The organism is Caballeronia catudaia (assembly GCF_001544755.2).
GTDB lineage: Bacteria > Pseudomonadota > Gammaproteobacteria > Burkholderiales > Burkholderiaceae > Caballeronia > Caballeronia catudaia.
In genome coordinates this window covers 1-40,642 of the sequence record NZ_FCOF02000052.1, presented here as the reverse complement: position 1 = coordinate 40,642, position 40,642 = coordinate 1, and the positions used below count along the sequence as shown (strand labels likewise).

The 40,642-nt window shown below is 60.0% G+C and carries 38 protein-coding genes; 13 read left to right on the top strand and 25 right to left on the bottom strand.

Annotated features, from left to right (window positions below; translation table 11 throughout):
- Positions 1-110 precede the first annotated feature (110 nt).
- From AWB75_RS31680 to AWB75_RS31655, 6 genes are all read right to left on the bottom strand, one after another.
- Complete coding sequence (locus AWB75_RS31680) at positions 111-335, bottom strand: hypothetical protein (protein WP_061127953.1); 225 nt, start codon at positions 333-335, stop codon at positions 111-113.
- 103 nt (positions 336-438) lie between these two features.
- Positions 439-1,524, bottom strand: coding sequence for a DUF7146 domain-containing protein (locus tag AWB75_RS31675; RefSeq protein ID WP_061127952.1), 1,086 nt, complete (start codon positions 1,522-1,524; stop codon positions 439-441).
- A gap of 290 nt (positions 1,525-1,814) precedes the next feature.
- Positions 1,815-2,345, bottom strand: a complete 531-nt coding sequence (locus tag AWB75_RS31670; protein ID WP_061127951.1) for a single-stranded DNA-binding protein — start codon at positions 2,343-2,345, stop codon at positions 1,815-1,817.
- Positions 2,346-2,355: 10 nt separating this feature from the next.
- A complete protein-coding gene (locus AWB75_RS31665) occupies positions 2,356-3,162 on the bottom strand; it encodes a hypothetical protein (RefSeq protein WP_061127950.1) in 807 nt (268 codons plus the stop codon).
- Positions 3,163-3,171: 9 nt separating this feature from the next.
- Positions 3,172-3,606 (bottom strand): hypothetical protein, encoded by a 435-nt coding sequence (locus tag AWB75_RS31660; protein WP_061127949.1) that lies wholly within the window; start codon positions 3,604-3,606, stop codon positions 3,172-3,174.
- 110 nt (positions 3,607-3,716) lie between these two features.
- Positions 3,717-4,016, bottom strand: a complete 300-nt coding sequence (locus AWB75_RS31655; protein WP_061127948.1) for a hypothetical protein — start codon at positions 4,014-4,016, stop codon at positions 3,717-3,719.
- Positions 4,017-4,396: 380 nt separating this feature from the next.
- On the opposite strand from AWB75_RS31655, the gene AWB75_RS31650 reads away from it, so the two are divergent.
- The 7 genes from AWB75_RS31650 (at position 4,397) to AWB75_RS31625 (ending at position 10,215) form a co-directional block, all read left to right on the top strand.
- Complete coding sequence (locus AWB75_RS31650) at positions 4,397-5,104, top strand: nuclease-related domain-containing protein (RefSeq protein WP_061127955.1); 708 nt, start codon at positions 4,397-4,399, stop codon at positions 5,102-5,104.
- Between the two features lie 214 nt (positions 5,105-5,318).
- The gene (locus AWB75_RS31645; protein ID WP_143746574.1) at positions 5,319-5,687 is read left to right on the top strand and encodes a hypothetical protein; all 369 of its coding nucleotides are present in this window, start codon (positions 5,319-5,321) and stop codon (positions 5,685-5,687) included.
- Positions 5,688-5,797: 110 nt separating this feature from the next.
- Positions 5,798-7,057 (top strand): coiled-coil domain-containing protein, encoded by a 1,260-nt coding sequence (locus tag AWB75_RS31640; protein WP_061127946.1) that lies wholly within the window; start codon positions 5,798-5,800, stop codon positions 7,055-7,057.
- Positions 7,058-7,139: 82 nt separating this feature from the next.
- On the top strand, positions 7,140-8,327 hold the full coding sequence (locus AWB75_RS31635) for a FlhC family transcriptional regulator (RefSeq protein ID WP_061127945.1): 1,188 nt from the start codon (positions 7,140-7,142) through the stop codon (positions 8,325-8,327).
- Between the two features lie 25 nt (positions 8,328-8,352).
- Positions 8,353-8,523, top strand: coding sequence for a hypothetical protein (locus AWB75_RS38265; RefSeq protein ID WP_167357749.1), 171 nt, complete (start codon positions 8,353-8,355; stop codon positions 8,521-8,523).
- Between the two features lie 3 nt (positions 8,524-8,526).
- Positions 8,527-8,898, top strand: coding sequence for a hypothetical protein (locus tag AWB75_RS31630; RefSeq protein ID WP_061127944.1), 372 nt, complete (start codon positions 8,527-8,529; stop codon positions 8,896-8,898).
- A gap of 210 nt (positions 8,899-9,108) precedes the next feature.
- The gene (locus AWB75_RS31625) at positions 9,109-10,215 is read left to right on the top strand and encodes a CAP domain-containing protein (protein WP_061127943.1); all 1,107 of its coding nucleotides are present in this window, start codon (positions 9,109-9,111) and stop codon (positions 10,213-10,215) included.
- 690 nt (positions 10,216-10,905) lie between these two features.
- On the opposite strand, the gene AWB75_RS31620 is transcribed toward AWB75_RS31625, so the two are convergent.
- The 15 genes from AWB75_RS31620 to AWB75_RS37420 all read right to left on the bottom strand — a co-directional run bounded on the left by AWB75_RS31620 (position 10,906) and on the right by AWB75_RS37420 (position 27,519).
- Positions 10,906-12,216 (bottom strand): hypothetical protein, encoded by a 1,311-nt coding sequence (locus AWB75_RS31620; RefSeq protein WP_159462826.1) that lies wholly within the window; start codon positions 12,214-12,216, stop codon positions 10,906-10,908.
- 15 nt (positions 12,217-12,231) lie between these two features.
- Positions 12,232-12,846, bottom strand: a complete 615-nt coding sequence (locus AWB75_RS31615) for a hypothetical protein (protein ID WP_061127941.1) — start codon at positions 12,844-12,846, stop codon at positions 12,232-12,234.
- 11 nt (positions 12,847-12,857) lie between these two features.
- Positions 12,858-13,976, bottom strand: a complete 1,119-nt coding sequence (locus AWB75_RS31610; protein WP_061127940.1) for a type II secretion system F family protein — start codon at positions 13,974-13,976, stop codon at positions 12,858-12,860.
- Positions 13,977-13,988: 12 nt separating this feature from the next.
- Positions 13,989-16,391, bottom strand: coding sequence for an ATPase, T2SS/T4P/T4SS family (locus tag AWB75_RS31605; RefSeq protein ID WP_061127939.1), 2,403 nt, complete (start codon positions 16,389-16,391; stop codon positions 13,989-13,991).
- Positions 16,392-16,393: 2 nt separating this feature from the next.
- Positions 16,394-16,954: a hypothetical protein gene (locus AWB75_RS31600; RefSeq protein WP_143746572.1), complete on the bottom strand. Its 561-nt coding sequence runs from the start codon at positions 16,952-16,954 to the stop codon at positions 16,394-16,396.
- 46 nt (positions 16,955-17,000) lie between these two features.
- Positions 17,001-18,281: a type 4b pilus protein PilO2 gene (locus AWB75_RS31595; protein WP_061127937.1), complete on the bottom strand. Its 1,281-nt coding sequence runs from the start codon at positions 18,279-18,281 to the stop codon at positions 17,001-17,003.
- A gap of 19 nt (positions 18,282-18,300) precedes the next feature.
- Entirely contained in the window at positions 18,301-19,926 is a 1,626-nt protein-coding gene (locus AWB75_RS31590) for a hypothetical protein (RefSeq protein WP_061127936.1), read from the bottom strand.
- 5 nt (positions 19,927-19,931) lie between these two features.
- The gene (locus tag AWB75_RS31585) at positions 19,932-20,588 is read right to left on the bottom strand and encodes a toxin co-regulated pilus biosynthesis Q family protein (protein WP_061127935.1); all 657 of its coding nucleotides are present in this window, start codon (positions 20,586-20,588) and stop codon (positions 19,932-19,934) included.
- Positions 20,589-20,593: 5 nt separating this feature from the next.
- Entirely contained in the window at positions 20,594-21,016 is a 423-nt protein-coding gene (locus AWB75_RS31580; protein ID WP_061127934.1) for a lytic transglycosylase domain-containing protein, read from the bottom strand.
- Positions 21,013-22,263 (bottom strand): hypothetical protein, encoded by a 1,251-nt coding sequence (locus AWB75_RS31575; protein ID WP_061127933.1) that lies wholly within the window; start codon positions 22,261-22,263, stop codon positions 21,013-21,015. The genes AWB75_RS31580 and AWB75_RS31575 overlap by 4 nt, the downstream gene beginning before the upstream one ends.
- Positions 22,260-23,063, bottom strand: coding sequence for a transglycosylase SLT domain-containing protein (locus tag AWB75_RS31570; protein ID WP_061127932.1), 804 nt, complete (start codon positions 23,061-23,063; stop codon positions 22,260-22,262). Before AWB75_RS31570 ends, AWB75_RS31575 begins: the two co-directional genes overlap by 4 nt.
- A complete protein-coding gene (locus AWB75_RS31565; RefSeq protein WP_061127931.1) occupies positions 23,056-24,303 on the bottom strand; it encodes a TrbI/VirB10 family protein in 1,248 nt (415 codons plus the stop codon). Before AWB75_RS31565 ends, AWB75_RS31570 begins: the two co-directional genes overlap by 8 nt.
- A gap of 2 nt (positions 24,304-24,305) precedes the next feature.
- Positions 24,306-25,190, bottom strand: a complete 885-nt coding sequence (locus AWB75_RS31560) for a TrbG/VirB9 family P-type conjugative transfer protein (protein ID WP_061127930.1) — start codon at positions 25,188-25,190, stop codon at positions 24,306-24,308.
- A gap of 2 nt (positions 25,191-25,192) precedes the next feature.
- A complete protein-coding gene (locus AWB75_RS31555) occupies positions 25,193-25,897 on the bottom strand; it encodes a type IV secretion system protein (protein ID WP_061127929.1) in 705 nt (234 codons plus the stop codon).
- 1,298 nt (positions 25,898-27,195) lie between these two features.
- Positions 27,196-27,519 carry a hypothetical protein gene (locus tag AWB75_RS37420; protein ID WP_143746570.1) on the bottom strand — a complete coding sequence of 108 codons (324 nt, stop codon included), beginning with the start codon at positions 27,517-27,519 and terminating at the stop codon, positions 27,196-27,198.
- 12 nt (positions 27,520-27,531) lie between these two features.
- Between AWB75_RS37420 and AWB75_RS31545 the strand changes: the two genes are divergently transcribed.
- From AWB75_RS31545 to AWB75_RS31525, 5 genes are all read left to right on the top strand, one after another.
- Positions 27,532-28,416 (top strand): hypothetical protein, encoded by an 885-nt coding sequence (locus AWB75_RS31545; RefSeq protein ID WP_143746568.1) that lies wholly within the window; start codon positions 27,532-27,534, stop codon positions 28,414-28,416.
- A 444-nt stretch (positions 28,417-28,860) separates the two neighbouring features.
- Positions 28,861-30,057 carry a ParA family protein gene (locus AWB75_RS31540; RefSeq protein ID WP_061127926.1) on the top strand — a complete coding sequence of 399 codons (1,197 nt, stop codon included), beginning with the start codon at positions 28,861-28,863 and terminating at the stop codon, positions 30,055-30,057.
- Entirely contained in the window at positions 30,054-31,040 is a 987-nt protein-coding gene (locus tag AWB75_RS31535; RefSeq protein WP_061127925.1) for a ParB/RepB/Spo0J family partition protein, read from the top strand. Before AWB75_RS31540 ends, AWB75_RS31535 begins: the two co-directional genes overlap by 4 nt.
- Before the next feature lie 251 nt (positions 31,041-31,291).
- A complete protein-coding gene (locus AWB75_RS31530; RefSeq protein WP_061127924.1) occupies positions 31,292-32,476 on the top strand; it encodes a hypothetical protein in 1,185 nt (394 codons plus the stop codon).
- Between the two features lie 1,520 nt (positions 32,477-33,996).
- Positions 33,997-34,200: a cold-shock protein gene (locus AWB75_RS31525; protein WP_061127923.1), complete on the top strand. Its 204-nt coding sequence runs from the start codon at positions 33,997-33,999 to the stop codon at positions 34,198-34,200.
- 522 nt (positions 34,201-34,722) lie between these two features.
- Here AWB75_RS31525 and AWB75_RS31520 read toward each other — a convergent pair.
- Both AWB75_RS31520 and AWB75_RS39220 read right to left on the bottom strand, forming a co-directional pair.
- The gene (locus AWB75_RS31520; protein WP_061127922.1) at positions 34,723-35,142 is read right to left on the bottom strand and encodes a hypothetical protein; all 420 of its coding nucleotides are present in this window, start codon (positions 35,140-35,142) and stop codon (positions 34,723-34,725) included.
- A gap of 961 nt (positions 35,143-36,103) precedes the next feature.
- A complete protein-coding gene (locus AWB75_RS39220) occupies positions 36,104-36,232 on the bottom strand; it encodes a hypothetical protein (RefSeq protein WP_268807888.1) in 129 nt (42 codons plus the stop codon).
- Positions 36,233-36,552: 320 nt separating this feature from the next.
- On the opposite strand from AWB75_RS39220, the gene rpoD reads away from it, so the two are divergent.
- Positions 36,553-38,610: an RNA polymerase sigma factor RpoD gene (gene rpoD, locus AWB75_RS31510; protein ID WP_061127954.1), complete on the top strand. Its 2,058-nt coding sequence runs from the start codon at positions 36,553-36,555 to the stop codon at positions 38,608-38,610.
- A gap of 220 nt (positions 38,611-38,830) precedes the next feature.
- Here the strand turns inward: rpoD and AWB75_RS31505 are convergent, their stop codons facing one another.
- Positions 38,831-40,213: a hypothetical protein gene (locus AWB75_RS31505; protein ID WP_061127920.1), complete on the bottom strand. Its 1,383-nt coding sequence runs from the start codon at positions 40,211-40,213 to the stop codon at positions 38,831-38,833.
- A 219-nt stretch (positions 40,214-40,432) separates the two neighbouring features.
- The coding region (locus tag AWB75_RS38920; protein WP_143746562.1) for a hypothetical protein at positions 40,433-40,642 on the bottom strand (210 nt) is incomplete at its 5' end.

Below are 40,642 nucleotides of genomic sequence, written 5' to 3'. Positions count from 1 at the left end.
CGACCGAGTCGTCAAATCCCGCCCCTCACGTTACTCCGTCCGGTACCTTAGAAAGGACCTTAACTGAACGGCATTAAGCCAATCGGCTGGGTTTTGTCTTAATGGTGTGCTCAGTGCAGCAACGACACCCCTTGTGCGCTCGCCTGTCGGCGAATGCAATAGAACCATGCGGTGTCGAGTGTGACACCCTGCTTCTCGATTCGAGCGTTACCGCGCTGCCCGCGATCGATAACGTCGTACGCCTCGGCTTCGGACTTGCCGACTCTCACGGAACCATTCTCCACGCCGGAGGTTGCGACAATCTTGTAGCGGCCGACAATCATGCTGAAGCTCATTTCCGTTTCTCCATTGGAATGGCTCGGACGGATTGCGGCCCCGGGTGGGGACGAATCCCCACCGGGCGAAAGTTACAGTTAGCGGCGCAAGCGCCGCGAACAATCAAACGTGAGCGGCTTCCCGCTGCAAATTTCGAACAGGCAACTTCGATGCGGCACGCTTCATACCGCGGCAAACCAACCACTCATCCGCGAAGTCGGTTTCCCGCTTCTTCGGACGATGAATCACAGCCGTGTACCCTTCGGCACGCAGCCGCTTAGCAAGCTTCAACGCGGCATCGACCCCAGGCGACTTGCCTGTACGAGGATCGATAGCGTCGAAGTCTGCAAAGATGTGAACCACGCGGATGCCGAGCCCGTCCGGCACCACAAAATCCGCAAGCAGGATGCGATTCAGGCAGTACCACGTCGGCACGCCGAATTGCATGTGAGCGGCATACGCTGTTTCGAGACCTTCAGCTACCCCGATCTCGCCATCGACCGGATCCATCAGCCGGACTGCGCCGCCGTTGAGCTTGTGAAGCGTCACGTCGTTCAATTTGGCCGGTAGGATCTCGCCATCGTTAGTGACGATCGTCGCCTTCGCCACCGTCGAGCGTTCGAGGAACGTCCGGTGCAGTGTGCCAAGGCGGCCGTCCGGCAGCGTAAAGCGAGCGATGATGCCCGGCCACTGGCCGATCACCTTCTTCTCGTGCCGATAGTCGAGCATCGCTTGGCGCAGAGCCTGCGACGGCGGCGCCGTCAGACCCGGAACCCGCGCGCGCAAATAGCGCGGCACCAATCCATCGGATCCGATGAGCGTCGCGCGATCCCACATTGACTCGAGCCGCTTGCGCGCCCATTCGGGATCGACTTTTCGGCCGGGAGCCGGGGCCGCCGCCTGCTGCGCTCGACACTGTCGAGCCTCAGCAAGCGATCCACCTTCGAGCTCGAGCATCAATTCACGGAAGCTCATGCCCGCTACCTTGCAGATGAGCTCAAACCCGTCGCCGGCTTTGGGGTCACCGTTGTTGCATTTGCGGCATACCCAATCGCCACGGCCGCGTTTGTTGTCGTAAGTGAAGCGGTCGTTACCGCCGCAGATGGGACACGATCCGCTCTTCCCGGTCAGTGAGCTTTCCGGCACTCCATACTTGTGGAGCAACGTAACCCACTGTTCCGGGGACAGCTTGAGTCTCTTTGCATTCATTTGTCACTCCGTAGTGGTGCGGTTGAGGTCGATGCCTGAACAGGCGGTGAAACCGTGCTCAAAAAAACCGTCCGTGCACGCGCAACGATCGCGGCTAACGGCTTTTTTCAGCAGAGGTGGTGCGCAAAAAAGATTGATACGCGGACCGCGCGAGGAGAAACGGACGCTTCGCGGTTCCGCCGGCCCAAGGGGGCCGGAGAGAACGACGAAGGTGAGGTGAGGTGTTACGGGAAAGAAGGTGAGAGGCTACGGGATTAGATCGCAGCCCATTCACGACCCATTAAATATGGTCAGAACGGAATATCGTCGTCCATATCTGCGAATCCACCGCCGCCGCCGAAAGAGCCGGACGATTGCGGCGCACGCGCCGTCGAAGCGGCCGGAGCCGAACCACCGGAAGCCGGTCGACCATTCTCCTGGCGACCCTGACGCTGCGATCGCGGCGACTCGAAGTCGTCTGCGCTCGATGCGCCTCGCTCGCCAGCTGCTCGACCACCGAGCATCTGCATCTGGTCCGCGACGATCTCGGTCGAATACCGCTCCTGTCCAGCTTGATCCGTCCACTTGCGTGTGCGGATTCTGCCTTCGACGTACACCGATGAGCCTTTCTTCAGATACTCGTTGACGATCTCGGCCAGCCGGCCGAAGAACGACACGCGATGCCACTCGGTCAACTCCTTCATCTCGCCGGAGGACTTGTCCTTGTAACGGTCGGTCGTTGCCAGTCGGATATTGGCCACCGCGTCGCCGCTCGGCAGGTAGCGCGTTTCGGGATCAGCCCCGAGGTTGCCCACGAGAATGACCTTGTTTACTGATGCCATGAGAGGCTCCTTAAGATTTTTTGATGGACCACAGCCACTTGTCCCACAGCACTTGCGCGCCGCTGGAATCGAGCTTCGGTCTTCCACGTTTATCAACAGCGGGCACCTTGGTTTTGCCAACGCGCCTGACTTCTACACGATCACCGACTCTGCAATTCGCTTCCGCGATCGCGTCGCGAAGGCCCTCGCCTTGCACGACATCAGTTCCGCCGCGGTGCTGAAGCGTGATGCAGAAGGACTCGTAGGTTTTCCCGGGGCGGTTGCCATCGGGAAACTCCTTTTCGCCCCACTCTTTCAACACGCCGTATCGGGGGCGCTCGGTCCGTTTAGGTGCTCCGCTGTGTGCTTCGCTTGCCTGGGCGGCTGGAGCCGATACGACAGCGTCCACGATCGCATCGTCGCGCTGGCGTAATTGTTGGGACGCCGGCTCGGACCGCTTGCGCGCAGACAAGGCTGCCCCCGCTTCAAACTCAGTTGGCTGAGCTTCCCTGATCGCTGTGGCGATCGCATCCGTCAGCGTGCCGGTGTGCTCACGCAGTACTTCCCAGTGCGGCGCGAGTGATGGCATCAACTTCATGCCGACGGCGGTTTGCTTGAGTTCGAAGTCGAATGCCGGGAGGAACTGGACAACCACGCCTCCCTCATCGCGAAAGAGCATGGCTTGGCCGGCAACGTTGACGTGACGCTCATTGCGCGCACCTTGCCCAACGACAACGGGAGCCGGTTGCGCACTCGAGCGTGCATCCGGTCGTGGTTGCGCCGGGGACGCGGTGCCGAAGAGACTGCCGAGCATCCGCCCGAAGGTAAATGTGCTCATGCTGGTCTCCTACAACAGGGTGCCGAAACTGTCGCGACGAACCTCTTCCATGTCGCGCTTGAGCAGCGGGTTACTCAATATTACGTCTTGCAGGATTTCAGGATCGACGCCGTTGATCTGGCAGACGAATCGGTACGGCACTGCGCCGTTCCAGAACTCCATGACCCACCCGAGCGTCGCCCGGTAGTCTTCGAGATCGAGTTTCTTTCTGTTTTTGAGTCGCTCGCTGAACAATGCGGCGCAGTCCATCAGCGACTCGGGCATGTTGTCGCCGCGCCGGCTGTCGGTAGCCAGACTGATCAGCGCGTCGACCATCTTGTTTGTCACCGCCTCACTCCAGAACTGCGGATCGGGCAAGGGATCTGGCTTGGCCTGAACACGGGTGACCGGCGCCGGGGGCGCGTCGAACATGTCCAGTTGCCATGCTGCGACTTCCGTATGCATGGGAATCTCCGAATGAACGGGAAACCCATGCCCGCAACGGGAGGATTTCCCGTTGGGGGTGAGGATCAAGACCGCCCGTGAGGGACGGTCTTGACGTTCAGGCGTAGCGACTAGTCGTCGGTGCCTGTCTTGAGTGGAATGACCACTGCGGATTTCGCGTACTGACGCTTGATAGGCGTGACCTTCTCTTCTGCCGGAACCGGCGAAGCAGTAGCAGTCGGTGACGCTTTCGCTTCTTCCACTCTGTCTTCCTTCAACGAGGCCTTGATGGATCGGTTGATCCATGTGGCAACGGCGAAGGAGACGAACAGAAACGCAAAGAAGGAGTGCGCCGCGAACCACAACGCAAAACACACAGCGACCAACCAAGCGGGCGATTTGATCGCCTTGAAGACCAACTGCTTCGGCATTTTTCTCTCCAGAAAAACTGACGCACAAGGGGGATGTCCAGCCAGTAAAGCGCTGGATGGTTTTCGATGCTCGATTGAGCAGGGAAAAACGGCGCGCGGAGAGACGCTTTCGTCACGGCTCGATAAAGCGTGGCGGGAGCAGCTCTATGCGGAAGAAAGGGAGATTGAGCGGTCGCAATACCTATCGCGATGCTTTTCGTCGATGCGTCCAGGACGCGGGGATGAAATTGAATGTACGCGAAGCGGGCAAGCCCGTGCAGGCGAAAGCTCGCAAAAACAGACCGCCTTTCGAGACGGCATTCTGTTTATCGCGCTTTTTCGCGCCTTGACAATGCGATGCGGGTGTCATGCTGGTTACAGATCAACCCAACCGAGCAACCATGCTTGTCGAAATCACCGTCGCCATCGGGGCCTATTGTGTCGACCGAGGCCGCGAGAAAATCCGTAAGCAAGATGCGGTCTCGCGCCCCCACCTCTTCAATCGACGTTCCGACGCGATCGGAGCAGCCGGTGAATCTGCGGCGCAGGCAGAGCTCCGAAAAACGCTGTACTGGCTTTGCGGCAACGAGTTCTATCTCCATGACGGGCCGCTCGTGATCGAGCATGCGCCGGGCACAGACTATCCGACCGCCGAGATCGACCACCTCGCCGTGACGCCCTTTGGCATCTTCATCTTCGAGACGAAACACTGGCCGGGCCACATCGCCCCGTCCACTCGCGCGGGAAAGCTGACGCGTTCAGCGTCGAGCGGGCAGACGGACGAGCGGCGCTCGCCCATTGAGCAGCACCGCAGCAAGCTGCGATTTCTCCGCGACCAATTGCCCCCGATCTGGCCGGTGCGCGGCGCTGGGTTATTCACATCGGCCGAGGCCGTGCTCGATCCTGATCTACCAACCGATCTGCTGGCTCCGGCCGACTTGCGACAGTGGCTCCGCATGCAACGAGACGCCTTCGCAGGTGCCAAGCCCATCTGCGTGGAAGTGGCGAAAAAAGCAGTGCTCCTGCTGGCGGACGACTCTCAAATGGCACTGCAAAAGCACAAAGCGATGACAATTAGGGCCGGATTGAGGATGTCCCATTGGTCATAAGATTTCATTAGACGCAAGCTTCGAATTACATTTCTTGTGTCCAAATGTTACTAAAGTGTTTCACGAATGGGCCGTTAAACGTTTGCGAACATGCAGCAGCGACGCCCCTCTTCCATATCTGGATTGAAAGAGGGGGTGAAAAGAGCGTCTTTCGGTCAAAAACTCCCGAAGGCGGTCGTTACGATTGGTTACTTGCACGAAATACGAGGTTGAGATGTACGAATCGGAGAACAAAAAGTTCTTGGATATGGCGCAAGAGGTGATGGGTGAAGCGCACACCCCCGAGACAATCACGGCACTGGCTAAACACGCTGCTGAACTGGTTGCGCTCAGGGGTTCATCCGCAGGTGCGCCTGACCTGGTGTCGATCGGGACGCGCATTTCCGAATGCCTCTACCTGATTAAAGACGCGGTGGTGGCGACCGCCGGCGACACGTTGGAATCACGCAAGGAAGCCGCCGCCATGTGCTTCTCTTTCCTTGCGAAAGCAGTTGAGATGCCTCGCCGTCGCGCGGCAGTACATGCGCATCGCAGAACGATTCAAGGACACCGACCTCGACCTGAGCGCCATGACCGTCCGTGACCTGTTGTCCCGCCCCTAACTAAATAGCTTAACTGCGAGCGCGTCGAAAGAGCCCTTGCGGTGTGATGAGCAGCGCCGGGTGGTGCTGCTGCAAAATCTGGAGAGAAGAAATGCCGAACGGCGAGACGTCCAAGAACACCCAACTGAGCAAAGTCCAGCACCCGCTCCTCAATCCCCCCGGGGAATTCAATGATGCGCTGGACGACATCTTCACGAAGCACGATCCCAAGTGGTCCTATCGCGACACTATCGCACGTGCCGTCAAGAAGGCACTAGGCGACGATCCAGCATTCGAAGAACTGGCGGTACAGATTATTGAAAGCCTGATGGCCGTTGCGGAAGCGCGGGCTCGCATTAAGGCCGACCTGGAAACGATCGGCGCCCATCTGCTCAATACGATGTACTCGCTCAAGAATGTGATGATCGCGAAGGCCGGTGACACCATCGCAATCAAGCGCAAAGCTGCGTCACTGGGTTTCGTGATTTTCGATAGTGCGCTTGGGCTTAAGCGCTCCGTGGCGCGTCAATACATGCGCTGCTACGAAGCGTTCGCAGACAACGCCGAAGCCATCCGCACGTTCAATGTCGGCGAACTGGACATCCTTGCAGCGGAACACGTCACAGACGAGCAGGTTGCGGAGATTCTTGCTAAGAAAAAAGAGGATCCAGACATGACCCGCATGGACGTCAAGCGAATGCTCGTCGAACTGCAGAAGAAGGACGCGGCGCTCGAGGACGGACGCATCCAACTCTTGAACGTTCACTCGCAACTCCAGGACGCAAAAACAGCGCTCTCAGTGTCCGAAAGCGAGGCCAAGCACCTACGCACTGAACTGGCTGCGAGCGCTCGCAAGATCTCCGACCGCGAGGCAGACCTTGCGCGAATGGACGATCACTACAAGCGCAAGCAAGCCGGTCTGAGCAACATGGAAAAGGACCTTGCCGACAAGGACAAGGAAATCGGGCGGCTCACCCGCGAAGCCAACGAGTTGCGCAATCGCAAGCCCGATGTGCAGTACGTGGACAAGCCGACGGCCCCCGCTGGCTACACAAGCATCGCCGAATCCATTCAGAAGAGCAATGACGAGCTCGCTGAAATCGAGAAAAGGATCGCCGCGGAACAAGCCGCCCTCGAGGCGCTCGAGGCGGAACGCAAAAAACAGGCGGCAGCAATCGAGGCGGCGAACAAGGTTCAAGCCTCCCTGCAGGACGTCTCAGCCTCCTTCGAAGTTTTTGCCGCAAAACTCATGGGCGCCCAACTCGCGGTACAGGCGTGTGAGACGCCCGCGCAGCATGAGCCGCTTCTGGAAGCACTGGCCGCGATGCTGCGCAAGACCGTGTCTGAGCTGGACGCTGCGCTCGGCAGGTAAGGTAAGAATCAACGAGAAAAGCTACGGGCCGGGCGCGCTCTATCGCGTCCGACGAAGCTAAAAAAAGCCACAAACAAGAACTATGTCAACGAACACCCTAGATGCTGTCGAGACCACGATCTCGCTTCCGAAATTCATCGCCGAAAAGATTCAGCGAGCCAACTACGCACTGACGGATGTAATTCACAACGTGCTCGTCCGTTATCGGGACGCTGAAAACTTCTTCGGCGTCTCCCGCGACAACATGGACACGTTCAAAGCCCACGCGCTCCCGAAGGCGATGCTGATGAACATGCCGTTTCTCGCACTTGCTCCCGCTTTGCAAGATCCTCGCGACTGGGAAACGTTCGTCGATGGTGTTCTCCTCTCCCCCACTGTCGAAGAGTTGACCAAAGCGATGCCCGCTGTCGACGCCCTGACCGCGCGCGATATCTTTCACTACAACTGTACCTACGTTTCCCTGCTCAAAGACGTACTCCACATGAGCGTCCTGGCCGCGCCCTTGCTTGGCATTTCCTTCAAGCTCGCCGAGTACCTTATGGAATTGCCGATCGGCCGGCTCGAAGCGGCGATTGGCGCGATCACCTTCCCGCTTTTCAGATGGCGGTTCGACGAGCAACTTTTTTGGACCGAATACAGTGCCGGATGGCTCACACACGAATCTGTCGCCCATTACCTGATGAGCACGTCGAACCTCAAATCGACCGCTCTGCCCTACACGCATCTCTGGTCGGACCTCCGTTTGGATCGCGCCCAGCGAGATGTCTACGCTCGCATGCTGATGACGCAAGGCGTTCGCGCATCGACCGCGACCAATCTGTTTGGCCTGAACCAGACGAGAGCGCGTGACACATACAAGCAGATCCACGGTGTGAGCTCGCCCTGCGGCTGCAACCCTAGCTCGCTCACGTTGTACGTCGACTATCCGGCGCATCGCTTGCAAGGCACGCTGTTGGTCTGGCTGTACCGATGCGCGCTCGAAAATAAGGCGAGCATTCCTGAGGCGCTGATCGCAGCCAACGACATCGTCGCGAAAATGTTCGGTGAAAAGCTCGTCATCACGGCCGATCGTGCAAATCACCTGACGCGCTCGATGGCGATGGACTCGCGCCTGACAATGGCGCCCTGCCGAAGCTGCGGCACGGACTACATCCTGTCCAACGGTGAAGGAAAGATCGAGTTGGCCAAGGACTTCGTCTGTCCCGGCTGCAGCTACGCCTTCAAACCCCGCTTCGATCTGAAGAAGAAAAAAGGTCGATCGAAAGCCTAATTTAACGGATCTGGAGGTCCAATCGATGTCGCATGAATTTACCGTTGACGCCGGACTGGTCATCTTCTCGCGTGACGGACGCGCTCAGTTCGGTTGGCACGATCGGGAGACCGGCGCGTTCTATGCCGAGGCCGATGGTCGCTGCATTCCCGACGCGGTAGGTGCAGTCGAGTTTCAGTCGGACGTGATGCACTAGATCATGCAGGACTTCGCCTTCCTCTTTTCCGATAGCGTCTCCGCGTGGCTTCGGGGCCGCGGCGACGGGCGGTTTCAACGATACGAACGGCACTATCGCAGCGATCGCGCCAGTGCCCCCTCTCCCGACGCCTTTGATCTCGAAAAGAGCAACGTGCTCTTCTCCCGACGGTCTCGTCGCGGAAAAGGGCGAATCGCTTCGGTTCTGAAGAGTAAGCCATTCGCCGCCCTCGCCACATTCCTTATTTTCCTGTGGGGCGGCTCGTTGCTGCTTTCAACGATCGGCACATCACAGCCCGTGACCGCCGGCGTCGCGCTTTGCGTCGCATTCGTTGTCTTGCGCGCGAGCAAGCTCAGGAAGCGCGCGCAGCGTTGATGGCAAACGGTTGCGAGGCCGCAGCGGTGGCTGATCCGCATTTCTTACGAAGTATTAAAATGCCTGCGCCGCCCATTGGCCAAAGGCACTTTCCAACGAGGATCGCGGTAACGGGGCGGATTCCGGGACGACTTGACTTCGAACACCGCTCGATAACATGAAAGTAAGCAGATCGCACGGGCGACTGCATCAACTAGGTCGGAACAACAAATGACGATTAAAAGCAACTTCAAACTTTCGATGGCCGCGATCGCTGCTTCGCTCTTGGTGGGCGCGTGTGGTGGCGGCGGTGGCGGCGACAATGCAAGCTCCGGCGCAGCGCCTGCCTCTGGCGCAAGCGCACCAACCGGCAGCCAAACGACCTCGGGCGTCGCTCCGCGCACGTCGGTGGCAACGCCGACCTATGCGGCCGGCTCGTTCCAGATCGTGGCGTTCAATCAGATCAACGCCTATCGCAATGCGATGGGCGTCGGCATGCTCAGCCAAGATCCAATTCTTGATACGTCCGCGCAGGCACACTCGCTGTATCTCTCCGGCAACCTAAGCACCGGTGCCATCAACTCCCTGCCGCACGATGAAATTACTGGCAATGCGAATTATTATGCCGATACGCCTCTTGCCCGGGCGCGCAAAGCAGGCGCTCCGACAACTGAATACGTCGGGGAGAACGTAGCGGCGGGATTCGCTACGACCGCAATTGCCGATGCAGCCGACTGCGTTGGTCAGGCATTGGCATCCGTCTATCACTTGGTCAGCTTGACCTACACGCAGGAGACTATCGGACTCGGCTACGGTCCGGGGTCTACGGGGTACCCAAACTACACCTGCGTGAGCGATTTCGGAACGTCGACTGGCGTCACCGGCACGCCGACAGGTAACAGCTTGACATCCGTTGGAGGCCAGCAGATCGCTTCGACAGCGGTTGTGCACTCCCCGTATGCGAGTGAAATCGGTGTTGCCCTGTCGATGCGTCCCGAGGCGTCCAATCCGGCTCCGGACGTTTCTGCCCCGGGCCGTCCAATCCTGGTTCGCGTTAGTGCTGCTCAAGGTATCGACACATTGACGGTAAGCCAGTATGCGTTGACAGACAGCAGCGGCTCCTTGGTAGCGACGCGTATCCTGGTTCCGTCGGCCGCCGTTGCCGGGTCGACCGCCACCACTATTGCAGATCCGAACAATCTCCTGCCGAGTGGGACAGCTGTTCTGCTCCCACTGTCCGCCCTAAAGGCGAACACCACCTACACCGTGGCGTTTGTGGGTGCCCGGGACGGCGCGCCGGTTTCCGCTACTTGGAGCTTCACAACGGCTTCCAAGTAAGACCGTAGAGGCTAACGGCAGTTTTCTCTCCATCGAAAGGCGCCCCGATCCGTACAATCGAGGCGTTTTTCAGTCTCAACGTGTCGTAGGTCGATTAGGTTCCGCCGCCGCAGGCCGTACCACCGCAATCGCCGTATTCACCGGATTTGAAGTATGCCTGATTGACATTCGCCCAAGACCCGTCATCCATCGTCGCGCAGGCTACAGTCCATAAGTTGCTCGTATAACCACTCGACAAGTCGTAGGCCGGGCCGGGCGAATGATCGTAGTAGGTCGACCAGTACCAGACTCCGTTGGACTTGAGGTGATACTGCCGCGTCTGTGGTCCAATCGTGATTCCATCTTGCAGAGCTCGCGCCGCGCAATTGGCCTTCGCCTGATCAGCCGGATTCACCGGTGGATCATTCTGCGGCGGCGGGGGCGGCGGTGCGTTGCATGAATAGATCCACGTAGCGCCGCTCCACGCCGGACCGCTTGCGAAGCCGTATGCGCACGTCGGTTGGGGCGTCGCGCACTGATAGCGCACACCCAACTTCTGCCATGAGTAACCCGGATCGCAACTTGGGGCACGCGGCACGCCAATAGGATTCTGCACCCACTCCGCGTTCGACCGTGTCGGGACAGTCAGCACCGCACCAAGCGTCGCCAACATCGTCAGCGAAAGCGCTGCCCTTATTTTCATAGTTTTCCTTATTGATTGGCGTAGGTGCAACCGACGTCGATCTGCGCTTGCAGTCCCAGTTGATCTGGGACGAGCGTGTTCGCGCCATCCGCTAGCACGTTGTAGATCTGAAGGATCCACTGAGACCCGTTCCAACCCATCGTATAGCGCGCGCCTGAAAGAGGTGGATTGCGGTTTGCGTAATCGGTTGTGATCGACTGTGGTGTGATCCTGTACCATGCCGAGCCACCAGGTCCGCAGGTGGGAGGGTAGACGCCCCATCCGTTGTACCACCCGCTGTATTGAGCATCGGCGGACTGATTGCTGACCAAGGTGCTCGCGCCGATCCAGTTGCCCCATTTGTTGCAAACAAATAATTGGTTGTTTCGGATCGTGACACCATTCCATGAGCAGTTTGGGGCCACCGAGTTGATGTTCGCTACGGTGGCGTTTACCGTAGTCCCGGATACCGTAACCGCGCTCACCGTTCCGCTCGAGGACACATTGCCCACGCTGATTGGAGCCGGACCCGAGCCCGCGTAGTTCTGGATATAGAGCGTGCCTTTGGTGCGAATCGCGGCGTTTGTGTCGTCACCGTAGTAGATCGTTCCGTTCGCCATCTGCAAACTATTTCCGGCTTGCAACTTGAGCGTCTTCCCGGACATGTTTCCGATGTTCTGGATGTCCTGGTCGTTCGCGTTCATCGTCCCAGTAAGCGGCAACGCGCCGTCGCGTCGGTAATACGGGGAATTCCCGTCTGCCCCGAATCCATTGATTGCGAGGACGATCCCTGCCTTGTTGCCCGCGGGGTTCGGCAGCGTCCATTGCCCCTGATTGCCCGTGATGACAGTCGGCGTGCGGTTGCTCGAGAACCCGAACTGACTGCCCCCCGTTGCAATCAAAGTTCCAGCGCCCGCGATGTCCGTCGTGCCCTTTTTAAGCAAGGGCTGCGACGGATAGATTTGCGACGCAATATGGCAGTTCCCCAAAGCGGTCGAGCAGTTGTCCGGCACGATCGACAAGCTAATCTGGTAGGCGCCCCCCCAGAACGGACCGCTCTTGAATGCGATCTTGCTATTGCTTTGCGCGCTCAACTGCGCAAGCGTCGGTACATTGCCCGGAGCGACCAGACTGGCCGTCGTTTGCGAGTAGCCCGCCGGAACGAGCGTCGCATAGTTGTTGGTGATATAGCTGCCAAGCGCCGCGTTGATCGAAGCCATGTTCTGGCCTTCGATCTGCAACAGGTTCTGCCGCTTGGCCGCAATGTCCTCCGTGATCCCTTGCGCAGTCAGCAAGGCCGCGCCGACCAGGACGATCAACATCTCCAATATGCTTCCCATGTCGGCGTCCCTGCTTTATGTACGCGTGGTCCACAAGGCCAACGACGCGGTCGCGCCCGCCGATGCGCATGCAGTCGCCGCTGCCGAGGCGCTGAACGGCGTGGTCGGTGCCGAAATCGTAGTGCCGTTCACGACGACTTGCGTGTAGACCGTCGACAGCGCCGCGATGCTCATCGAACACACCGAGGCCGTCACCGGATAGGTCAACACAAGCGAGTCGTTCGCCGTGACGAGCGTGCTCACCGTCGTCGTCAACGTGCCGTTGAACATGCCCTTCACCGACGAGTAGTCGGTCGCCACGCGTGCGCCTGCCGAGTCGAACGCATGGTTTTGCGCGAGGATCTTCAGCGTCTCTGCGGAGAAGTCCGCATCAGCCTGGGTGGCGTTCAGAATGCCCGTGTGGAACATCTGCGCTTCGCTCTTGAACTGCGACGAGCGGATCAAGTCGAGCACATATTTGCCGCCGGCATACACCGCCAGCGCGAGCAGCGCCGCACCGGCCATCACCGCGCCGGCTTCGATCATCGAGAGCTCGCCCGACTGGCGCTTGGCGCGAGCGATTTTCAGGATACGTGCGCGGCGCGTCTTCACATCGTCCGCGTGCACAGCCTGAGTTTGATCCTTGGTCATTTGAAGTCCTTTTAGTAGGTGGAAACCGCGGGATTGCCCGAAGTCAGGTTGACGGCGCCGGTCACGATGTACGAACCAATTCCGAGAGTCAGAAAGAGCGCGGCAGCGATGCCGAGCAGCATGAAGTGCGTCAGCCGCGCGTTACGCTTGACTGCCTCAACCACGCGATCAAGCGATTCACGCCCGAGGCTCTTGATCGCCAGTTCGAATTGATCGCGCCCTGCCGCATCGGTGATCGTGTCGACGATCGTCGTGGAGAAGATTCCGGTGTCGAGCGCACGCATCGGCTCATCCGCCCGCGCGGTAAGCCGCCGGTTCATCGTCGTCAGGTGCCAACGCATCCACGGGTCGGCGGTCTTCAACAGCCTCTCCAGCGCGGCGCGCAGTGTGAGGTTCGAATCGAACAGGCCTGCCAACGAGACGATCAGTAGCGCGGCACGCAAATCGCGTCGATTGCGCCAGAGCAGCGGCATGCGATCGAATTTGTCCCGCAGCGGTCCCGCCCAGCGCTTCAGGCTTGAGAAGTAAGCGAAGACAAGACCGATCACGACCGTAAGCGTGAGCCACCAGTACTCAAAGCAGAACGTGTCGACGTGATAGAGGAAGCGCCCGAGGTCGGGCCACTGTTCCAATGGCCGAACATCCTTGACCTGTGGAAAGATGACGCCACCAAACAGCATGCAGTACGCGTACATATAGACGAGCAGCAGGGCTGGATAAGCCATCTGGACCGACGTCGTCGACGACAAGACGCGTTTCGCCTTCGCGGCCATCTCGGCGAGCTCGAAGCCGCGCACGACCGCATCCTCGCGCGCCGACTCATCCGCGATGTCGAGCAACGCGTACTCATCGCCGGGAATGAATGGCTTTATCGCGTGCGCGAAGCTCTCGCCGCGCTGCATGGTCTCGCGAATACGGGCGAACACATGCCACTCAATGCGGCCGCGTGCGCGATTGCGCTTCTCGTAGGTCTCCAGCCGGTCGAATAGCGTCTCGGTGTTACGCAGGCCTTTGGCTGCGATATCGAGCCGTGTCTCGCGGTAGAAGTCCTCGCGCACTTTCTGGAAACGCCAGCGCGCAGTGGCGACTTGCTGCCGCTTGGGAAGCATTTTTGCAAAGGTATTGAGCATGACCGACTCGGTTTAGAGCATCCGACCGTCGACGCCCGGCATCACGCGGTATTGCGCGAACGACTGCATCGACCGATTGATGAATTGTGGGTCAATCAAACCGCGCGAAGACTTGAAAAGAGCGTGTTCATAGAGCGTCTTTCCAGTCATGTCGGCATTATCGAATCCTGTACGGCGCTCGCCGCGCCAGATTCGACGCGCACCGGCCCAGTCACGCTCTCCTACACGCTCGAGGAATTCGGGGGTCGGACGGTAGAGTTCCGCCGCAACGGAAGGACGTTTGGTGCCGCCGGCGACCTTGCCATTGCGCGTGAACAGGCCGTCCAGACGACAGTGCTGGCAACCGTCGTAGTTGCGACAAGCCATCCGAGTGGTGTCGACGCCGAATTTGTTCCGCAGGATTTCCAGATCCATCGCAGGCATCACATCTTCAGCCGGGAGCTTGCAGTGATCGCACAGCGTCGGGATGAGCTTCTGGTTGCCCACCGCGTTGATGAAGCCCTCGGACGCGAGTTCGTCAATCGGCAACTGAAGGCGACCACCGGCCATACGCATCACCGCGGCAATCACGTCACTCGCGTGAAGCGAGAAGCGAACCGGGTGACCCGTCAGCGCGAGTTCGGCAACCAGCCCCATCACCACACGATCTCGCACTTCGCCGATCGTCAGATCGTCCGGGTCCTGACGCATGAGCGTGCGGATCACCTCCGCGTATTTTCGGTTTGCCTCGTCGTCGGTTTCGTCCGGCCGGCGGATGATCGAGTAGTCCGAAAGCCAAGGCATCGGATATTCGGAAGGTTCATTCACCGCGAACTGCTTCTTCAGCTCCCGGTCCGGCAGCATATACGAGAGGGCGCGCAGCGTCGTCGTCTTGCCCGAGCCCGTCTCGCCTGTCAGGGCGGTGATGCCGCCGCTCACATAGTTCAAGGTGTCGATCAAGTCGAGTTGGCTTTGCTCGAAGCCCATGTCCTTGGGTAGCAAGACGTTGAAGTTCTTGAAGTTGCCATCGAGCAAACGCAGCGTCACGTCGTACCCGCCGACGAGCGGAGACGACTGCCACCGAAGGTTCACGGTGTCGGTCTTCACCACCAACGGAATCATGGCGGACTGGGGTGCGGTGGGCTGAAAGCTGTTACCCGAATTTGTGTTGCGCTGGACGAGATCGCTATAGGCCGCGAACAACGCGCGACGCACGATCGCCTTGGGCATGTGGCGAAAGGTGTACATATCGCCATTCACGCGAAACCGCACTTCGACTTCGTTGTGGAACTCGCGCGGTTCGAAGTGAATATCGCTCGCGCCATACGCATGGGCTGCTTCGACGATGTCACGGAAGTTGCCGATCGCTCGACTGGCTTCGCGCACGCCCGCATTGTTCGGCGAAACCGCCTTGCCGGTATAGATCGCCGCGATGACTGCCTCACTCGCGACCATCTCTTCGCGCACCAGGATGTCGTTGTTGCCAAGATCCTTGATGAACGATGCGTACTGTGCCTTCTCGCAGAAGCGAGCCGTTGCGACCGTGATTGCGATGCCAGGCTGCAGTTCGACCGCCACGAATTCCTTGCGTGCATTCGCCGGAATACGCAACGCGGCGTCGTCATCCGATACGGTCAGGATGCGCTTGAACTCGGGCAGCGACTCGGGGGAGACAAGTTCGGGACGCCCGGACATCAATCCCACCGTGCCTGCGCTCTCCCCCTCTTCGTCCGCGTCTTCCGCGAAGAAGCCTTTCGATGCCTTCGGCGCTGACACGGGCTGCTCATCTGACACGCGTGGATGTTCGATTGCTGCGCGCTCGAGCGTGGCTACAGATGGTGTCTGCGTCGCAAGGCCTGTCGCGACGATGGAAATCGGAGCGTCGGGTGACTCGTCGGTCGAAACGCCGGTGGGTGCATTCGTCGCCATACCGGCCGGCGCGGCAGCGTCGGCCATAGGTGAATCGAGCGACGGCTCGACGCGCTGCGCGCTCGAGCTGCGCTGTTCAGCCGATTTCATTGCAGCCGCCAGACTTTCAAACGTGGGCCGCTCGAAGACGGGCGGCACAAATGGATGAAAGGCCGGTTCTTCTTCCCTGCCCGAAGCATTCAGGTCGGGAACGCTCGGCGTCGACTCGGTGCCGATTACTGCCGCATCTTCGACCGTCGTGCTCTCGACGTCCTCGATATCGCCGCCTGAGAGCGCCCGTCCAAGAAACATGACTTGCGGGTTCGTCGCCCGCGATGTTGTCTCAGCCGACGGCGCTGGACGGCGCGACTCCGTGCTCGTCGACGCGGGCTCCTTCCGTTCGCGCTTGCGCTTGGGCTCGGCGCTGCTGGCCCCTTCCACGAAACCGGCACGAGGCGCACGCAAGCGCTTGAAGAAGCCTCCGCGCAGCTCGGGCGCGTCCTGATCCTCTTGATTGAACAGACCCATGATTATTTTCCGAAGGGAACAATGGTGGACGCGGTCGCCGTCGGCAGGCCACCGGGAGGAAGGGGAGAACCGAGGTCATTGATTGCCCGGATGGCCGGACCATCGGGCGCGGCGAGCGGAAGGTCGGAGGGTGCAGAGATCGTCTCGGTCCATTTGCGCTTGCCATCGACGAGCGTGACGGTGAAGCCCTCGACCGACGCCACCGTCCATCCGTTGAGCAGGCGCGACCCTTGCCGCGCCGTGTAGGTAGCACCTTGAAAGTCATAGAGGACATACGCCCCAGACATATCGGAATAGGCGCCCACGAAGGTCGCTGGCACAACGCGCTTCGGCGGAAGCAGAGGCTTATGCTCGACGAACTTGGGAGCGGCCGGCGCACTTGCCGCCGCTGGTGCTACCGGCGCGGGTGCCCCGAGCGGCGAGCCAAGCCCGACGCCCTGCATGCCGTTGTTCGAACCATCGCTCTTGCGCATCGAATCGACGATCTTCTGCCGCGCGAGCTTGTCGATATCGTCAAGCGTCAGGTGACTTTCCTGTGCGATCGCGCCGCTCGCGGCGAGCATGAGCGCGCCAATCACCGCAGAGTGCAAGGCGGACTGAGGGGGGAATTTAGTTGAGAACATAGTATTTGCCCTTCGCGGTGAAATGCACGCCGGTGCCGTCATCTTTCAACTGGATGTCGAGCGACTCCAGCGCCATGTTGTCCGGCAGCCGCGTCAGCAAAGCGCTCTGCCATTTGTAGCCATCGATCTGCCATGCGCCCCGTTGCACGAGCGGACCTTGCACCTCGCCCGCCATCGGCTGACGAGATATCAATCGTTCGGCAGGCTTGATGTCCACCACGTAGCCGTGGCTGCTGAGGGTCTCCGGGGTCGTAGAGAGTTTCTGCGGTTCGGTCTGCAACGCCTTGATGAGCGCCTGCTGCGTCGGCCACGACTTGGCATCGGCGAGCGCCACGCGCTGCACGATGTCCGCTTCCGGCCCTTTCGTAGTCAGGTGCCAGCCATCTGGATTGAAGACCACCGGACGAATCGATTCGGGCGCGCGGGCGTCGAACTCCTTGAACGTGCCGCCTTGCCGTTTGTAGGTGGTCACACAAGGCCCGGTCGCATTGCAGGTCGCCTTCTCGAACTGCCAGCCGGCGAAGTTACTTTCCTCGCCACCGAATTTCGCGAGCAGTTGAGGCGCGAAGAGCTTTGCGAGCGGCGCGGGTGCGGCGAGCGTGCGCAACACGGCCGCCTGATATTCCTGCATGAAGGTAGGCGGAGGCGCGGGCGGGGGCGGAGGTGGATTGAGGATCTCCACCGCCTGCTTGCCGACGAAGAGAAGCGCCGCCAGGATCACGAACAACGGCACGACCGTCGGCACTGCGACGGGCATTTTCTTAATCAGACCAACCTTGCGGTCGACTAACAACTCGCGCAGTTGGAACATCTCGTCGACGGCGTGAAGTTGCGCGCCGAAACCGAGCGTCGCGAGCGCGAGACCCGCTTTCTCGCACTGGTCCTCGATTTCCTCGCGTCGATCCGCGAGTGCGATGAGCGCCACCTCTTCATCGGCTGTAACCGCGCCGCGCTGCACCAGCACCAGATGCACACGCTCTTCATTCTGGATCAGCACCAGCACGGCGGGCCGGCGCCGAACCCGGTCCAGCATAGCAATACGTGCGGCTGCGGAATACAGCTTGCTGCCCTTTCGTTGCTCGGCCTCGAGCGTGCAGAAGCCCGCGATTGTTTCGTCGTTTGCCTTGATCTCGGCGTAATGCGTCGCGGCAAGTCCCTGGGCGTAATGCCGACGCTCGGCCCGCGCGCCTTTGGGCGAGTACGCCCGCCATTCAAGCCCGAAGACCAGCTTCGCGCCCTTCTCCCCCGGAATCGATTCGAAGTGCATTCTTGTGCTCACCTCGTGCTCACATCGACGGCACGACAGTAGCCGTGAGCATGATCACCTGGAAGGTCCGGCCCTTGTTCCAGTTGCCGGACATACCGGCAATACCGTTGTTGCTGGAGCCGTCATAACGGTTCGTCACCGCGCCGTACAGGACCACGGTCTGACCGTCCGACAGCGCGATGGTCTGATCATCCTTGCTGCCGAGAATGTCGGGCAACTGGATCTGCTGGAGCGTGGCCCCGGAGCCCGTGCTGATCGTGGTGAACGGCCCATTGAGCTTCGAACTGTCACTCCAGTACGACAGGATGATCTGGTTGTGGTCGTTGACCGACGGCAGGATGTTCACGAAGTCACCGACCGTGACCGACCCAGGCTGCAGGCCAGGCACGCCCGCCGTGCCACCGGTGAGCGACCCGACACTTGGGGTGGTCGCGGCGAGATATCCCTTGGTCTCGAACGAACCAATCGACACCGGCAAGCCATTGAGCGTCAGCTTCGTCTGCGTGTTGTCCTGCACCGTCTTGCCGAAGCTGTTCAAGCCGCTGATGATGGCGTTCGTGCCTTCGAACGGCGAGCCGGGCTTGAGCACCGAAAGGCCAACGCTGCCACCCGCGGCGGTCGCAAGCGAGATAGGAGACGTGAACGTGATCGCGTATTTCTTCAATCCATCGGAGATGCGGTTGAAGACAATGTCTGTGCTCACGCCCGCTTGCGAACCGTTGTTCATATCGATCTGCAGCGTGCGCACACGCAATGCGACCTGACGGGTCGAGATCGCATTTTCGCGAGCGAGCAGCACGCCCATCCGGTCCACCGCCTCCTTGGTATCGCGCACCATCACCAGTCGGCTCTGCGGATTGACGACCACCTCGCCCAACGGCGATTTCAATTTCTCGAGTTCCGACTGAATGATCGCGATCTGATCGAAGGTGCCGTCACGGCCGGTGGAAGTGACCGACGAGAACGAACCGGTATTGCCCACAGTGCCGCCGGTCGCCCCGCCCGCCTGACCGCCGGTCGAGGTGTCGGTGCCCTTAGACATGGTCGACTTGATCGACACTTTGCCCGGGATCGCTGCGATCGTGAACGTCTTCGTCACGAGGCGGCTGATGGAAATGGTCGTTCCATCGAACGACCAGTCGAGGCCGAGATTTTCAGTCACGCCACGAAGGTACTGGCCGACTTTGCAGTTGCACGGCTGCGCATAGACCGGTTCAACGTTCGCCTTCGCAAGCGACGATGTCATCGGACCCGGTTGCGACGGAGCAGCGACATTGGTCTTCGGGATGAACGCATCGCGCGGAATGAACACGTCCGGGCTCAGGTGCACCGGGTAGCCGGTCGCACTGGACACGAGCGTCGCAATCTTCGAGAGCGGCAAATTGCCAGGGAACACCACCGTCTTCTCGCGGAAGATCGCGGGCAGCGTCGCTTCATAGGCGACCGGCACGAGGCGATCACCGAGAAACGCGGTCGGCACATCCTCAACGAGCGCCATCGACTCGGGGCCATTGCCCATCGCCTTTGCGCCCTCCGCGTTGAGCGCATCGTATGCGTGGTTGACGTCCCATTGCGACACCGCGCAGCCGGTGAGCGAGATCGCCACAAGCATGGCGACGGCGGATTTGATTTTCGTATGACGCATGGCGATTACTCTTGGCAGTTTGCCGCGCGCGCGACCACGCGGATAACGTTGTTGGTGTGCTTGCACACGCGCGTGGGCGTACGCATATGATTAGTGGCCTGCATGAGTTGCGTCAGCACCGATTTGAAATCGCCCAAGAAGGTCGCATTGAATTCGAGCGGCAGATCGTCATCGATCTTCCATGCGAGTTGCCAGCCTTGCTGCTGCAGCCAGCGATCGAGCGCGTTGCGCAAGTTGATGTCTTGCGGCGTGATGGTGAGCGACAGCACTCCGCCCGGTGTACTTGATGCGGTGCCCGACGGAACAACGACAGGCGCGACGTCGAGCGAGGCACTCACGGGTGTCGGTGCGCCAGCACCGGGCAATCCAGTCGGAGCCGGAGTGCCGGGTACTGCCCGAGGCGCGGCGGGCGGCGCACCCGTTGAGGCGACCGGCGTTCCAGCCGGAGTTGCCATCGCCAGTTGCACGGGCGCAGGACGAGCGCTCGGCGCCGCGAGCATCTGCCATCCATCTCCCGGCGGCGGAGGGAGGCGCGACTGATCGGGGTCGGCCGCCGCTAGCGTCGAGACTGTGGTCAGGGCCAGACAAGCGAACAGTTGAGCGGACAACTGGGCGAACAGGCGCGCGATGCGATGCGTTTGAAGAGAAAGAATGGGCGTCATGTTGGTCAGTTCGCGCGCTGCAGGCGACGGTAAATGTTGTTGGCGTAGACGAGTTGTTTGCTCGACGAGACGGCGTTATAGGCACCGACGGCCCGCCACGTCGCGCCGAACTGCTTGATGTTCGATGCAAGAATCCACGTCCCGACGTAGGCGTTCACGCAGGCATCGAATAGGTGCTGGCGCGATATCCCAAAACGCGAAAGCTTCGGGAACCAGGTCGAATTGATCTGCATGAGGCCAATGTCTTCGCTGCCATCGCTGTTGCGATTCGTGACGTAGGGGCGCATGCCGGATTCTTGCTGCGCGATTGCGCGCACCAGTTGAACGCTCACACGGTGATAGCTCGCGGCGTCATCGATGCAATCGGCATGTGCCAACATCGGTCCGGCGGCGGCAAGCAGAATCGAGATCTGGAGCAACCGATTCATGACGCAGGCCGGTCGAAGAACCGCACGTCATGCTTGCGAAGAACGTTCACGACGTTGCCATCGGCATTGACAATGAATTGATCAGCGGTGCCATTGAACTTGTAGAAACGTCCCTTCTGTTCACCTGAACCCATATGCGCGACGTCCGCGACCGTGACCTTGCCGACCGTGTCAGCGAACTTGAAGAAGGTCGAGCCGTTCTGATCGAACACGCTTTGCAGGGCCGCCTTGTTCGCCGGGTCGAACTCGTACACTGTCCCTGCCACGCGCGCGACTTCCACCTTATCGGCGGCGTTCGAGATGGAGAAGCGTTCGGAGCGGTTGAACGTGAGGACATTCGTCGCGTCATCCCATTTAGGACGCAGCGATTTGCCGTCAGCATCGACGACTTTGAGTTCGTTCGAAGGCTTCGTGGAGAACTTGACTTGAATGTGGCTGTCGTCGCTGTCGCGGATCGCGACAGCACCCAGTTTCGCCGCAAGCACGGAGTCAGCCGGCGCAGCGACATTTGCGCCGCTCTGCTTGGCGATCTCGGCGATCGGATCTGCGGCGGACGAGGCAGACTGTGCTGCTGCCGTCGAGGGCGTCGCCGGTGCGTCGTAGTTCACCGCGACCGACTGTGGCGCCGAACGACGAAGCGCCACGTGATGCGCGTTGAAATCGACGTCCGCGTAGAGATCGGAGGCCGCGACGAGCCGATCCAGCGACTGCATCCAGTTCTCACCGTCGCGTGTGGCGAAGCTCATCGACGACGTCAGGTCGATATCCTTCTGTGCTGAGCCGGTCCACCCTTGCGGAACGAGCGCCTTCACCAGCTGCGACAGCGGCAGTGTCGCGCTCAACGCGCGCGTGCTCTCGAGGCTGGTGCGCGAGCCAATCAACGCGAGACGGCCCGAGAAACCGGCAAACGCCGGCGGGGCATCGGAACGGGCCTTGTCGCCAATAAAGCGATTGGCCTTTTTCCAGTAGGCCGTCGCGGTCGAGCCACCCACCGTGTAGTGAATCACCTCCGGCGTGCCCGCGACGACGACGTACGGACCCTGGCTGTGTCCGCCATCGACGCGCAGCGCCTGTCCCGCGCGCGGCTGAAAGTAGGTATCGCTTCCATCGTTGAAAACGAGCGCTGGTCGCTCGAGCACGTTGCCCGCAATCTCATAATCGAAATCGAGCGGGTCCGTGCCTGCAGCGCTCGCATTGAGCGTGAACGCGGCAAGCGCCAGTGTGAGAAGGGAAAGCGTATGCTTCATAGACCGCGTTCGATTTGAGAGAGGTGCTTGACGAAGCGCGCGAGATACTCGCGCCCAGGTGCAGGATTCGCGCTGTGGTAGTACGCAACCGCCTTCGCGGCGGAGTGAGTCAACCGAAAGTTCTCGTTGAGAATGTCTTCAGCGACACGGATATTCGTCGCCGGCGCGAGCGCGTCCCAGGGGCTTGCGAAACGCTTGGAGTGGTACCCCCAGTTGATTTGCAAGAGACCTATGTCGAAGTCCGATCTGCCATGGCTGATGAGATAGCGAATAGCGCGATAGGCGTCCTCTCGGGTGCGGAAGAAGAAGCCGCGACCGGCCACGTTGAGCGTCCATGGCCAAGGTCGGCCGTTATAGGCCGACTCGTTGAGCGCAATCCCTGCGAGAATTTTGGGATCGACCGAGGTATGCATGGCGTCAAACGGCGCTTGCGCCGAAGCGCATGCCCAACCGCCTCGCCGCTCGGTCATGCTGGCCTGCGCGTCGTCGGTCAACGCAGCCGGACGCAGCCACCCTGCGCGCACGAACAACGTGGCGAGACTGACCGGCGCGCCGTCGATCGCGACAGCAACGGATCCATCGGCGGCCGACTCAATCGCCTGCCCTTCGAAACGGGTTGCCCACGACTGGAACGGCTTCAATCCGCACGCGTACACGGGCTCCCCAGGCAACTCGACAATCGCGCGTTTCGTGCCGTCATCGAGCACCACGCGCGTCGGGCTGATGATCGAATCGATCGTCGCCGCGTGAGCGGTAAGTGTGCAAACCGCAGCGCAAGCCGTGACGAGTGCCTTAATCATGGTATGGCTCCATCACGATGTCCTGCGTGACCTGAACCAGAAACTTCTGGCCAGGGTCGACCGTGATCGTCGGCGGGAGGTTCTGATTGCGTTGCAGGACAGTCTGGGCGGTCGCGGCCGCGACCTGCCCCGCCGTGCTGCCGTAAGTTGTCACGCCGTTCGGGGTCGCGGTCGTTGCAGTCTGCGCGCCGTTGTCAAAGGCCTTCAGCAAGATCGCCGTGATGAACCCCGCGCCGAAGATCTTGAGGAAGTGGTTGTTCACGTCGCCGGAGAAGCCCGCATAGCCGTTTTGATCAGCGCCTTGCATGCCGTTGAGTGGCACGTTTTTGCCGTTCGGCAGACGCAGACTGGTCGATGCGACCAACAGGCGTTCCTGTCCCACCTTGACGTCGGCACTGTACATACCGTTGATGAACGACCCCTTTGGGATCATCAGACAGTCACCCCGCAAGCTGTCCCACACATCCTCATCGACCATGAGCGCGACGCGGCCCGGCTTGTCTGAGTTCAGCCCCTCGACGGTCTTGACGTGAATCGTATGCGGCGGCGTCAGCGTGCAGCCCGTCGAACGTCCATTGAACGTCGTTCGCTCGATGCCGCCGCGCGCGGCCGCATCATTCAGGAAGGCGCGATCGCGATCTTCAGGCGCCTGACCTTGCTTGGCAAGCGCGAGCGCAAGGGCATCCGCGCCTGCACTGCCCGCTGCCGCGCGAGCGGCGCGAACCTCTTCCAACGACGGGACACCGGCAGGCAACACGCCGGCGGCTTGCGTCGCGTTGCGCGAGGAACCGGCTTGCTTGAAAACTGACGCTGTGTAGATCGCATCCTGAGCGGCGCGGCGCGACAGGTCTCGCGTATCGCCGCCCTTGTCGACCTCATCCTTAAAGTCTGCGCCAGTAAGCATCGGCTTGACCGGTGGCTTCTTCGCAGCTGCTGCGTCGGATGCCGCGCGAGCGGCCGCCTCAGCGGCTGCGGCTTCGCGCTGCTGACGGATCATCTGATCGATGTCATTGCTGTTCGCAGCAGGCGCCTCAGTGCTGCTCTTCAGCGCCGTCGCCTTTTTGAGTCGAGCCTCTTCATCCGCCTTGCTGGTCGCCTGCAGCTCGTAGTAAAAGCCCAGGCCACCGATCACGACTGCGGCAAGAATGCCGATGCTCATGATCGCATTTCGCGGCGTCTTACCTTTGACGAGCGCCTCTTGCTCGGCGCTGCGGGCGGCGGAATCTGGTTTCTTCGCCACGGTCAGAACACTCCGAAGATCCGGCGGCGGCCGCGCGTCACCGTGACTTCATCCTTGCCCGAACGCAACACGATCTCATCAGCCAAACGCTGAAGAACGAGGAAATCGCCACGACGGGTAAAGTTCGCTACAACGCGATCGCCGTGATCGAGGATGAACGGCACGGGCCACTCTTGTGCCTTCCCGGGCATGCGCAACCAGACCGCGTGACCGTCATCGAATACGGTCTCCGGCGTGAATTCGGCCCGGCCGTCCACGCTGTAGTCCCAGTTCAGCTTGTCTGGAGCCACACTGATGCTGCCGGAATCGACGCCGCCACGACCGCCATTGCCGACGGTGCCGCTGGCATCGTCGCGCGCGCCAGCCCGGGCCATCGGGGCGCGGGGATATTGAAAACGCACGGTCTGATAGAACATGCCCCCCGCCGGCGAGGCGATGAGCGTGAAGTCGTATTCGCGCAGGTTCGTCGTCAGGTGCAGGGTGTTGACCAGATCCGCCTTGTGCGGCTTGATGAACACATGGTTCATCTTGTCGTCGTCGATTTCCCACTGAACGCTGTCGCCCATCGCGGGATCGGCAATCAGCTTCTCGCCCTTCTCCAGTTCGATGGTCGTGAGTTTCAGGGGCGCGGTGAGCACACGATAGATCTGGTCGCGGCTATACGGAAACACGCCAATGCGAGCATCGCCCGGCATCGTCAGCGGATCAGCACCACCATTGAAAGGATTGATCGGGCTCATCGGGTCGCCAGCGACCATTGCGGTGTTGAATCCGCTGCCCTCGCTCGACGGCTTTTTCGCCTCGGCTGCCGGTGTAGCGAACACGGCCCACGCAGCGAGGACGCACAAGCCGATAACCGGCCCTTTGTTGAACTTGGTAGCGGTCATGCTTATGCGGTCCGCTCGAGGCGGAAGAACGGAATGTAAATGCCGAAGGGGTTCGCCGTGAGCGCTTGGTCAGCTGTAGGCACGACGATCTGATAGCGCAAGGTCAACGCAAACTGCTTGACCTCGGGTTTGCCTACGGAGCCTGCCTGTGAGGTGGTCGTGGTGAACTCCACGAGCACCGTCGAGTCCTCCAGCAATGCGATGTTGCGAACGTCCACTTCGCGGATCAGCTTCGGATTGGCTGTGATCGCCTGAAACGGCGCGTCCAGCTTGAGCCAGTCGCGGAACTGGCCCGTCGCGGCGCCGATCATCTGCGCCTTCACGGAATTGATGTTGGCGGTCATCCGTGAGGTCTCGAGCCGATCGGTCAGTACGGGCTCGATCGTGAACCAGCGCACCGCCATGTCCTTGACGGTCGTGCGGATCGCCTGCGAGTCAGGCTTGTAGGCCACGAGCTCGGTGACGATAGGATGGCCGCCGACGTCCGCCGAGACTCCAACGACGCGGGTCACCGACGGCGGCGGCTGGCGCGTCCAAACAGCCCCTGCCGCCACGAACGCGAGACCGAACGCGATGAGCATCCAGCGGTTTGCTTCGAGCTTGAGTCGGGTACTCGTCTCGAAGATGACCTTGCTCGGATCTTCCTCCGCGTACATGCCCGGAGCCGTAGAAAGCGCGGTGCGACGTTTGTTTTTAAAAAGACGCATGGCAACCCTTGTTGAATGGCTACCATTGAAACAGCGCGAACGTCCTTTTTTTCCCTGAAAGACGATGTGTTTTATGCGCCTTTACACGACACGACGTGGCGAAGCGCATTGCTGCGATAAGAGCTACCCGGATAGCTCTCTCGGCGAACAAATACGCAGTTTTTTGCGAGCTTTTCCAGACCAAGGCGAGATTCGGCTGTGCTCTAACCATGACCGGTACGGAAGGCCACCGTAGCCGGAAAAGCGCGGTTTCGTGTGCCGATTTGGGGGGTTGCGCTAAATGTCACATTTGTCGCACGCGAATTTACTAATACAAATCATATAGTTAGTGAACTTTACACTTTGGCATCCGAGCTACCCAGATAGCTCTGTGATGGTTTTGATGCTCATCGGGCGCAAGCCGCGGTAGCGTTTCCTTCAAGGCGCCGAGGACGAACTCTGCGTGGTCAACACACGATCGCGGAGTAAGGTCGGGCGAAGGTGGTACGGCGCGTAGTCGTCGCGAGTGATTAGCTTGCGCAGTTGGCCGCAAAGATCCGTGAACGCTTGATGCAACGATTTCGAGCGCTTTGTGGAACGGAACGACCTTGATGACCGTCCGGCGCCAAGGCCACCAGTCCGAGTTCTTCAACTGGTCCGAACGTTGGCGCTGTCGAACTGGAAGCTTCTTCCTACAACGCTCGAACTTTCTCCCTAACGCGTGTTCCTCTGCGGCTTAATGCACGCGCGCTCAGTAGCAGCTAGGGGCTCCGTCTCACGTTCGCTTTTCAAGCACGCGAAATCGATGGTCCCATGCTACAGCGCACGCAAATAGGCGAGCGGGTTGATCGTCTTTCCTGATTTCATTGAGGGGATACATGCACCACACCGTCGGAGAGTTTGTACCGCTTCCCCGGGGCAATGCCATGCCAACAAATGTCGATTGGAGTAATCAACCCAGCGGTTGCAAGCCAAGGTAACTCGCGCGGAAGCGCGCTTCCTTCGAAGAGCCCCAGCGGTTGTCTCGTTGAAAAAGATCGCTTAGGTTCACTATTTACCTATCGCACGGATGCAACGCCGTTCCGCCCCCCAGGACTTCTGACGATTCCGCCTCGGTTCGGACAGAGGTCAGTCCCAGCGTATCTAGACCCCGGCGCGTGAAAGTGGACATTGAAACTGTCTCGGCCCGCTCGGGCTCGCTCGCAAGGACGTCATCCCGGAACTTGTTGGTCCCTTCGGCGGGTAATTAGCTTCATACGAACGGCATGGGCCGAAGGCTGCCGATTTAGAGCATGATGAAGTCGGAGTCGTTGTCGGATTTAGCCGTTCGTCGCCCCCAACCGCTCGAGCAGCGCGCCTGCAACGGCTGTGAGTTCCACTTGAAGACTATCGAGCTTGGAAAGAACGGATGGGAGATCGGTCTCGGCGTTCAAAGCTTTCGGAAAGTCCTCATTTCGGCGAACCATTTCCGCTAGTCGCAAAAAACCTAACAAACAAGAGAGCGGATGACAGAAACACAACGTTTCGGCGAGTAGCACCTCCCGTTTTGCACGGTAACGACGCTCGAAAAGCCGGGGAAAAAGGCGCTCTTTCGCGGGATTGCCACGCGCCGCGATCTGGGAGAATGAAAACGAACAAACCATGGAGCGTAAGTCTTGCAGACCGTAGAAGGACGTCCGATCGCGCGAAATCCGCTGCTGCTCGCTGAACTCTATTTCTCCGGTCTTGCGAAGGAGAAGTGGACTTCTCAGAAAGAAGCTCTCGCCGCACTAGGCCATCTGACGCCGAGTGTGAGCCGTGAAGAGTTGAGCCGGGCCATTGGCGTGTCGAAACTGCCGCCACCTGTGCTCTCACTTTTCCAAGCCGCGGGAATATGGAGCAGCACGGCGCGAGAACTCGTGAGCCTTGCGAGAAAATACGGACCCCATGCGCTTGAGGAGCGCGCCCGGCTCATTGATGCTCGCGGCCTGACGTGGCATCAAATCGTCAAGCTGCTGGACGGCCAGGAGCCTGTTGCGCCGAAACGTCGGTCGAAAGCCAGCTCCCCTCTTGTGCTGGCGGCTATGTACGAAAACGGAGTCGCCGATGGCCGGTGGGATTCAATAACCGAAGCGGCCGAATTGCTGGGCTGGAGTAAATCCCACCTCAAGTGGGCAGTGGCAGTGTCGCGGCTCCCTGCACAAGTGTTGCAGCTTTTTGACGGAAAAATACTCGTTAACGCAATTGGCGATGTTCTTCTCCATGTCCACGAGGTCATCGGCACGGCCGAGATGATCCGTCGCGCGGACGAATTGCTGCAAAAGCCAAAAAGACGCACCGTGGAGAAGATCATCGCACATCTCGTAGGGACCAAAGAGGAATCGCAGGTCAGCCTAAAGGTGCGCAAAAGCCGGAGCCAGCGCGTCAGCCGCTTTGTTTTCGAGTTCTCAGTTGAAGCCTCTGACGCGGACGAAATCATTACGGCCGGACAGGATTTTGCGCCGGTCGTCCAACTCGTGCTGTCAATGCTCCGGGTGCGAAACGCACAAGGGTCAAAATAAAAATTTCGTGTAAAGGGTGCACGAGGTCGGCAGCGTCATTGCGATGGTTTACGTCGACGAGGGCCCGCGATGCCGGAAGCAACCTGGCACATCTCGCGCCGACTATCGCAAGACGATTTCGGCCGCGTGATTAGGCAGCTTCGACGCTTCACGACCAACTCGGCCTTTTGGACGCGATCGCGGCATCCAGGTTAGGCAGGCGCACTCAGCGACCCCTTCTGCCTCGGGTCAAGGATTGTTTCACGTCGACGCTCTTGTTCCACACTTAACGTCTTTTCGCGAATTCCTCCCTGCCTGTCCACAGGACAACGCGCTCCGCGATTCGAACGGCGCAAAGTTAACTTGCGTTTACCACACGAGACGTCTAAAGTTCCTCTTGATTCTATCCGTCGGATCGAAATCTCGCTTATCGATAGAATAACCCCAAACGATGAAAAGTGGACCATGGACTTAGACCTCGCCAACCCGGGTAAGACTACGCCAGAAGATCTTATAAAGCTCGCTGGACTGTCCGACTTCATGTTGCAGAAGATCCGCGACGAGTTACTCGAACCTTTTCCAAGGAAGGTTCCGCCGATGCTCAGCTCGGCGCGGGTCCAGGAAATGTGCGGGATCGACGTCCAACGGATGGCCTATATGCTCAAAAAAGGTGAGCTGCCTCAAGGGAAACAAACGCGTCGAGGCTCGCCGCGTCAGTTCACTGTGGAAGAGGCTGTTCAATGGGTTAGGGCCGAGCTTGTTCCAACACCTCGATCGGGTCCCGGCAAAATTATTGCGGTCGCCAACTTCAAAGGTGGTGTGACCAAAACCACGATGTCGACAGTCCTTGCACAGGGGCTGGCGATGCGTCGTGGTCGGCGTGTTTGCCACATAGATCTTGACCCGCAAGGAAGTGCGACTACGCTGTACGGGATCAACCCGCACGCAGAAGTCGACGCTTCGCAGACGATCATGCCTTTGATCGAGGCGTACTTGAAGGGTGACGAGTTTGATATGCGTACCCTTCCTCAAGAGACCTACTGGCCCAACTTGGACCTGATCCCTTCGTCCACTGAGCTCTTTAATGCTGAGTTCATGCTGCCCGCGCGCGCATCGGCGGGCGCCCGCGGCGAGCGGTTCGAAAATGTACTTCACGCGGGAATTGAAGCTCTGCGCGACAGGTACGACTACATCATTTTGGATACGGCTCCGACGCTAAGCTATTTGACCATCAATGCAATCTTTGCAGCAGACGGGGTAATTGTGCCTGTAGTGCCTGACGTTTTATCGTTCGCGTCGATGGTGCAGTTTTGGCACCTGTTTTCGGATCTGGTGACAGGCATGGCAGCACGCGGAGAACAGTCGCGCAAAGAATTCGACTTCCTCGACATTCTTATCACGCGCATGACACCGAAGCCAGCGGCCAAGGCCGTCCAATCGTGGATTAGCCAACTCTACGGTAACCGGGTCATCCCTGTCGAAATTCCAGAAACAGATGTGGCGCGCAATACGAATATGCGGTTCGCGACCGTCTATGACATTAGCACGTATGAAGGCGGCGCCGAGACACTGCGACGGATTCGGACGCCCTGTGACCAGTTTGTCGATCGCGTTGATGATCGCGTCTCGGCTCTATGGCAGAAAGGGGGTAACGCATCATGAGCATGAAGAATTTTGCCTCCAAGGCCGCGAATATACGCCTCACAGATGAGGAGGCAGACGAGGCACAGAATCGAGCGGCGACGACACCTCGTACCGCCCCCGGTCAATTGATGCACCTCCAAGCGAAGTCGGAGCAACAGCAGGATGAGATCGACCGCCTCAAGAAGGAGCTGCAGGAAGCCAAGCAGATGGGCGGCGCCGTAGATGTGCCTCTTTCCGATCTGCATGAGGTCCCGGGCCGGCGCAGATACATGGCTCCAGAGAAGTATGCCGAACTGCGCGACAACCTGCGGCACAACAAGCTCATCCATCCAGTAGTTGTCCTGCCTCGCGCAGAAGGCGGATTCGAAATTATCTCGGGACACCATCGAAGCGATGCGTATCGTGAGCTAGGCCGCGAAACCATTCGTTGTGTGCTGGGAGAGGCAACAGCTGAAGAGGCCGATGAAGGAGCCTTCTTCGCAAATTTGATGCAGTCGGACCTTACTGACTATGAGAAGTACATTGGATTGAAGCGATTCCAGACGGAGCATCCAGAACTGAGCAAGGCATCTGTTGCCGAGCATGTGGGGATCAGTCCGTCTCATATCAGCGCTCTTTTGTCCTTCGAACGTCTCCCGCAGGAGGTTCGAAAGATTCTTGAAGCGAACATGGCGCTGTTGGGAGCGAACGCCGCGGCCGAGTTGGCGGTCCTCGCTGAGGCGGGCAAGAGCGACCGAGTGCTAGAAGCCGTCCAGCGTCTTGCGGATAGGAAGCTTGACCAATCGCAGGCGGTCAAATTCGCACGCGCTTCCGTCGAACCCAAGAAAGCAGCGACAGCAACAACGAACTTCAAGATCCGCTCGGGGAAGACAACCTGGTGCGACGTCCGCAGTGCAAAAAATGTCATGCGGATCGAATTCCAATCAGAAGAGATCGCGAACTCCGTCCGTGACGCGATCCGCAAACACCTTGAGCAGCTAGCACAGGCTCAAAAAACGTAAATTATTGATTTTTAAGATCTTCGTACTACGCAGCCGCTAACGGAGAACGAAATGAAGAAAGTTTGAGGCTAGAAAGACAAAGGCCCGCAGCTGGAAACTGAGGGCCTTTGCGATTGTGGGCTTGGCTGGAAACCTTGCCGCACTACTCCCCAGCTGGAAACTGGAAAGGGACTACAGACACCCCGGAGTGTAGCGCAACAAGATCGACAGTCAAGCAAAACCCATCCATTTACCGTAATGGACCGCTTGACATGTCTATCGCGCAACGCTTCGTTGCTGGCGAGGGTGAAGCACACCCCGAAGATTCGGCCGCCCTCACCGCTTTTCGCTGTGACTCGACCAACCTGCCCTGGATCATCTTCCGGGCGGCGTTTCGCGCCGCGCACATCGAACAGATTCCGCCGCGCGCTCGCGCTGTGCTCTCTGCCCTCGCTCGTACCGTCGACGCTGCCAAACCGTTCGGTGCCATCTTTGCGCGCCGTGAGCTGCTCACGGGCCGCGCCCTGCAATCAATGCGCACGTTCTATCGCAGTCTCGACGATCTCGAGATCGCTGGACTCATCGAGCGTCGTCCGCAGGGCCGCTATGTCGAAGCCGGCCTGTTTGGTCGCGCCTACCTTCATCTCACTGAACATGCCGCAGCTCTCCTCGGACTCATTGAGCCTCCGCGCACGCACGAGAACGGACCCGCCCAGACGCCCTCATCAACCGCACCCGCATCGGCCCAGGCTTCTCTGTATATACCGTCTGCCAATGTGGCAGACGGTGGAATATATAAGGATCTAAGCCCTTCTGTTTTTCAAAAGAGACAACCGGGCCAACTGCCTGCGGATCTTCAGCGCCTGCGCACCCTGGGTTTTTTTGATTTCTTGATTTTCAAACTCATGCGCGAGGCGCGTGAGCACGGCAAGCGCCTCTCCGATGTCGTGGAAGCCACCTGGGATCACCTCAAGCTCGCCAAGGCGCCGATCAACTACCTGCGCGCCCTGCTCCGCAATCCGGTCGATTTCGCCCTGCTGGTGCGCCGTCGGAACGCCGACCACCATGCCGAGCAAGCGCGCGCGCAGCAGCGCGTGGACGCCCAGGCCGTTGCCCTCCAACATGCCGGCCGCACGTTCATCGACGCGGACGACGCGCGGCAGTTCGTGATCGGGGCCGGTGGTGACTCGTTGACGATCTTTAGCCTCACGGAGCGCATTGGTCGGCAGGCCGCCGGATGGATGCCGTCGTTTGCGACGGCGCTCGCGTCCGGGAAACTTCGCCCAGCCACCGCGCTCGATCTCGAGCGCTTCGCCCACGCGCAACGCGAGGCGCTCGGCAAAACACAGCCTTGCACGGCACCGCTGACTCACCCAAAGCCGCCGGTGACGGGTGCGGTGCGGGCGCACATCGCCGGCCTGCGTGAGCTCCTGAAAGTGCGGGCAGCGGGCGCGTGACGTGGCGTACGCGACCGCCGTCTGAGTATCCGCATGAATCGCCCCGGCGTCGCGCGAGATCAACGAACGCACGGCCGAGCACGGCACTTGGACGGGGCCGACTCGCTTGCTGCAATAGAAAGATCATGTCCACAAAACTCCGCACATTGCCCGCATGCGCAGGTGCGACGGGCGCTCGAAAACCCGCTCTCAAGACGGCGATCGAGGCGCCGGGACGGCACAATCTGAGCGAGACGACGGGGTGAGACGACGGGGTGAGACGGGCGGTACGCCAACATCGAGCGCACGGGCAATGCAGGCGAAGCGAGCCGCCGACGCGGAGCACCGGGTCGGGCGGTGAACAATGCTAAGGACCAGAAGCGAATGCTCATCGACGATCGCTGCGCCGGTAGGCGTGCCGGTCTCAAGATGTCCGCGGTCCCCGCGCCGATCATTCGTGCCGCGCACCTATTCGCTAGAGTCCGCAGGCAGACGAGGAAGTGCCAGGCGTCACGCGAGCGAAATGCCGGGGCGAACCCCAAGCGGCTCACGGTCCTGGCCAGACCGACTACGCGAATTGTCCGCGCCGTTCACTCGTAGAGTGCCGACGTGCGGACGACCTCTGCAGCCGTCCCCAGACGACCAACAATGGTCCATAGCGCCGCACAAGAAGCGACGCTGTCGGACGATCGGTACGGCGCTTAGCGGCAACCTTGGCGTGCAACATCGCCTGCCGCGAGTACGGAAAGTCCACGCTTTCAGACGAAACGTGGCAGCGCCGGTGTGGCGTTCTGGAGGCTTTGCCGGCCGGAACTGGGGATCGCGAAACTGGACTCGGTGGAACGGACGGTGGGCCGTCCGTTGATGTCTGCTGGCCGGTTCAGATCTCGTGAGCCGACGATAAGCGGCCACGCACGACGGCGCGGCCAATGACCGATCGAATCGCGTGAGCAGCGCGTTTCGTGCCGCGGAGACGTCGGACCGGTCGTGACATTCAGCCCCGCGCCGGCAGCGCGTCGCGAGGCGCGAGGCTGGTAGCCTCGGGCACCGAATTGGCGCCGGATTCGACGCGGACGCCGCAACCAAGTGAAGGGTCTCAGAACGGCCTCTGGCGCCTGGACGCCGGACACGGCGCCGCCACCCACTCATTGGCAGGTCATTAAACGGACCGAAGGACAGCGGTCGAGTCGACGTCATCACACGCGCATCTGGGCCCTCCGTGCTCGGTTCATTCGCGCCGACCGGTGGGCGAGAGGCGTCGCCTGCGCGTCGCGGTGGGTCCAACCATCGATCCAGGCGCGCATCGAGTGGTCGATCGAAGGCTGCGCACGGCAGCCGTTTGTACCGTTTTCGCGCGCCATGGGGCGATGCAGGGAAGGGCGAGCGAGTTCACCCAAGGCGCACGCAATGGCATTCAGACTGATTATTCGGAAGGGGGCCGCGTCATGATCTTCTCGGTTGCCTAGTGCGTGCGAGCAGGTCAAGATAGCGTCCGGCGCTCGCGAGGGCGGGGCCGTCTTCAACTTTTTAGGTCAACAAAAATGGCAACTGGTACGGTCAAGTGGTTCAAGGACGACAAGGGTTTTGGCTTCATTACGCCTGATGGCGGGGGTGACGATTTGTTCGCCCATTTCTCGGAAATCCGCGCCGAAGGTTTTAAGACACTCAAGGAAGGGCAGAAGGTGACGTTCGACGAGAAGATGGGTCCGAAGGGCAAGCAGGCAGCGAATATCAAGCCGGCGTAAGCACTCGCGGAAAAATGGGCAGTCATCGTCCGGCAGGCGCCGACGATGTCCGCCCATCGAACCGTCTCCGGACCCGCACATCGCGCTCTCGTTCGCGTGCGTCCTTCACCGGTCGAGCCGCGCGCGCAGCGAGACAGTCCGCCCGATGCAACCAGACGCTTCACCACCCAAACCGCTCAATGATCGCAGAAGAATCATACGGAGTCCTACATTCCTCGTGGATTCACGCGATCCTAGGGATTAACTCGGTGTGAAACATTGCTGCGAAAATGGCGTTCGAGCCTAACCGGTTGTTATAAAACAGATTTTCGACGAAATCGCGGCGAAATCGCGCATTGTTTCACGCGACCATGGGTCGGCACGCACCTTACATCACCATTTTGCGGCCCGTATTGCCTCAATATCCCTGTTGGGCGTTCGTGCGTATCAAACGAAACGAAATCCGTGCGCATTGATATACCTTGGGCAAAAATCGGTTTCCCGGCGTGGTAGGCACCGTCCCAAGGCCGGCTCAGTGCCGGCTTAGTGGCCAGCTGAGTGGCTGGTCGCCGCGGCACGCAGCGGGGAGGTTCGATCACTGGCAGCGAAACAGTCGAGTCGGTGGCGGGCGCCAAGATGAACGTGCCTTGGTGCGTTTGCGAGCTGACGATCCGATTGGCGCAGCACTGCCTCGAAAAGCGGGATGTCGTTGGCGTCGAGTGTCCAAGCCCGCGCGTGTTCGGCGCGTTGCAAAACGCGCTCCATGGCCGCCTCTGCGCACGCGTAGATGATCAAGTCGGTGTCGCCAAAGCCCGCGTCCTGAATATAGTAGGCGAGATAGATCATCCGGATCAGTTCATTGAACAAATACGCAGAGCCGGAGCCACTTCGACATGCGACAAAGGTCAGATGATTCACCAGGGAGATTTCTCGCGCCGCGGTCTCTGGCATCGGCAGCAACATGGCTTTGTTGAGGGGCTTGCGCGAGGACGCACGGGAAGGTCGAGAATGTGGGCGGCGAGAAGGCATGCGGCAAAAAAACATCGAAGAGAGTTCCGCGTCATGCGGAGTTCTGCGAATCCTACCCGTGCTTCAAGGCGACGTCTGTGGCTCTTCCCGCGCCGGCAGCCGACGACCCGGTCTGAATGGAATGCGTCATTTCTGTTTGGCGAGCCCCGATCCATGCGTGAACTGTGGCGCTCGGGAGATGGGGCCGCCGGATGCCTATTCGAGATGCAGTCGGGGATCATGTTCGACGGTCCCGGCGCCTGCGTATTCGATGCGCGCAAAAAAACGGTGCGCGTCTTGGCGCGGCGTTTTCAAGAGCCTTCGACTGCAGCTTGCGATGTGAAACCCTGAGGACACGATGGTCAGGATTGAGTTGGAACTGGACGATAGCGTGCATGCCGCCCTGCGCTCGGTGGTCGCCCGCTGCAACGCGGCGCACAAAAGCAGCGGCGGGGCGAACACGCACGGCGAGCTGAATGTGAAGAAACTGCTGACGCTTTTGGCGGAAGACGCCGCGATGATGCAGAGTCGGCCGGGCTCGTGGGAGGCATTCGACAATGTAGCAGGTGCTCGACGCGCACGGCTATCCGTCCTGCAGCGAGTCGTGAGATGCAGACCGAAGCGGGGAGGGCGCAGGCGGGCCGGGACTTTCGCGGGTAGAACCGACAACACCAGAAGTCGGGGCGTCGACAACCTTCGCTTCCGTGACTGCGCTCGCTGCTGTGTCTTCGCGGGGCGCTTGGAACACCGGATGCCGCACCTCATCTGAACGCCCCCGCCGAACGCCTGTCGCAAGTTGCATTTGAGCTTTTATCCAATGGGTCGATCGCCCCGAGCGGTATTGCGCATTGACCCGCCTGGTGCCGTCTTTGGCGTCTGAACCCGCGCGGTACCTGAAACACTCCAGCGACCCATCTCACTCGCCCGGTCGCGCCGGCCGCGGCGCGTCATTCTCATCGTCGCCCTGCGAACGTTCGATGGGCGCACGCAACGGCTGCGTCGTGTCGATGCCGGCCATCTGAAGTGCGGCGTCGATGCGCTTCAAGGGCGAGCGGAAATCCAGCACCCAAGGGCGGCGAACATTCGTCGTCGCTGAGCACAGCGATGCCGTGGTGAACCGTGAACGCCCCCTCTATTTGGTGCGGCGCAGCAATTCGTGCTATAATTTTAGGCAGTGCTCACATCGCACTGACTCTTGATGCGCCATTTCATCCGGCCCGCTCGTATCAGCGGGCCGCGTCCCCCGCTCGTTCCGATATCACAAGCCGCGTCCGCCTTCAGCCCTTGAATGTCTTTGACGCGCCGGCCGCGATGTTCTCAGCCGCCGGACTCGCCGTCGCCGAGCACACCTGCCAAGGAGAATGCATGACAAGCTTTGATCGTGAGGTTTTTGGGTCCGCTACAACCGCGTTCGTGTCTAAGGCCCCGGGCCGACGTGGGTCCAAGGCCAAGGCTGCTGCACTTTTGCTGCCGATGGACACAATGTCCTCGGCTCTGCAGGATGAAGAGCGGCAACGCCAGATGCGCGCGCTGATCCAGTTAGGCAAGTCGCGCGGCTACCTGACTCACGCGGAGATCAACGATCACTTGCCCGACAACTTCGCGCAGACCGCTGCAATCGAAACTATCGTCAGCACCTTTAACGACATGGGCGTGGCGGTCTACGAGCAGACGCCGGATGCTGAGACGCTGCTCCTGAACGGCGTTACGCCGGCCGCCATCTCGGACGATCAGACCGACGAGGAAGCGGAAGTCACCCTCGCCACGGTGGATTCTGAATTCGGCCGCACCACCGATCCCGTGCGGATGTACATGCGTGAAATGGGCGGGACGGAATTGCTGACGCGCGCGGGTGAAGTTGAGATTTCGAAACGCATCGAAGACGGCCTTCACCAAATGATCCACGCGATTGCGGCCTGTCCGGCAACGGTCTCCGCAATCCTCTCAAGCGTGGAGCAAATTGAGGCGGGCGAATTGCGCATTGACGAATTGGTTGACGGACTCAATGAAGACGCCGCGGCGGCGGATGCGGGGGTCTCGGACTCATCTGATTCGGCTGAGCTCACGGCGGCCGCCGCCGACGGCGACGACGGCAATGACGGCAATGAGGAGAAAGGCGACGAAGACGGCGATGAGGTGGTCGACGAAGCGGTCGACGAATGCGGCGCGACCGAGCAAGAGGATTCGGCGAAGGCAGACGAGGCCCGTCGGAAACAGCTCACCCACGACAGCCTTGCCATTTTTGCGCGCGTGCGCGAGTTGTTCGCTCAACTTCCGCGCGCCGACGCGACCCAAGGCGCGGACGTAGTCGCCTTCGCACACGTGTGTGAGGCGATGCAGCGCGAACTGGCGCCCATTCGCTTTACGGCGCGAACCATCGATCGATTGTGCGCGCACGTGCAGCAGCAGGTCGCGCAGGTGCGCGCGATCGAGCGCCGTGTTTTGCAGATTGCCGTCGACCGATGCGGGATGCCGCGCGAGAAGTTTGTCGATTCCTTTCCGGGACATGAAACCGATCTTGGCTGGACCGAACGCATGGCCGTGGCGTCGAACAAATATGGCGCCGCGCTTGAGCGTAGTCTGCCGGCGATTCAGGCGGAGCAGGCAAAACTGATCGAGATCGAAGCTAACGCCGCTTTGCCGCTGCAGCGACTGAAGAAAATCAACCGGCAGATGATGGCGGCCGAGTCGAAAATGCGGCAGGCAAAGGGGAAGATGATCGAAGCCAACCTGCGCCTCGTGATCTCCATCGCGAAGAAGTACGTGAACCGTGGCATGCACTTCCTGGATCTGATTCAGGAAGGTAATATCGGCTTGATGAAAGCCGTCGACAAGTTCGAATATCGCCGCGGCTGGAAATTCTCCACCTACGCGACATGGTGGGTGCGGCAAGCGGTGACGCGTTCGCTTGCGGATCAGGCGCGCACGATTCGCGTGCCGGTGCATATGATCGAATCGATCAACAAGCTCAATCGGATTTCGCGCGAGATTCTGCAGCAGACCGGTCAGGAGGCGCATCCTGCATTACTGGCAGAGCGCATGGAATCGACCGAGGAGAAGGTTCGCGCCATGTTGACGGTCGCTAAGCAACCGGTGTCACTCGGGATGCCGGTGGGCGAGGACGCGGATGCGACGCTTGGCGACATGATCGAAGATCCGATGGCGGCGTCACCCGCAGACGCGGCCATGCACGCGAACCTGCGCGAAGCGATCGACGAGGCGCTCGATGCGCTGTCACCGCGTGAAGCGAAGGTACTACGGATGCGTTTCGGCATCGATACCGCGTCCGACTTCACGCTCGAAGAGCTGGGCAAGCAATTCGACGTGACGCGCGAACGGATCCGGCAGATCGAAAGCAAGGCGATGCGAAAACTGATGCACCCGAGTCGCGCAGACAAGCTCCGGCAATTTCTTGACCACTGAGTTCTTGAGCGTTGAGCCGCAGTGCCGCGTCGATCCCAGATCGATACCGCAACTCGACTATCGAGTCAGCGCCGTGCCGGAAACGGCGCGGGCTTGATGGGGCAAGCGTTCAGGCTTGCTGAATCGTCGCTCAAAAGAGAGAGCGGGTGGGTCGCTCGCGCTGGCGCCGCTCGCCGGACCCGGTATCGCAACACGATGGCCGTCGACTGCGGCCCCGCCGTTACAGCAATATCGCTTGCTGCAAAAGCTCGAGCGCTTTCAACTCGTCCAATCGACCCGTGCGTGCTTTGCCTGCTAGGGTTTTGATCAGGGCTTCCGCGATCGGCTCGATACCGTGAAGATTGTCCAAGCTGGTCACGGAAGGGGCGGAGAGCGGCATGGTTTTTCGCTGGGGCAGGGCGGAGGCGGGCAACGGCTCGATCGTTATCGGCGAGGCGGGTGGGACAAGCCGCTCGCTTTCTTCAAGTGAGTGGCCGACCAGCTCGCCAGGAGAATCACCGGCGTGATATTGCGGACCAATTTCGATCGTCTCTTCCTCGCTCGGGACATTTGCCGACACAGTTGAGCTTTGCGTTTCGGCCTGGTCGTCCAGATGAGTGCTTCCTGAGCGCGCCTTTGCTGCGGCACGCTTCCTTGGCGCGCTGTTCTGAGTTGCGAGCACAGGCGTCTGGTCGTGTTGAACGGATGCGCGGCTTCGCGAAGCAGGGGTGAGCAAACGCGACACCGCCTCCGGGATCTCGGCTTCAGAGCGTGGCGTATCGAGCCAGCCGACTGGCAAGCCAAGGCGTTCCGTGAAACGGCCGGCTTCGACATCGTCCATGCGTTTCTTGCCATGTAACCGATGGGCCATGTTGGATCCGCTTAACGCCATGACCACACCCAGTCTTACTTTCGATCCGTTGCGGGTCGTCAGCATGTGAAGGTTAGCGCGTCGAATGCTTTCGACATCGGCGCCGTCGTTCAAAAGCAGCGCGTGTTGCTGAGTCGATTTTTGAGATGCTCTGGATTTCGAAGGTGCACCCTTGAGGGAAGCATCCCGGCTCGATTGTTTGACCATCTCGCCCTCATTATTCCTGCTCGCTCTGGGCGAGCCGCCCGCTAATTTCTTTGGCATTTCCGCGTCCTCAGACGAACGAACTTCAAGCGATGGTTGTTGACCGACGTTGAGGTCAAGGGCAGGCTCACGTACTTCAGACTCTGCTTCCGGCTCTTCGTCCGCTTGTACGAAGTCGAGCGGTGACTTCAGGCGAGCAATGGTCTCGGGCGTGAGCGCGGGATGAGGCTGATCGAAAAAGCCGTGCGGTAGTCCGAGTGTGGTTTCCATGTGAAAAGCGGTCTCTGGCGTGAACCTTTCGCCTTTCATTAGTTCGGCCACCCGCGTCATACTGGAATTCAGCCCTAACGCGATATTCTCGGCGCCCACCGCATCGACCAGAAACTGAAATGAACGCGTTTTGAAGATTGAGGCGGTCTGAGCAGGGTCTGGAGCAGGCGCCTTCGTGTAGGTCTGTCTCTGTCGGTTGGACGAGGATTGGCTCACATGGCGAGGCTGGCGCTGGCCGCTGTCTCGAGATCCCGCATATCGCCCGCGGGGCTGACTCATGGGGTAGGGCTCCCTGCAATCGTTGACGTGCTAACTTCAAGATTATAGTCGAGACACCATTGATGTTTAGTCGGAGAAAAACCTAAAAGTCCCTTCTAGCTAGGAAGACTGCAGCAGCGCGGCCGGAGCGCCTGTGTATCGGTCAGGAAATGAATCAATAATTGGGAAAATGATTACTTGAAGCATATCCACGAACTTGTCGTTATTCTGCATTACTAATTACATCATCCATCCCTTCACGGCGTCGGCAAGCACATTCACACCCTTGACGATGCGCGTGCGGGAACCGTCATGGAACTTGACGTCTTTTGCACTCGTGCTATTGCTCCGGGTAAAAGTCGTTGACTCGACGCGGCGAACGCTCTGTCGATCTGCGAGGTTCGCGGGTGGTACGGTATTCAGGCGGCCTTGCGCGAGACGCCCGCGTCG

Coding starts and splice junctions, on each gene's coding strand:
- AWB75_RS31680 (WP_061127953.1), bottom strand. CDS start 335: ATGAGCTTCAGCATGATTGTCGGCCGCTACAAGATTGTCGCAACCTCC.
- AWB75_RS31675 (WP_061127952.1), bottom strand. CDS start 1,524: ATGAATGCAAAGAGACTCAAGCTGTCCCCGGAACAGTGGGTTACGTTG.
- AWB75_RS31670 (WP_061127951.1), bottom strand. CDS start 2,345: ATGGCATCAGTAAACAAGGTCATTCTCGTGGGCAACCTCGGGGCTGAT.
- AWB75_RS31665 (WP_061127950.1), bottom strand. CDS start 3,162: ATGAGCACATTTACCTTCGGGCGGATGCTCGGCAGTCTCTTCGGCACC.
- AWB75_RS31660 (WP_061127949.1), bottom strand. CDS start 3,606: ATGCATACGGAAGTCGCAGCATGGCAACTGGACATGTTCGACGCGCCC.
- AWB75_RS31655 (WP_061127948.1), bottom strand. CDS start 4,016: ATGCCGAAGCAGTTGGTCTTCAAGGCGATCAAATCGCCCGCTTGGTTG.
- AWB75_RS31650 (WP_061127955.1), top strand. CDS start 4,397: ATGCTTGTCGAAATCACCGTCGCCATCGGGGCCTATTGTGTCGACCGA.
- AWB75_RS31645 (WP_143746574.1), top strand. CDS start 5,319: ATGTACGAATCGGAGAACAAAAAGTTCTTGGATATGGCGCAAGAGGTG.
- AWB75_RS31640 (WP_061127946.1), top strand. CDS start 5,798: ATGCCGAACGGCGAGACGTCCAAGAACACCCAACTGAGCAAAGTCCAG.
- AWB75_RS31635 (WP_061127945.1), top strand. CDS start 7,140: ATGTCAACGAACACCCTAGATGCTGTCGAGACCACGATCTCGCTTCCG.
- AWB75_RS38265 (WP_167357749.1), top strand. CDS start 8,353: ATGTCGCATGAATTTACCGTTGACGCCGGACTGGTCATCTTCTCGCGT.
- AWB75_RS31630 (WP_061127944.1), top strand. CDS start 8,527: ATGCAGGACTTCGCCTTCCTCTTTTCCGATAGCGTCTCCGCGTGGCTT.
- AWB75_RS31625 (WP_061127943.1), top strand. CDS start 9,109: ATGACGATTAAAAGCAACTTCAAACTTTCGATGGCCGCGATCGCTGCT.
- AWB75_RS31620 (WP_159462826.1), bottom strand. CDS start 12,216: ATGGGAAGCATATTGGAGATGTTGATCGTCCTGGTCGGCGCGGCCTTG.
- AWB75_RS31615 (WP_061127941.1), bottom strand. CDS start 12,846: ATGACCAAGGATCAAACTCAGGCTGTGCACGCGGACGATGTGAAGACG.
- AWB75_RS31610 (WP_061127940.1), bottom strand. CDS start 13,976: ATGCTCAATACCTTTGCAAAAATGCTTCCCAAGCGGCAGCAAGTCGCC.
- AWB75_RS31605 (WP_061127939.1), bottom strand. CDS start 16,391: ATGGGTCTGTTCAATCAAGAGGATCAGGACGCGCCCGAGCTGCGCGGA.
- AWB75_RS31600 (WP_143746572.1), bottom strand. CDS start 16,954: ATGCTCGCCGCGAGCGGCGCGATCGCACAGGAAAGTCACCTGACGCTT.
- AWB75_RS31595 (WP_061127937.1), bottom strand. CDS start 18,281: ATGCACTTCGAATCGATTCCGGGGGAGAAGGGCGCGAAGCTGGTCTTC.
- AWB75_RS31590 (WP_061127936.1), bottom strand. CDS start 19,926: ATGCGTCATACGAAAATCAAATCCGCCGTCGCCATGCTTGTGGCGATC.
- AWB75_RS31585 (WP_061127935.1), bottom strand. CDS start 20,588: ATGACGCCCATTCTTTCTCTTCAAACGCATCGCATCGCGCGCCTGTTC.
- AWB75_RS31580 (WP_061127934.1), bottom strand. CDS start 21,016: ATGAATCGGTTGCTCCAGATCTCGATTCTGCTTGCCGCCGCCGGACCG.
- AWB75_RS31575 (WP_061127933.1), bottom strand. CDS start 22,263: ATGAAGCATACGCTTTCCCTTCTCACACTGGCGCTTGCCGCGTTCACG.
- AWB75_RS31570 (WP_061127932.1), bottom strand. CDS start 23,063: ATGATTAAGGCACTCGTCACGGCTTGCGCTGCGGTTTGCACACTTACC.
- AWB75_RS31560 (WP_061127930.1), bottom strand. CDS start 25,190: ATGACCGCTACCAAGTTCAACAAAGGGCCGGTTATCGGCTTGTGCGTC.
- AWB75_RS31555 (WP_061127929.1), bottom strand. CDS start 25,897: ATGCGTCTTTTTAAAAACAAACGTCGCACCGCGCTTTCTACGGCTCCG.
- AWB75_RS37420 (WP_143746570.1), bottom strand. CDS start 27,519: ATGGTTTGTTCGTTTTCATTCTCCCAGATCGCGGCGCGTGGCAATCCC.
- AWB75_RS31540 (WP_061127926.1), top strand. CDS start 28,861: ATGGACTTAGACCTCGCCAACCCGGGTAAGACTACGCCAGAAGATCTT.
- AWB75_RS31535 (WP_061127925.1), top strand. CDS start 30,054: ATGAGCATGAAGAATTTTGCCTCCAAGGCCGCGAATATACGCCTCACA.
- AWB75_RS31530 (WP_061127924.1), top strand. CDS start 31,292: ATGTCTATCGCGCAACGCTTCGTTGCTGGCGAGGGTGAAGCACACCCC.
- AWB75_RS31525 (WP_061127923.1), top strand. CDS start 33,997: ATGGCAACTGGTACGGTCAAGTGGTTCAAGGACGACAAGGGTTTTGGC.
- AWB75_RS31520 (WP_061127922.1), bottom strand. CDS start 35,142: ATGTTGCTGCCGATGCCAGAGACCGCGGCGCGAGAAATCTCCCTGGTG.
- rpoD (WP_061127954.1), top strand. CDS start 36,553: ATGACAAGCTTTGATCGTGAGGTTTTTGGGTCCGCTACAACCGCGTTC.
- AWB75_RS31505 (WP_061127920.1), bottom strand. CDS start 40,213: ATGAGTCAGCCCCGCGGGCGATATGCGGGATCTCGAGACAGCGGCCAG.